This window comes from Enterobacter sp. KB-221C9 (assembly GCF_041320715.1).
Taxonomy (GTDB): Bacteria; Pseudomonadota; Gammaproteobacteria; order Enterobacterales; family Enterobacteriaceae; genus Enterobacter; species Enterobacter asburiae_D.
Genome location: NZ_JBGIWG010000021.1, coordinates 1 through 53,508 on the forward strand (window position 1 = coordinate 1; position 53,508 = coordinate 53,508).

Annotated in this window: 70 protein-coding genes; 32 read left to right on the plus strand and 38 right to left on the minus strand. The window is 45.7% G+C overall.

Going from position 1 to position 53,508, the window contains the following annotated elements:
• The 8 genes from AB8846_RS21670 to AB8846_RS21705 all read left to right on the plus strand — a co-directional run.
• The coding region (locus AB8846_RS21670; RefSeq protein WP_370733657.1) for a hypothetical protein at nucleotides 1-204 on the plus strand (204 nt) is incomplete at its 5' end.
• A gap of 609 nt (nucleotides 205-813) precedes the next feature.
• Entirely contained in the window at nucleotides 814-1,212 is a 399-nt protein-coding gene (locus AB8846_RS21675; RefSeq protein WP_370733658.1) for a hypothetical protein, read from the plus strand.
• Nucleotides 1,199-1,792, plus strand: coding sequence for a nucleoside triphosphate pyrophosphohydrolase family protein (locus tag AB8846_RS21680; protein ID WP_370733659.1), 594 nt, complete (start codon nucleotides 1,199-1,201; stop codon nucleotides 1,790-1,792). Before AB8846_RS21675 ends, AB8846_RS21680 begins: the two co-directional genes overlap by 14 nt.
• A complete protein-coding gene (thyA, locus tag AB8846_RS21685; RefSeq protein WP_370733660.1) occupies nucleotides 1,792-2,676 on the plus strand; it encodes a thymidylate synthase in 885 nt (294 codons plus the stop codon). The genes AB8846_RS21680 and thyA overlap by 1 nt, the downstream gene beginning before the upstream one ends.
• A 32-nt stretch (nucleotides 2,677-2,708) precedes the next feature.
• Nucleotides 2,709-3,707, plus strand: a complete 999-nt coding sequence (locus tag AB8846_RS21690) for a hypothetical protein (RefSeq protein WP_370733661.1) — start codon at nucleotides 2,709-2,711, stop codon at nucleotides 3,705-3,707.
• Complete coding sequence (locus AB8846_RS21695) at nucleotides 3,704-5,674, plus strand: DNA polymerase (protein ID WP_370733662.1); 1,971 nt, start codon at nucleotides 3,704-3,706, stop codon at nucleotides 5,672-5,674. The genes AB8846_RS21690 and AB8846_RS21695 overlap by 4 nt, the downstream gene beginning before the upstream one ends.
• Before the next feature lie 11 nt (nucleotides 5,675-5,685).
• Nucleotides 5,686-5,961: a hypothetical protein gene (locus AB8846_RS21700; RefSeq protein WP_370733663.1), complete on the plus strand. Its 276-nt coding sequence runs from the start codon at nucleotides 5,686-5,688 to the stop codon at nucleotides 5,959-5,961.
• On the plus strand, nucleotides 5,958-6,182 hold the full coding sequence (locus AB8846_RS21705) for a TraR/DksA C4-type zinc finger protein (protein WP_370733664.1): 225 nt from the start codon (nucleotides 5,958-5,960) through the stop codon (nucleotides 6,180-6,182). The genes AB8846_RS21700 and AB8846_RS21705 overlap by 4 nt, the downstream gene beginning before the upstream one ends.
• Nucleotides 6,183-6,399: 217 nt before the next feature.
• Here the strand turns inward: AB8846_RS21705 and AB8846_RS21710 are convergent, their stop codons facing one another.
• From AB8846_RS21710 to AB8846_RS21880, 35 genes are all read right to left on the minus strand, one after another.
• The gene (locus AB8846_RS21710) at nucleotides 6,400-6,729 is read right to left on the minus strand and encodes a DUF2570 family protein (protein ID WP_370733665.1); all 330 of its coding nucleotides are present in this window, start codon (nucleotides 6,727-6,729) and stop codon (nucleotides 6,400-6,402) included.
• A complete protein-coding gene (locus AB8846_RS21715; RefSeq protein WP_370733666.1) occupies nucleotides 6,708-7,184 on the minus strand; it encodes a lysozyme in 477 nt (158 codons plus the stop codon). The genes AB8846_RS21710 and AB8846_RS21715 overlap by 22 nt, the downstream gene beginning before the upstream one ends.
• Nucleotides 7,185-7,592: 408 nt before the next feature.
• Entirely contained in the window at nucleotides 7,593-8,102 is a 510-nt protein-coding gene (locus tag AB8846_RS21720; protein ID WP_370733667.1) for a tail fiber assembly protein, read from the minus strand.
• Between the two features lie 2 nt (nucleotides 8,103-8,104).
• Nucleotides 8,105-8,647, minus strand: a complete 543-nt coding sequence (locus AB8846_RS21725; RefSeq protein WP_370733668.1) for a tail fiber assembly protein — start codon at nucleotides 8,645-8,647, stop codon at nucleotides 8,105-8,107.
• A complete protein-coding gene (locus AB8846_RS21730; protein WP_370733669.1) occupies nucleotides 8,647-9,996 on the minus strand; it encodes a pyocin knob domain-containing protein in 1,350 nt (449 codons plus the stop codon). The genes AB8846_RS21725 and AB8846_RS21730 overlap by 1 nt, the downstream gene beginning before the upstream one ends.
• Nucleotides 9,989-10,642: a DUF2612 domain-containing protein gene (locus AB8846_RS21735; protein WP_370733670.1), complete on the minus strand. Its 654-nt coding sequence runs from the start codon at nucleotides 10,640-10,642 to the stop codon at nucleotides 9,989-9,991. The genes AB8846_RS21730 and AB8846_RS21735 overlap by 8 nt, the downstream gene beginning before the upstream one ends.
• Nucleotides 10,635-11,798 carry a hypothetical protein gene (locus AB8846_RS21740; protein WP_370733671.1) on the minus strand — a complete coding sequence of 388 codons (1,164 nt, stop codon included), beginning with the start codon at nucleotides 11,796-11,798 and terminating at the stop codon, nucleotides 10,635-10,637. The genes AB8846_RS21735 and AB8846_RS21740 overlap by 8 nt, the downstream gene beginning before the upstream one ends.
• A 3-nt stretch (nucleotides 11,799-11,801) precedes the next feature.
• Nucleotides 11,802-12,173 carry a hypothetical protein gene (locus AB8846_RS21745; protein WP_370733672.1) on the minus strand — a complete coding sequence of 124 codons (372 nt, stop codon included), beginning with the start codon at nucleotides 12,171-12,173 and terminating at the stop codon, nucleotides 11,802-11,804.
• Between the two features lie 8 nt (nucleotides 12,174-12,181).
• Complete coding sequence (locus tag AB8846_RS21750; RefSeq protein WP_370733673.1) at nucleotides 12,182-12,826, minus strand: Gp138 family membrane-puncturing spike protein; 645 nt, start codon at nucleotides 12,824-12,826, stop codon at nucleotides 12,182-12,184.
• Nucleotides 12,816-13,766, minus strand: coding sequence for a hypothetical protein (locus AB8846_RS21755; protein WP_370733674.1), 951 nt, complete (start codon nucleotides 13,764-13,766; stop codon nucleotides 12,816-12,818). Before AB8846_RS21755 ends, AB8846_RS21750 begins: the two co-directional genes overlap by 11 nt.
• Nucleotides 13,708-14,100, minus strand: a complete 393-nt coding sequence (locus tag AB8846_RS21760; protein ID WP_370733675.1) for a hypothetical protein — start codon at nucleotides 14,098-14,100, stop codon at nucleotides 13,708-13,710. The genes AB8846_RS21755 and AB8846_RS21760 overlap by 59 nt, the downstream gene beginning before the upstream one ends.
• Complete coding sequence (locus AB8846_RS21765; protein ID WP_370733676.1) at nucleotides 14,100-14,996, minus strand: phage baseplate protein; 897 nt, start codon at nucleotides 14,994-14,996, stop codon at nucleotides 14,100-14,102. The genes AB8846_RS21760 and AB8846_RS21765 overlap by 1 nt, the downstream gene beginning before the upstream one ends.
• Nucleotides 14,993-16,654 (minus strand): tape measure protein, encoded by a 1,662-nt coding sequence (locus AB8846_RS21770; protein ID WP_370733677.1) that lies wholly within the window; start codon nucleotides 16,652-16,654, stop codon nucleotides 14,993-14,995. Before AB8846_RS21770 ends, AB8846_RS21765 begins: the two co-directional genes overlap by 4 nt.
• A gap of 165 nt (nucleotides 16,655-16,819) precedes the next feature.
• Nucleotides 16,820-17,248: a phage tail assembly chaperone gene (locus tag AB8846_RS21775; protein ID WP_370733678.1), complete on the minus strand. Its 429-nt coding sequence runs from the start codon at nucleotides 17,246-17,248 to the stop codon at nucleotides 16,820-16,822.
• A 16-nt stretch (nucleotides 17,249-17,264) separates the two neighbouring features.
• On the minus strand, nucleotides 17,265-17,696 hold the full coding sequence (locus AB8846_RS21780) for a hypothetical protein (RefSeq protein ID WP_370733679.1): 432 nt from the start codon (nucleotides 17,694-17,696) through the stop codon (nucleotides 17,265-17,267).
• Between the two features lie 10 nt (nucleotides 17,697-17,706).
• Complete coding sequence (locus tag AB8846_RS21785; RefSeq protein WP_370733680.1) at nucleotides 17,707-18,846, minus strand: DUF3383 family protein; 1,140 nt, start codon at nucleotides 18,844-18,846, stop codon at nucleotides 17,707-17,709.
• A gap of 87 nt (nucleotides 18,847-18,933) precedes the next feature.
• Nucleotides 18,934-20,808: an Ig domain-containing protein gene (locus tag AB8846_RS21790; protein ID WP_370733681.1), complete on the minus strand. Its 1,875-nt coding sequence runs from the start codon at nucleotides 20,806-20,808 to the stop codon at nucleotides 18,934-18,936.
• A gap of 12 nt (nucleotides 20,809-20,820) precedes the next feature.
• Complete coding sequence (locus AB8846_RS21795) at nucleotides 20,821-21,462, minus strand: Ig domain-containing protein (protein ID WP_370733682.1); 642 nt, start codon at nucleotides 21,460-21,462, stop codon at nucleotides 20,821-20,823.
• A gap of 69 nt (nucleotides 21,463-21,531) precedes the next feature.
• Nucleotides 21,532-24,489, minus strand: a complete 2,958-nt coding sequence (locus AB8846_RS21800; protein WP_370733683.1) for a phage tail protein — start codon at nucleotides 24,487-24,489, stop codon at nucleotides 21,532-21,534.
• A complete protein-coding gene (locus AB8846_RS21805; protein WP_370733684.1) occupies nucleotides 24,489-25,109 on the minus strand; it encodes a hypothetical protein in 621 nt (206 codons plus the stop codon). Before AB8846_RS21805 ends, AB8846_RS21800 begins: the two co-directional genes overlap by 1 nt.
• The gene (locus tag AB8846_RS21810) at nucleotides 25,109-25,585 is read right to left on the minus strand and encodes a hypothetical protein (protein ID WP_370733685.1); all 477 of its coding nucleotides are present in this window, start codon (nucleotides 25,583-25,585) and stop codon (nucleotides 25,109-25,111) included. Before AB8846_RS21810 ends, AB8846_RS21805 begins: the two co-directional genes overlap by 1 nt.
• On the minus strand, nucleotides 25,560-25,937 hold the full coding sequence (locus tag AB8846_RS21815; RefSeq protein ID WP_370733686.1) for a hypothetical protein: 378 nt from the start codon (nucleotides 25,935-25,937) through the stop codon (nucleotides 25,560-25,562). The genes AB8846_RS21810 and AB8846_RS21815 overlap by 26 nt, the downstream gene beginning before the upstream one ends.
• A complete protein-coding gene (locus tag AB8846_RS21820; protein WP_370733687.1) occupies nucleotides 25,930-26,430 on the minus strand; it encodes a hypothetical protein in 501 nt (166 codons plus the stop codon). The genes AB8846_RS21815 and AB8846_RS21820 overlap by 8 nt, the downstream gene beginning before the upstream one ends.
• Nucleotides 26,430-26,930, minus strand: a complete 501-nt coding sequence (locus AB8846_RS21825) for a DnaT-like ssDNA-binding protein (protein WP_370733688.1) — start codon at nucleotides 26,928-26,930, stop codon at nucleotides 26,430-26,432. Before AB8846_RS21825 ends, AB8846_RS21820 begins: the two co-directional genes overlap by 1 nt.
• Before the next feature lie 107 nt (nucleotides 26,931-27,037).
• Nucleotides 27,038-28,015, minus strand: coding sequence for a major capsid protein (locus AB8846_RS21830; protein WP_370733689.1), 978 nt, complete (start codon nucleotides 28,013-28,015; stop codon nucleotides 27,038-27,040).
• A gap of 3 nt (nucleotides 28,016-28,018) precedes the next feature.
• A complete protein-coding gene (locus AB8846_RS21835; RefSeq protein ID WP_370733690.1) occupies nucleotides 28,019-28,735 on the minus strand; it encodes a hypothetical protein in 717 nt (238 codons plus the stop codon).
• Nucleotides 28,736-28,913: 178 nt separating this feature from the next.
• The gene (locus AB8846_RS21840; RefSeq protein WP_370733691.1) at nucleotides 28,914-30,476 is read right to left on the minus strand and encodes a DUF4055 domain-containing protein; all 1,563 of its coding nucleotides are present in this window, start codon (nucleotides 30,474-30,476) and stop codon (nucleotides 28,914-28,916) included.
• Between the two features lies 1 nt (nucleotide 30,477).
• Complete coding sequence (locus AB8846_RS21845; RefSeq protein WP_370733692.1) at nucleotides 30,478-31,926, minus strand: phage terminase large subunit; 1,449 nt, start codon at nucleotides 31,924-31,926, stop codon at nucleotides 30,478-30,480.
• The gene (locus tag AB8846_RS21850) at nucleotides 31,926-32,222 is read right to left on the minus strand and encodes a hypothetical protein (RefSeq protein WP_370733693.1); all 297 of its coding nucleotides are present in this window, start codon (nucleotides 32,220-32,222) and stop codon (nucleotides 31,926-31,928) included. The genes AB8846_RS21845 and AB8846_RS21850 overlap by 1 nt, the downstream gene beginning before the upstream one ends.
• A gap of 176 nt (nucleotides 32,223-32,398) precedes the next feature.
• Nucleotides 32,399-32,686 (minus strand): hypothetical protein, encoded by a 288-nt coding sequence (locus tag AB8846_RS21855; protein WP_370733694.1) that lies wholly within the window; start codon nucleotides 32,684-32,686, stop codon nucleotides 32,399-32,401.
• The gene (locus AB8846_RS21860) at nucleotides 32,686-33,489 is read right to left on the minus strand and encodes a hypothetical protein (RefSeq protein ID WP_370733695.1); all 804 of its coding nucleotides are present in this window, start codon (nucleotides 33,487-33,489) and stop codon (nucleotides 32,686-32,688) included. The genes AB8846_RS21855 and AB8846_RS21860 overlap by 1 nt, the downstream gene beginning before the upstream one ends.
• Complete coding sequence (locus AB8846_RS21865) at nucleotides 33,486-33,986, minus strand: hypothetical protein (RefSeq protein WP_370733696.1); 501 nt, start codon at nucleotides 33,984-33,986, stop codon at nucleotides 33,486-33,488. Before AB8846_RS21865 ends, AB8846_RS21860 begins: the two co-directional genes overlap by 4 nt.
• Nucleotides 33,983-34,654, minus strand: a complete 672-nt coding sequence (locus AB8846_RS21870) for a hypothetical protein (protein ID WP_370733697.1) — start codon at nucleotides 34,652-34,654, stop codon at nucleotides 33,983-33,985. Before AB8846_RS21870 ends, AB8846_RS21865 begins: the two co-directional genes overlap by 4 nt.
• Complete coding sequence (locus AB8846_RS21875) at nucleotides 34,651-34,920, minus strand: hypothetical protein (protein ID WP_370733698.1); 270 nt, start codon at nucleotides 34,918-34,920, stop codon at nucleotides 34,651-34,653. The genes AB8846_RS21870 and AB8846_RS21875 overlap by 4 nt, the downstream gene beginning before the upstream one ends.
• Complete coding sequence (locus AB8846_RS21880; protein WP_370733699.1) at nucleotides 34,913-35,422, minus strand: hypothetical protein; 510 nt, start codon at nucleotides 35,420-35,422, stop codon at nucleotides 34,913-34,915. Before AB8846_RS21880 ends, AB8846_RS21875 begins: the two co-directional genes overlap by 8 nt.
• Nucleotides 35,423-36,524: 1,102 nt before the next feature.
• On the opposite strand from AB8846_RS21880, the gene AB8846_RS21885 reads away from it, so the two are divergent.
• The 8 genes from AB8846_RS21885 (at nucleotide 36,525) to AB8846_RS21920 (ending at nucleotide 39,048) form a co-directional block, all read left to right on the plus strand.
• Entirely contained in the window at nucleotides 36,525-37,091 is a 567-nt protein-coding gene (locus AB8846_RS21885) for a hypothetical protein (RefSeq protein ID WP_370733700.1), read from the plus strand.
• A 62-nt stretch (nucleotides 37,092-37,153) separates the two neighbouring features.
• Nucleotides 37,154-37,417, plus strand: a complete 264-nt coding sequence (locus AB8846_RS21890; protein ID WP_370733701.1) for a hypothetical protein — start codon at nucleotides 37,154-37,156, stop codon at nucleotides 37,415-37,417.
• Entirely contained in the window at nucleotides 37,414-37,587 is a 174-nt protein-coding gene (locus AB8846_RS21895; protein WP_370733702.1) for a hypothetical protein, read from the plus strand. Before AB8846_RS21890 ends, AB8846_RS21895 begins: the two co-directional genes overlap by 4 nt.
• 65 nt (nucleotides 37,588-37,652) lie before the next feature.
• Nucleotides 37,653-37,889: a hypothetical protein gene (locus tag AB8846_RS21900; protein ID WP_370733703.1), complete on the plus strand. Its 237-nt coding sequence runs from the start codon at nucleotides 37,653-37,655 to the stop codon at nucleotides 37,887-37,889.
• A complete protein-coding gene (locus AB8846_RS21905) occupies nucleotides 37,880-38,080 on the plus strand; it encodes a hypothetical protein (RefSeq protein WP_370733704.1) in 201 nt (66 codons plus the stop codon). The genes AB8846_RS21900 and AB8846_RS21905 overlap by 10 nt, the downstream gene beginning before the upstream one ends.
• 54 nt (nucleotides 38,081-38,134) lie before the next feature.
• On the plus strand, nucleotides 38,135-38,440 hold the full coding sequence (locus AB8846_RS21910; RefSeq protein ID WP_370733705.1) for a hypothetical protein: 306 nt from the start codon (nucleotides 38,135-38,137) through the stop codon (nucleotides 38,438-38,440).
• Nucleotides 38,441-38,613: 173 nt separating this feature from the next.
• Nucleotides 38,614-38,859: a hypothetical protein gene (locus AB8846_RS21915; RefSeq protein ID WP_370733706.1), complete on the plus strand. Its 246-nt coding sequence runs from the start codon at nucleotides 38,614-38,616 to the stop codon at nucleotides 38,857-38,859.
• The gene (locus AB8846_RS21920) at nucleotides 38,860-39,048 is read left to right on the plus strand and encodes a hypothetical protein (RefSeq protein WP_370733707.1); all 189 of its coding nucleotides are present in this window, start codon (nucleotides 38,860-38,862) and stop codon (nucleotides 39,046-39,048) included. It begins immediately after the preceding gene.
• Here the strand turns inward: AB8846_RS21920 and AB8846_RS21925 are convergent.
• From AB8846_RS21925 to AB8846_RS21935, 3 genes are all read right to left on the minus strand, one after another.
• A complete protein-coding gene (locus AB8846_RS21925; RefSeq protein WP_370733708.1) occupies nucleotides 39,041-39,469 on the minus strand; it encodes a hypothetical protein in 429 nt (142 codons plus the stop codon). The genes AB8846_RS21920 and AB8846_RS21925 overlap by 8 nt on opposite strands.
• 495 nt (nucleotides 39,470-39,964) lie before the next feature.
• Complete coding sequence (locus AB8846_RS21930) at nucleotides 39,965-42,499, minus strand: hypothetical protein (RefSeq protein ID WP_370733709.1); 2,535 nt, start codon at nucleotides 42,497-42,499, stop codon at nucleotides 39,965-39,967.
• A complete protein-coding gene (locus AB8846_RS21935) occupies nucleotides 42,474-42,806 on the minus strand; it encodes a hypothetical protein (protein WP_370733710.1) in 333 nt (110 codons plus the stop codon). The genes AB8846_RS21930 and AB8846_RS21935 overlap by 26 nt, the downstream gene beginning before the upstream one ends.
• A 152-nt stretch (nucleotides 42,807-42,958) precedes the next feature.
• Between AB8846_RS21935 and AB8846_RS21940 the strand changes: the two genes are divergently transcribed.
• The 16 genes from AB8846_RS21940 to AB8846_RS22015 form a co-directional block, all read left to right on the plus strand.
• Nucleotides 42,959-43,384, plus strand: coding sequence for a hypothetical protein (locus AB8846_RS21940; RefSeq protein ID WP_370733711.1), 426 nt, complete (start codon nucleotides 42,959-42,961; stop codon nucleotides 43,382-43,384).
• Between the two features lie 316 nt (nucleotides 43,385-43,700).
• Entirely contained in the window at nucleotides 43,701-44,069 is a 369-nt protein-coding gene (locus AB8846_RS21945; RefSeq protein ID WP_370733712.1) for a hypothetical protein, read from the plus strand.
• Nucleotides 44,066-44,407 (plus strand): hypothetical protein, encoded by a 342-nt coding sequence (locus tag AB8846_RS21950; protein WP_370733713.1) that lies wholly within the window; start codon nucleotides 44,066-44,068, stop codon nucleotides 44,405-44,407. Before AB8846_RS21945 ends, AB8846_RS21950 begins: the two co-directional genes overlap by 4 nt.
• Nucleotides 44,404-44,814, plus strand: coding sequence for a hypothetical protein (locus AB8846_RS21955; RefSeq protein ID WP_370733714.1), 411 nt, complete (start codon nucleotides 44,404-44,406; stop codon nucleotides 44,812-44,814). Before AB8846_RS21950 ends, AB8846_RS21955 begins: the two co-directional genes overlap by 4 nt.
• A complete protein-coding gene (locus tag AB8846_RS21960) occupies nucleotides 44,699-45,127 on the plus strand; it encodes a hypothetical protein (RefSeq protein WP_370733715.1) in 429 nt (142 codons plus the stop codon). Before AB8846_RS21955 ends, AB8846_RS21960 begins: the two co-directional genes overlap by 116 nt.
• Before the next feature lie 45 nt (nucleotides 45,128-45,172).
• Nucleotides 45,173-45,505, plus strand: a complete 333-nt coding sequence (locus AB8846_RS21965; RefSeq protein ID WP_370733716.1) for a hypothetical protein — start codon at nucleotides 45,173-45,175, stop codon at nucleotides 45,503-45,505.
• A gap of 68 nt (nucleotides 45,506-45,573) precedes the next feature.
• Nucleotides 45,574-45,870, plus strand: a complete 297-nt coding sequence (locus AB8846_RS21970) for a hypothetical protein (protein WP_370733717.1) — start codon at nucleotides 45,574-45,576, stop codon at nucleotides 45,868-45,870.
• Between the two features lie 66 nt (nucleotides 45,871-45,936).
• Nucleotides 45,937-47,250, plus strand: a complete 1,314-nt coding sequence (locus AB8846_RS21975) for a hypothetical protein (RefSeq protein WP_370733718.1) — start codon at nucleotides 45,937-45,939, stop codon at nucleotides 47,248-47,250.
• Nucleotides 47,251-47,296: 46 nt separating this feature from the next.
• Entirely contained in the window at nucleotides 47,297-47,722 is a 426-nt protein-coding gene (locus AB8846_RS21980; RefSeq protein WP_370733719.1) for a hypothetical protein, read from the plus strand.
• Nucleotides 47,723-47,781: 59 nt separating this feature from the next.
• The gene (locus AB8846_RS21985; RefSeq protein WP_370733720.1) at nucleotides 47,782-48,012 is read left to right on the plus strand and encodes a hypothetical protein; all 231 of its coding nucleotides are present in this window, start codon (nucleotides 47,782-47,784) and stop codon (nucleotides 48,010-48,012) included.
• Nucleotides 48,012-48,902, plus strand: a complete 891-nt coding sequence (locus AB8846_RS21990; protein WP_370733721.1) for an ATP-binding protein — start codon at nucleotides 48,012-48,014, stop codon at nucleotides 48,900-48,902. Before AB8846_RS21985 ends, AB8846_RS21990 begins: the two co-directional genes overlap by 1 nt.
• Nucleotides 48,903-49,006: 104 nt before the next feature.
• Nucleotides 49,007-49,546, plus strand: coding sequence for a DUF669 domain-containing protein (locus AB8846_RS21995; RefSeq protein WP_370733722.1), 540 nt, complete (start codon nucleotides 49,007-49,009; stop codon nucleotides 49,544-49,546).
• Nucleotides 49,547-49,606: 60 nt separating this feature from the next.
• Nucleotides 49,607-50,071 carry a deaminase gene (locus tag AB8846_RS22000; protein WP_370733723.1) on the plus strand — a complete coding sequence of 155 codons (465 nt, stop codon included), beginning with the start codon at nucleotides 49,607-49,609 and terminating at the stop codon, nucleotides 50,069-50,071.
• Nucleotide 50,072: 1 nt separating this feature from the next.
• The gene (locus AB8846_RS22005) at nucleotides 50,073-50,948 is read left to right on the plus strand and encodes a hypothetical protein (protein ID WP_370733724.1); all 876 of its coding nucleotides are present in this window, start codon (nucleotides 50,073-50,075) and stop codon (nucleotides 50,946-50,948) included.
• Nucleotides 50,949-51,154: 206 nt separating this feature from the next.
• Nucleotides 51,155-52,828, plus strand: a complete 1,674-nt coding sequence (locus AB8846_RS22010; RefSeq protein ID WP_370733725.1) for a DEAD/DEAH box helicase — start codon at nucleotides 51,155-51,157, stop codon at nucleotides 52,826-52,828.
• Nucleotides 52,829-53,130: 302 nt separating this feature from the next.
• Nucleotides 53,131-53,508 (plus strand): hypothetical protein (locus tag AB8846_RS22015; protein WP_370733726.1); only part of this gene is annotated, 378 nt, incomplete at its 3' end.

Below are 53,508 nucleotides of genomic sequence, written 5' to 3' on the forward strand. Positions count from 1 at the left end.
GCTAAAGCCGAAGAGAAACGTCTGAAAGCTGAAGCGCGTGCTAAAGCTAAAGCTGAAAAAGCCGAAGCGAAAGCTGCTGAGCAGATTCGCAAAGCTGAAGAGAAAGCTGAAAAAGCTCGTCAGAAAGCCGAAGCTGCTAAAGCTGAAGCGGCTGCACTGGCTGGCGGTAATACCGAAACTGACGTTGACAACGACGCAGAATAATCGGCGCTGATCACGAACGCACCTCTTCGGAGGTGCATTCAATGGACATCCTTACAACTCTCCTTTTCAACAAACTGATTAAGCCTGGTGCGTTGGTGTTCAGTGAGGGTGTCCAGTGAATGCAGTTCAATTCTGCTCGCTGACCGAGATTTGGGAAATGCCATGATGCCTGGGTTTGAGTCCCAGGACGCCATAAGGGGTATTGGCTCGCTACCTTGACCCTGGCGCCGGATGTAGATGGCGGTCAACCAATTTAGTTGTGGTGTTTTGGCATTTTCCTTTTTGACATCCTCGCGGGATGGCAGGTTATCCACAATAACACCAGGTCGCTGAAACACCACAACTAAGCTGGTTACTTGCTGTGTGCTCTTCTCTTAATCCTTGTGATAAGTGTAACGCTATATACTTCGCCGAGGAGAGCGCACAGCAAGTGTACCGGAAGTGCATGACGTTGACAGTTGCATTGTTTCTACTCCTTGTGTAATCATCCAGCCCTGCCAAAAGGACCAGTTTGCGCTGGTCCTTTTTCTTTTACCCGAATATAAAAAGTGCTTTACCCCTAGAGAGTGATGTAGTATAATAAGTTATATTTCGTTAGGAGAGAGTACAATGAACTTACAACGTGTTGCCGAATCATATTACCACATCTGGATTCTGCGTCTGCAGGGTCAAATAGATTTTGTCAATAACACTGGTCGTGAAGACTATCTGCCTGCAGATGCTTTCGCCAAAGTGTGTCAGTACGCCAAAGACATTGAATACGAGTTTGATAAGGTCAAATTCACAGCTAGCGTACAACGTGCCTTCACAGCCTTTGAAACAACCATGCGCTGCAAGTTTCCGTATATCAAGCGCATCTCCCGTACTGGCCTTTTCATTGTTCCCTTTCCTGTGGGTAAAGACCGTTACGACGTTGTAGAACGTGCCCGTCATATTATCTGGTCTACTGAGACCAAACGTAAATTCATCGAAACTGTATGTAAGGAGCTCCGTGATGCGATTCAGTAAAATTGCTGCAGGTGTAACTGCTTTCCACCAGAAGTTTGACCTCAAGCCTATCAGTGAAGGCGGTAAGCCTGAATTCAAACTTCGCTATGACCGTCTTATCGAAGAGATGGATGAGATTGAGAAAGCCATCAAGGAAGGCGACAAAGCTGAATTCCTGGACGGCATTGTTGACCTTATCTATATCGCTGCAGGTACTCTATACCTGTATGACCAGACTACCTGGTTCTCAAATGAATTTGAATACCCGATTCATTTCATTGACCCATGCAGCTGGATGGAGAAGTTTGATGCCAAGGGTCTTCGCGTATACGTTAAAGATACCGAAGACACTCACTGCGACCGTCTGGCACAGCTTATCATCCATCTTATCAACTGGTGTGCTGCAAACAACTGGCCACTGGATGATGCATGGGATGCTGTACAGAAAGCCAACATGGCAAAAGAACGTGCTAAACCTGATGCAAGCAACAGCAAGCACAAGTCAGGCCAGGACATTGTTAAACCAGAAGGTTGGGTCAAACCTGACATTCAGGCAATTATCAATGCGCACACTAACCCTAACCAACTGGAACTGCTGTAATGAAAACATACCAAACTGTTGATGCACTGTACGACGACCTGATTTCTACCATCCTGAACAAGGGTGAACAATCAGGTGACCGCACTGGTACCGGTACTCGCCGCCTGTTTGGCACTGCTTTCAAACTGGCGTTTAAAGACAACAAGCTGATGGTTCCAATCTTCAAGCCTGTTAACATCAAAGCTGTAGGTGCTGAGCTTTATTGCTTTATCAACGGCATTACCAACGTCGATACTTTGAAGATGTTGGGTTGCAACTGGTGGGAAGCCAACCTGCAAGATGCAAACAAACGTTGGGGCACACCTGACAATCGTGACTTAGGTCCTGTATACGGTGCTCAATGGGTTAAAGAGTACTGGAAGAATGGCGAGCTGACAGACCAGTTGCAAGAGCTGGTGCATACGCTGAAGACCAATCCTACAGACCGCCGTATGTACGTAACGGCATGGAACCCACAAGAGATGCCGAGCATGGCCCTTCCGCCTTGCTACCATGGCTTCCAGTGTTTTGTCAATGGAGCAAACGAGCTTGAGCTGATGTTCCATATGCGTAGCGCTGACGTGATTCTCGGTCTGCCTCATGACATTCTCCTGCATCAATTACTGCAGATTATGTTGGCGGCAGAAGTAGGTTGTGCCATTGGTGACCTGACTGTTACACTGGGCGATTACCACATCTACGAAAACCATGTTGACGCTTCAAAGCAGTTCCTTGAGCGTATCGTAGAGAATGCTGATGAGATGTATGACACTAACGCACGTCGTCGACCATCAATCAACGCAATCTATGATAAATCAATCTTCAACTTCCGTGTTGATGATTTGAACGGCCTGATGGCGGAATATACGCCAATGGCAAACATTAAGTTACCAATGGCTGTATAAGGAGACGGGCGGCTTAGGTCGCCCTTTTAACTATGGGCAAATTTAACTATGACACCAAAGCCTTACAGAAAATCGTTGAAAGGGTTCGTCCTGTCAAGTACACTGATAGCGGTCTTATGGGCAAGCTATGGGTGGACAAGGAAGTCATGCACTCGTTCTACAAGAACGTATTATTACGAGTACCATCGCCAGGTTTCCCAGACATACAAGTTGATGCTGAATCATTTCGCAAGGCCGTTAATGCTGCACGGACTAAAGAGATTACTTTCAATATCACCGCCGGAGGGAACCTCACAGTCACAGCAGGAGTTCTTAAGACAAGAATGCAATGCTTATCTGAAGTTCTGCCACCAGTTACTTCAGTCAATACGTGGTACTCCGCACACGGAGAGCTCCTCCCAGTTTTATCAGCTCTCGCAAAATGGGTACCTAGCGAGGCTCCACAAGTCTGGGCGACATCATTACTTTTACGCGATGGCTATGCTTACGCGACAAATGGTAAGTATATGATTCGCGAGAAGCTTAACGTTGACTTTGAATTTGAATGTGCTATTTCAAAGCCAATGCTTGACGCCTTGGTTAAGCTGAAGATGGAACCCACAAGTGTAGGATATACTCGCGGCCAGATGTTCTTCGGGTTTGAAGATAACGTACAGATGGATTCGCCTGTGCTTGCAGCAACATGGCCAGACATATCCAAGTTCTTCAGCATGGAAATGAACATGGAAGACATCACGCCTGAGTTCCTGGAAGTTATGGACCAGCTTACGGGTTACGATGAAGGTCAAGCAATCTTGCAGGTTATAAGCGAAAGCAAGGCAAAGGCTAACCTTCCAGATGATGTGATTCCAAAGATGACTGTTGACATCAACTTTGAGTCAACTAAGTTTACAAAGCCGTTTAACTGTGTTATAAGTCAAGTGAGCAAACTTGCAAAAGGCATGCAACGTATTGGACTAGGAAGTCAGGCGCTTAAGATGGAGAATGACACGCGTACAGTTGTACTTGCGTACGTGAGGGCAGGTCAATGAGTTTTCTTTTTGATGGATTTGAAGGGGTCAAGAATGTTAAACCTATCAACCGTCCTATTCCGCATGTCAGGGATACTGGATGGCGGCCGCGCGCGCATTACCCGGATTTGTCTTCTGCGAAACTTATCGGTATTGACTGTGAGACATGGGACCCAGGGATGGACACAAATGGTTCTGGTTGGGCCAGGCGGGAAGGTCATATCGTTGGAGTTAGTGTCGCCACTGACAACGGATTCAAAGCTTACTACCCAATACGACACGAGCTCGGAGCAGAGGATAACCTACCAGTTGAGCAAGTATTTGGTTGGCTACGACGGGAACTTTCGCGACCTGAGCAGACTAAAGTCGGTGCTAACATCACATATGACCTGGGCTGGCTTTCTGCAGAAGGCGTGGAAGTCAAAGGACTGTGCATGGATGTTCAATATGCAGAAGCTCTTCTCGATCCAGGTGCGCGTGTGGCGTTGGAAGGACTTGGAAGAAAATATGTAGGTGAAGGCAAAGACTCAGCAGAAATGTATGAGTGGATTGCGGAAGCTTACGGGTGTAAACCTACAGGTGAAGCCCGTAAGTACATCTACAAAACGCCTCCACGTCTTGTGGGCTACTATGCAGAATCAGATGCGGACTTGCCAATCCACATCATGAAAGCCCAATGGCCTTTACTTCAACGCTGGGCTTTAACTGACGTGTTTTATATGGAGTGCAAGCTCATTCCATTAATGTTGAAAATGCGTTTTGCAGGTGTACGTGTTGACTTGGATGCAGCGAAAGTCGCCGACGACAGATTGTCCGAAGAGATTAAGAAGATGCACAAGCAGATACGCGACCAGCTTGGCTTCAATGTTAACGTCAACTCGGGTAGTGACCTTGCTCTTGCCTTTGACCATCTAGGTCTGGAGTATGGCAGGACTAAAGCAGGTAACCCATCATTTACGGCGGACTTTCTTGCAGGCCTGCATCACCCGTTTGCAGAGCTTATTTCTGAGATTAAGTCCTATGAGAAAATCCAGTCCACGTTTATTCGTGGCTACATCTTGGGGATGAATACAAATGGCTTCCTTCACGGTCAATTCCATCAAATGCGCGGTGATGACGGCGGAACCGTTAGTGGTCGGTTTAGCTCATCTGACCCTAATCTGCAGAATATACCGTCTCGACACAAAGTATTGGGACCACTCGTTCGTTCTTGTTTCGTACCGGACTTTGGACACAGATGGGCTTCCGCCGACTACGCCCAAATCGAGTATCGATTCATGGCGCATTTTGCAGTCGGACCGGGTGCTGATGAGTTACGAGCAATTTTTGCGGCTAACCCGGAAGCAGATTACCACGCTGTTATGGTCGACATTATTAAGGAAGCCTCAGGTCACATTATAGAGCGTAAACCAGCGAAGACAATTAACTTCGGTCTGCTATATGGCATGATGCTTAAAGCACTTGCCCGTAAGCTGGCTATGACTCCTGAGGAAGCAGAACCAATCCTTGCGGCTTATCACCAGGGTGCACCATTCATCGGTGCAACAATGAAGCACTATGAAGAGCTATGCTATTCACAGGGTTACGTTGAAACTATAATGGGCCGCAAAACGTGGTTTGATTTGTGGGTGCCTGAATGGGGCGGACAAGGGTTTACTCCGCTTCCGAAAGACGAGGCTCTTGCTACCTATAACCGTGGTAACATTAAACTGGCTAACACCCACAAAGCAATCAACCGAGTCCTTCAAGGTTCTTCTGCGGACCAGATGAAAGCCGGTATGCTGAAAGGTTACGAGGACGGGTACTTTGACGAAATTGGTGTTCCACGTCTTACAGTACACGATGAATTAAACTTCTCTATCCCAAACACTAAGAGTGCAGAAGCAGGATTTAAAGACTTTGTAAAGGTCATGGAAACTGTATTACCACTCCGTGTTCCTGTTCTTACAGATGCGCAAATAGGTATGAACTGGGATGAGGCACACTAAAGGTCTATTATATGTCTAATATAGGTTTAGAATACCCAGTAGATGAAACGCTTAAGGCAAGGGCGAAGGAGATACTAGACGCCTCAGAATGTAAGACGGGACTGGACTGGTTTATGCGGATATTCCAGGAAGAACCGGAAGATGTTGCCAAAAAGCTTTACAAAAGCGGTATCAACGGTTATGATATTACCGCCCTGTGTTTTGAGATACGAGGCGAGGACGACGCATGGACACAGAAGCTATGCGACGAGTTAGAAACTATCTACTGTGAAGAAGAATGTAAATGATTGAGACTACCCGCACTTCAGACGTTAACGATATGGCATCGGATGCTGAGCAGATTGCACGTGATGCAGCAATAGCAAGTCGCGTGCAATATAAAGGTGTGAGTCCTATTGATTGCTATCAGTGCGGCGAACCTATCGAACCAAAGCGTCGTGAGCTGATTGCCGGTACAGTACTTTGTTCTCACTGTGCTAACTTTAACGAGCGCAAAGCCAAGCGATAAAATAAAGGGCCCTTATTCGGGGCCCTTTCCATTACTCCATTCGATTATCTTATCTATCTTGTAAGTACAATCTTCAAGAGCCACTCCCCTGTCTATTGCCAACTGACCTATATCCTTCCAGGTCTTACCCTGCAACACAGGCTTCTTGCACGTAACAAGATAAGCCTGAGGCGGGTACTGCTTGACGATTCTGTCCTTGTAAATAACCTCAGGCTTGTTACTGCATGAGGTCGATAACACCGTCAGGAGCATTAGTATTGGCACAAGCATCATTCTTTGTAGCTGCGTCATACTTTGGTTTCCTTTCTTTGAGCTTGTCCTCAAGCTCTTTATTCTTAAGGGCCATGTCAGCAGAAGCATTGCGCTCAACAGCTATCTGACCGCGCAGCTCAGTATTGGCAGTGGACAATTCTTTGTTGTCCTTTGTAATCTGCTCAATAGTATCATCCTTGATTTGAATGTCCTGCTTGAGGGACTTAACCCACAAACACAGCAGAACAATGGCAATTCCGAACAACGTGATTATTACTGCACCGGTTTTAGACATAAGGCTTTTTCCTTCTGCTTACGTATAGTCAAGCCTCTGTACTTGCCGCCCATATCCCAGTCAGTAATACGGTTACACATCTCCGTCCAGTTCTGGTAGCGAGCTGCAGTATAGATGCGGGTTGGAGAACCATCTTTATTACGACGCAACTTAGTGCAACCGTGGTTGAATACCATCGAGGTCATTGCGCTAAACTGGTTGTCGTTCATTTCCTTTCCGTGGAACCAGTTATTAACACAGGTTTCAGCTTCCTGGATATTCTTGACCCATCGGTCAGCAATCTCCTGGTCAGTCAAACCTGCTTTACGCACTGCCGGTTCATCTTCGTAGATGCGGCTACCAATACCAACGGTAAGATAGCCAGTAGGGCAAACATACGGGTTGCGCATGCAACCTTCTGCATTGCCGATTATTTCAAGACCTTCCTGGTTAGTCCGTACGTGCGTACTGGTCATTGACAATACCAGACCAATAATAGCAAGTACGGAACAACCACCTTTAGTCGCTGTTGATTTTAGACTCACGCAACACCTCTTCTTCGGAAGCTACCTCATCTTCCACCGGCTTCTTACGTCTGTAATAGTCCGACATAATTTTGGTTCGACGTGTCTGGTTATAGGTAACAACAATTAACATTATAAGGGATGAGATAATACCAATGATAGTACCCCAATCGCTTAAAGACAATGTACTAACTGTTATTGTAAGCCAGGCAATGAACTGGCCAATTGTATAGCACCAGCGCTAGAATAAGTCGTGCATCCCTTAGCTCCGGTTGGTTGTACACTCAGAGTGGATTATAGCACGATTGTTTGCCAAAAGAAATATGCCAGCAACTGATTAAGCTTGCTGGCATCAATAACTTATGGTCGCTCAGGCCAGTCGATATGAGGTGCAGCCGATACGTCAAGCACTGTAAGAGCTGCTCGATATTTACTCAGCAGCACACGGCGTGTCGGGTCCTCTTCTTTATCAATCTCGTCGCCAACCCAAACTAACTCAGACTTAAGTTTGTATGAAGCATCTTCCTTGAGCTTGTCAGCGTGCAACATAAACTTGCCATTGAAGTACAGCCATTGATGGCATACTTCTGAGAAGTTCTTAACATCAGGAATCTCGTCAACAACATAAACACTGGCGTTAACAGGAAACATCTGACCAGGCAGTTTGGTTGCAGCAACAACGACGTTGTACTCATCCACAGTAATAAACCATGCATCTTTGTACTGACGGGTTATTAGCCTTACAACCTCATACCAGTCGTTACCGCCTACATCACGAATGAAGGTGCAACCAGCTTTAAACTTAGCTAAGTTGACAGCCGTCCTTTGTGGGCGGTATTCGGTAAAGTTATTAAACTGTGCAAGTTCCATAGTTACTCCGGTTTAGCAGGTAACTTCATTACCGTACCTTCATTGATGTCAAGGCGGTTAACAGCAATACGATAATCACGCCACAACTCAAACAAGCGTTTTTCGTTGTCAGTTGCCTTACCCGAATCAACTGCATCGCGCAGAATAGAAACCTGCAAAGTAGCTTCTTCCAGCGCCGATGCTTTACGACGTCTTGCTTGTTCGATACCCACAGAAGGGTCGAGCTCAAAGCCTTTGCCGTTAAACAACCATGTACCTACACGTTGCACCATGGCGTCAGGCGCACCAGTAATAGCCATTACATAGCAGCCAGATGGGAATAGTGTCGACGCGTCAGCAGAAACTGCTGTAACAGCTTTATTGTCATTCACAGTAACGAAGTGCATCCCTTTACACTCAGTCTCAAGCTCAGGGATAACATCATACCAGCAACGCCCATCCGGCGCACCAAGATAGGCGACGCCGAGGGTGTTTGCCATATGTTCTTCGCTTTCACTCGCAGGTAAGCGAGGAGTAAAGGGACCGAACGTTTTGGCAATCTTCATTAAATTTGTCCTACAGTGAACCAGCTACCATTAACGAGAATCTGAAGTGGACGCGAGAAGACATTACGGAATTCATCTTCACGACCGCTTTTAGAATGAATATCGAAACCAGTTGCTGCGTGACCAGATGGGACGCGTAGCACGAAGGATTCGCCGCCAGTTCTTGGGTTAGTTACTTCAGAACCCCAACGGACGCTATTCACGACACTCGATAAGTCGACAGGCTGAGGGTTATTTGGTGAATATACTCTAGTCCCATTTTCGCATAAAGTAAAGCTATTTAGCGTGGTGACTCGGTTATTTGCACCATCCACAGACAATGCGGCAATACGTCTGTCAGCAATACCACCGGCACGAGACACAGCCAGGTTAATCTGGGTTGCACCGCCTGACACCAGGATATGCTGGATGTGCGTCATAGGTACTGAACCCCAGCGAGCCGCGGTAATCAGGTTACTGTTGGCCGAAACAGATACGGAGGTCATGTACTCAGTAACTGCCGTACCGCCTGCTACGTTACCAGATATCTCGTGAACTGCAACACCAGAAGAGTTAGCAGCGCGGAACAGGTCAGAAGTATTGCGCGCAATATGAACCCAACCTACTGTACCGAGGTTACCACGGATTGAGTCAGAACCATCCATAGGGATGAAGTCCTGGTCAATGTTCAAGTCTGCGGCGGACGGTTTATTGCTGGGACCATACTGACCTTCCCAGTTGTTCCACGTACCGTTAATTTTGTCGCGCAGGTACAGGATTCGTTTGTTAGCAGGCTTAGCCCATTGAGTAGCGTTATTAGCATCAATCTGGATATGTACCAGCTCACATGCAACGCCTGACTCTGGACCACCTACTCCTGTGGGTGTAAGCTGGTACAAGCCATCGTTAGTAATTGACGATGCGTTAGTAACAACTTCAGCATTACCACCGAGACCAAACGCGCCAACTTGAATCAGGTTACCTGAGTTCTTGCCGACCTGTCTTGCAGCAGCAGTTGCAGCAGTGAGGTCGAGTACAGGACGCCATTGTGTTGGGTTGTTAGCTGGCGCCATGTTAATATTCTGTACAAGGCAACGATAAAGCATATTGCTTGCTTGTACTTTAACAAGAGCACCAACAGGATAAGTCTCAGTGGCAACCCAGACGTCAACGCCTTGCTGCAGAATATAGTGGATGCCTTTGTCAGTACGGTTACCAATGAAGTTGAACCACTCCATAGGCGGAATACCGTCTGAGTAACCCAGGGTTGCACCCCAACCACGGGCAAGGTCGCCGAATGGTAACAGCTCACCAGTGCCTGCAGCACTCGCGAAGATGTCATTATCCGGTCTAGTCTGTACATCAGCCATATACGTTCACCTGTGCTGGTAAGTTTACGGTAGCATAACGATACAACGCATCTGTTGCATCTACGCTTGTGTTCAGGTTAATCTTAACACCCATCGGTCTCGGCAAGATGTCATAGTTCTGGATGAGCACCTGTTTCAATGGCGTGAGTGTACCATAAATTTCTAATGTGAGAGACATATCCTCATTGTCAGTAACAACAAAGTTGTTCTCACCGAAGAATTCTATCAGGAAGTCAATCAAGTATGGCAGATTGCCTTCCTGGAAGTTTTTCCAGATTTTCATCTTGATGTATGTGCGCAAGTCAACATCATCAAGAACAACTGGGTCGAACAGTGATGCACCGTAACGATAGAATGGACCGCCCTTTTTACCAGACGAACCACCAAAGCCGAGCACATCAGGAATTTTATTGGTGAAGCCGAAGAACTTACGGTCAACACCTTTCTTCAGCACGCGTGACGCACCAACACGAGCAGCAACATTATCCAGACCTTTGCCAAAAGCTTTGTCGATATTAAGACTATCAACAACCTGTTGCGCACCATCCCAGATAGGTTGAATCGCATCATCAAAACCCTGGATTGTAGCCAGGGCTTTTGGTTTGTCAGCATACTGTTGTATTAACAGTTGCTTGTAATTAGCCATCAGCGTTTACCACCGCAATAGTGATTCTGTCTGCTGAGAAGATTGCTCGTTGTAACGCAGTAATCTTCTGAATAGTACCAGATGTTGGATTTGCTGTTGTACCCACAAAGAAGGACTGAATGTAGAAGTTCGGGTTTGCACCTTGAACCAACTGGCCCAGTTCGTAAGTAGATACTTCTTCACCGATGTTAAACACTTTGGACAAGATTGCATTTTTAATCAAGTCTTCAGACACATCAGTAAACAGCTCTTTACGAGCAACAACAATTGACGCGTACATATTAACATATGTCGGCTGGCTCCACTTCATTGTACGTGGTTTGCCAGTCTTATCAGTTACGTTATAAGACTGCGTACCAATCTGCTTACAGCCTGTAGATTTACGACGGAAGATACAGTCTGCAATTTTAGCAGGTGTACCGCCATCAACTACAATCTGCATACTCTTAGCAGGCAGGCCAGTTAACGGGTCAGTAGTATCTTCATCGTTCTCATAACCAGCAGCAGCAATTACGTCAGGCATCTGGCGAATCTCAGCCACGATACCGTCTACTGTGTTTTGTGACGTAATACCGTAAGAGTCATATGCGCGGTCGACAGCTTCTGAGTCGAGCTCAGTAGATGCACCGCCAGAAGATACCTGCAGGTTAGTAACCTTAGTAACGCCAGGCAGGATAGTCTTTGGTGTCAGCACATCGTTAGCTAGTACGACAAAGCGGCCGGTCTTAGTAGAACTGAAGCTCGTTTCAACAACACCTGTGTCGTCGAGTGCTACAGTAGAGTTGAGCTGGTATTCATTACCAGCAGCATCAGCTACAATATAAGGCACACGTACGATTAAGTTCTTACTACCTTCAATCTTAACTTTAGTCAGCAGTGTAACCTGCTCAGACTTACGAGAAAGCTTGAGGTAAGCAAGGAACTGGTCAACATAAACGCCTGACGCTTGGTTAGGGTCAAGCATAGAGAACAGGATAGCAACTTGCTCGTCCTGGTCTGCAAAGATTTGTGCCAGTATGCCGACCATCTGTCCGTCTGCAGATTTAGCTGACAGGTCGATGTCAGCGCCATACACACGACGGAATAATGTCTCGAATCTGGAAATCCAGTCGTCAAGCATTACTGGCGTGTAACCGGTTTGAGTTACCGAGCCCATTGATTACCTCGCCGTTGCCAGGTTAACACTTCTGTTAACACTAATTGGGTTATGATAAATATCGTTAACTTCTACCGTGTAAGTAGCATGACGTGAGTCAGGGTCGAAGTTAAGGGTAAAGCTGTCAATAGATACAACGCCGTACTCTGACAGTATAGCAGTCTTGATTGCAGCCTCAAGCTCAGCCCATTGAACAGGCTTATCCATGAGACCGAACCAGTCTATGCCATACTCCAGGTCGTGAACCCAGTCTGCTGTATAGCACTGCAGAATCTGTTTGATGCGTTGTTCAATGGACTCAGACTCTTCGGCGTAGTCCAGACGACCACGTCCGAAGTTCCAGTCCCAGTTTGAATCAAGTCGTCTGGTTCTCATAAGCCACCTTATTGTGGACCGTCTGTAATACCGCCACCGTCGCCGTTCTCTTTGTGTTTGTGGGTGCTGAACTTAATACCGCCTATCGTTGCTTCCTTGAACGTTGCAGACGTGTTTGGCGCGGTTAAAGTAGGCGTTGAAGTAAGGTCAAGCTCAGTCGCTTTAACACTTACTTTGCCGCTGTTGTTAATATTGATATAGTGCGAACCGTCAACCTTACGAATTGTGATACCTTCCATCCAGTTGGTTATCTTCATCGGTCTAGGTCTGAAGCCCACAAGTACGAAGCAGTCGGACAAATCATTTTGTCTGAAGTCGCCAGGTACATTGTTCTCCGCAGTTTCATACCAGTTATCAATGCAGCGGTCAGCTACAAGTAACAGGCATGGGTCATTCTCTTTAGGTTCAACAGTGATAACGAACAGACCACCACCTAGCTGGAATAAAGGAGCATCAGCAATAGGTGGTAGGCGAAGCATTGAACCGTCAGGGCGTTCTGCGCTAATCATCGGTTCAGCAGTTATAGTCTGTGTGTCTTTGTCAAATGACATTACCCTGCCAGGTAAGCAATGACGCTTGCCGATAGCAGCAGCAAACAAAGCAGCTTCAAGCGCTTCGTCAAGCGTTGCTGTTTTAAAGTCGTTAACGGCCATATGTATTGTTAACTCCTGGCTCGGTTACATAGTCATACTGAATCTCAGACTTCTTACGCGGCTTCTTGAGACGACGTACTTTCTTGGCGAAGTCACCGCCGAGTAACGTCAAATCAGCCAGCCACGGTCCTTTCGGTTTGTTGTCACCTCGGAATCTTACTGTGTCGATTTTATACTGTCCGTCGTACTGTGTAAACATAGAATTTACCTGCACGAGTCCACCGACAGAAAGAGTAGGATTGAGATTACATGTTACCTCAAGACCTTTGTCTGTACCACGGGGAGCACCAACCATGCCTGACGACACTGACAGCACGATTACCTCGGCATCAGTATATCCGTTGTTAGGAATGATGTTTAGCTTGTTGTCTTGAATTGACCACGTAGCGTTATTAGCCCCGGCTATCTGGTCCAGAATTTGGTGAGTCTGACCAAACATAGTGCGAGCACGCATAAACGGTTTGATGTTGTTATCAAGACAGATAAAGCCTTCATCAACCTTTGGCATACTGGCAAGACACATATCAACAAGGTCGTCGTGCGTTGAGCCCTTAGTCAGGGTAGCAGACATAAACCCAGTTGTATACGACTTGAGAGCATCTGCACATTCAAGCACAGTCTGAATGTCCATACCATTACGCTGGTCATTAGTCCTGGTTATGTCGCCTTCGAAGATTTGACGATACACAACATCTGTAAGGCCATAACCCACAGAGAGACGGACGTAATCCCATTCGCCAGAAGCAAGTTTATAGCGGTTGGATTCAGTCAGGTTGAATACAGTGATTGTTGCTTTATTGGGATGCTTCGCATTACCTTTTTGAATATCAAAGGTAACGCGAAGGTTGGAAATGATTATACCTTCTTTCCCGTTACTGACCTCAAGCTTTAACGCTCGGCCAAACTGACGGGTAGGCTGTTTTGTCGACGATGAAGACACTGCAACGTCCTCCCATATCATCAGCGGTCATGGGACCAATACGGCTTGAGGACTTATCGCTGACTATCAGCGCAATACGAGTGTCCCAGCCACCAAAAGCTACTCGGCCATATTGTAAAGCATAACTGGAACAAAGTACATTGTTAGATGAGACGTCGGTTACTGTTGCCTGCCAGAGCTGACCTATGGTATTGAACCGTAGGTCAACCTGGTAGGTATAACCTGCAATCTGAATTGAGATTGACTGACGTCCAGCACTAGTCGGTTCAAGGTCGTAGATACCAGAACCGTCATTCCCGATAATATCAAGGAAGTGTGTGGTTGTCATAATCATCAGAACAGACCTCGCAGGTTAACGCCGAAGATGTCACCGAGTGTAACGTTAAAGCCTCGGTTATCGTTCGCCTTCTTATCACTAATAGATGTAGTTGTATTAATATCTTTCTTCGTAGTTGCATCACCCTGTGCTTGTGCTCGTCCACTTTTCTTTGAGCCTGTGTTAGCAGGTCTGCCAGTTGACTTAGCAGCTACAGCATTGGTAACAACAATTGGTACTTCCAGTATCTCACGGAATGTCAAAGTGAAAGTGGCTGAGCCGTCTTTCTCCTGTACTACACGAACAGACTTCAGAAGCATATTCGTATATTTAAAAATACCCGTGTCAACGTCACAGTAGATAACGTTTTTCTGGAAGTCCAGCAACTTACGATATACAGATTCAATACGTAAGTTGTCCGAAGGCTTCAACTGTTCCGCTATACTAAAGTCAGGCAACCAAGGAACTAAAGAGCTAGAAATGGTAGCGTCTAAACCACCCCAGTCTATAAAGGAAGCTAGCTTGTTTACTGCTAAGTCCCTTGTACTTTCGAGGACAGTAGACACTACTTTAGGAAGCTCTATATCATCCAAGAAATCAAGCGTTCTCAGGCCGGTAATATCACTGATTGTGTCTTCCTGAATCGATGTGTCCAGGTAACCCACAACCACGCCTGTGACCGTTATCACCTTTGGCTGGATAGCAGCATGGTCTGACGCCTTAGCACCAGACTCAAGTTCGTTGTCTGCAATCTCCAACTCAGAGGAGTGCTCTTCGTTGGTGACTGCATCCATCTTAATACCGCCACAGTTCCTGAAACGGAGTGTGGCGGTACCATCGCCCATGAGTGTGTTACGAGCGTCATTCGCCAGCTGCGTAGCCGAGTCAACAATACCTGTAAAGATGTCAGTCATTGTTTCACCGCCGTCTGCGAATTAGATTTAGACGAAGCATTCTGATGCGCCAGCTTAGTCTGGTCTGCAACTTCCTTGCCTACCTGTTGTGGGTTCTCAACACCTGTAATAGTTGCATCAACCTTGACGCTATTATCCTGGTGGATAACCGTAGGTGCGCCGCTGTTGTTAGCAGACTGGCTTGCACTATTCATTGCTGCACGCATTGCCTGGCCACCAGGAGTAAGCTCACCCGTGATAGGGTTGAAGTTACGAGCAGACCAGCTAAGTAAATCGCTAAAGCTAAATCCGCCACCTTGCGGCTTAGGTTGTTGCGGCGGCAAAGGTCCTGTGCCATAACCATCAGCAATAGCCTGAGGGTTATTCATGTTCGGCATCTTGCTAAACATGTTCAGCAGGTATTGGCCACCAGGCAGCTGAGCAATAGCTTCAGTAATCCAAAGCTTAATGTCTTCAATGCCTTTCTTAATCTTGACCATCAGGTTGTCCCACCAACCTGTCAGCTTGTCCCATGCCCTGCCATCGAAGATTGCCAGTATAGCATCAGCGATGATAAGTACATATTGCTTAACAAGGCTCCAAGCCTGAACAGCTTCCTTGGACCAGTTGACCATTGTCTCACGGCCTGCTAACGCATCATCAAGGTCAGCGAGCAGCGAGATGATTGCAGCAATACCGAGAATCAGCCAGGTTAACGGGTTCATCAGTATTTTGGCTGCAAGCACCATAAACGCATTACCTACACGAGCAAGTACAGGAATAAGCTGCATCAATGCAAATGTAGTTATGGCAACCATTAGCGGGAAGTTATCACCGACTACGTATACCAGACGCTTAACGTTTTCAATTAAGCCGAATACAAGGTCATCAAACTTTTTAAATGCTGCAGTAAGCGTTGCATCGTTAAGAACAGATGTCAACGTCTTGACCAGAGAGATAGCACCTTTGGTTGCTTCGCTCCAGATTCTGGTCTGCGAGAACTTAGCTCGTGCAGCATACCAGATTGTACTCAAGTTGGTAAGCTGAGCTTTCAGCGTGTTAGCAACTTGTTCTGCAATTGGTTTTAAACGCTCAGCTTCTTTTTTCAGAGCGCTGGTAAGAATGTCAGACGTGATTTGCTTCTTGCGCATCATGTCTTGCAGTTCACCAAGTGGTTTATCTAGGTAGCGAGACAGCGCACCCCAGATGTCGACACCGGCGTTAATGAACTGGTTCTTTTCTTGGCCCTGCAATGAACCCATCGCAGTAGCCTGACCATACGCAATAATGGTACGTGCCAAGTCACCGCCTGTTGCGGCAGTGATAGTTTTGAGCATCTGAAGTGAACCGTTTAACGGGTCAACGCCATATGCTTTTAATTTGGTAAAGCCGTCGAGTGCCTCCTGGAATGGTGTACCCATTTGCAGAGACATATCCATCAGCGTTTTCCACGTCGATTCTACGTCGTAACCGAAGCCTCGAATCTTGGCGCCAATTACATCCGCTTCTAACGCGGGCGCAAACATCTTGCCGAGCGCACTTGCAGCACGCTCAGCCAGATTGATTACGTCACCGAGGGTAATCACAAAACGGCGAGACAGCTGGTCGAAGAGGTCAAAGCCAGAACTATCGGCCTTACTCTCTAGCGATACCAGGAAGCTATCGATTATTGTCGCCATGGATTTCCTCTAGCTCGGCATAGTCGAGAATAGCTATATGCAGGTCACACAATTCGCATAGAGTGTAACTGGTCTTCAGTTCCTCCAGCTTTATATGGCCTTTGATAACTGGCAACCAAATAAACCAGTCAGTTTCTTGCGTCCCTGACTGGTTTCGTTTACGCTCTATTTCGTCGAGGGCATGGCTAGACCCGCTATTCCTGACAGGCCATTCCCTTTGAAAAAATCCGCGAATTGGAAGAGCAGACCTTCTTTCAGAATCGGCAGAATGTGGCTGCGATACTGGTTGAAGTGCTGGTCTTTTACATCGCCGAGTTTTCGCGGGGTTCCATTCACAACAACAACGGTGTTCTTGAAGATGAGGTCTTCAATCGCAGTCACTTCGTCAGAGCCTGCGTTGTCGAGCACAGCATCAAGGATAACCAACATGGCCTTCTTACCGTCGACCTTATTGTCTTTACCCACAATGTCAGCATTACCGATGCCTTTGAACAGTTTCCCTGCTTTCTTCAGGACTGCCCAGGCAGGTAGTGCGTTTGCCAGGTTCATGTTATACGTTACACCGTCGATGTCAAATGATTTGGGCTCAGTCATTTGTCAGTTCCTTTTATTAAGCGTCAAAACCTTCGGTCAGAGTCATACCACCGTTGTGGAAGACAATCGCGAATGTAGTTGGGTTGTGGCCGTTACCGCGGGTCCAAGGGGAACCGTCAGTGAAGTAACCTTTCTTGCCCCAGGCAAGGTCCTGGTTCAGAAGGTCTTTAGCCTGCAGAACAAACGGGACGAATCCACGGATGTTGTTACGCTGCAGGTTATACTGGTCGTTCAGCCATTTGGCATCAGGACCAGACTGCTTAACCTTAACGGTCAGCTTGATGGCTTTCGACGGGTTCATAATCTGAATGCCGTTACCATCTGCGCCAGCCAGGTAGGTGGACGCAGGGTCCACCCATTGAACGTCGATTACATCGGCGCCATCAGCCCAGTCTGACAACTGAACACCATTAAGGCTCAGCACGCATTCAGAAGAATCGATGATCATTGATAACTCCTTAACGTGTGAAGTTGATGAGGATGTCGCTAGAGTGGATAGCGCCAGCCAGTTTGATTGCAATCTGCATCACAACTGCTTCACGTTTCTCACGCTCTTCCAGAGGCTGGTCGTCAACATCAGGAATATAGATGTAGAAGCCAGTTTCCAGACGGTCGCCATAAGACAGCGTACCGAACTCATCACCATACCAGATGCCAGGTGCAACCAGACCGTTGTCCACAGCCTGCTGACATGCAACAGCTGCAGCACCAGTAAGGCGCTCGTGACCTTTGTTCGTCTGCGGCACCTTCGTGGGTGACGTAGCCAGGGCGTTGAAGACGTAGGTCTGAACAGCGTTACAGAACCAGTCCAGGCCGTGCACTTCATCCCAGAAGCGTGGCGGGTTGGAAGTACCAAGAACAGTACCTTCAGCCAGCATCGCAAACGTGCTGTAGTAGGTGTACCAGTTAATGCCCAGAGCTTTACACTTGTTCGCTTCAGTCAGCGTCAGAGTGTTGTTCGGCGTAATGCCAGGCTCTTGTTTAAACTTCATGGTAATCGTTGTGCGGTTACCTGAGAAGTTAACAGACAGTGCGCGGGCCATCGCGGAGATGTCAGCGTACTTCTGGTTGTTCTTGTCGTACTGCAGCCACATATTATCGTAGCCTTTGCCAGCAAGAATTTTAATCTTGTTGGTGTCAGAGTTTTCGATGTCTGCAGCGTTCAGCGTGGTATAGCTCATACGCTTTTTGTCGTATGCAGCTACTGCACCGGCCAGTGCGGTAAGCTCGTCAGCAGTGAGCTGAGCAGTTGGCGGAAGCGGACGAACAACGTACCAGTTAGGGTAAGCGTCGTTGAACGAGTTCAGCGCGTCTTCGAGAGTACCATCCGGGTCCCATGAGCCGATGACTACCGACTTAGGACGCGGGCTTTGTGCAAAGAATACTTTTAACGCTTCAATGACAACAGAGCCTGTACCCCAGTAAGCATTAGCTTCTGAGATTTGAGAGATTTCAACATAGTGACCATTGTCACCATCAGGGAATGCAGTGCCTGGGTCCTGAGTCAGGAGAGCCAGTTTACCGAAGTCACCTTTGCTGATACCAGTCGGCGTGTTGTTCAGTTGAACGTTGACAATCTGGTTGACATTCAACGGCATCTTGTTTACCTCATGGGGTGGACTTTCCGGCCATTATACACAGGAATAAAGTCTGTGTAAATGGCCAAGAAAATGTTTATTGCCTGGTTAGTCAACTGATTGATAGGAACTATCAGATGCTTCTACCAGTCCATTTTTTACTGTCGCACCTATCCTACAACCTCCGGAGGCGACGCCAGTTATCAGGCCTGTATTATCGACTGTTGCCACAGTGGCATCTGTCGTAGTATACTCGACCGTACTTGCTGGGTCAGTTAAGGCCCAGGCTGGAGTAGTTGAAACAACAAGACTTTGTGTTGCACCTACTGCCAACGAAGGTAACGAATCGGTGTGCACGCTTAATGTTACAGGGTACATACCAGACCCGTCACTAACTGCCTCACCATACGACTTAGCACTCATGTTAATGGTGGTACTACCTTCCGCTAACATTGTAACCAAACCAGTTGAATCAACAGTTGCTATTGACTCATCTGTTGACGAGTAAGCAATATCGGTCAACGGCGAGTTTGGCGGGTTCGTCGTATATGTCAGTTGCACCTTGTTACCCACAAGGAGGTTACTCGGGAACGAATCCGTCGTTAAGCTTGCGGGTGAAGGTACAGTAATTGTAATGGTGTCTGTCTTTCCGCCGTCAACAGTAGTGACAGTAATGACAGAGGTACCAAAAGCAATACCAGTCACAAGTCCATTTGAATCTACTGTCGCATTGGCAGGTGTGGCAGAAGACCAAGTGACAGCTTTATTGGTTGCATCGGCCGGGGCGACTGTAGCTGTTAGTTGTAAGGTTGTACCTTTAACAACATCTGCAGCATCCCCCTGGTCAATGGTTACCCCTGTAGGATGAACCACAGGAACACCAACACTTATTCCAATAGTAGCTGTAAAGCTACCGTCTTCAGTGGTGACAGTTATATTAGCACTTCCGCCTGCAACTGCCGTTACCAAGCCAGCAGAACTTACAGTAGCCACAGAAGATGCCGATGATTGCCACGACACGTTTTTGTTTGTTGCATTAGCAGGCGCAACAGTTGCGTGAAGTTGAAGAGTGTCTCCAACAGTCATGCTAGCTGTAGAACCTTCGTCAATAGTAACACCCGTGACAGGAACGACAGGAACCTTAACGACAACAGCCAAGGTATCAGTCTTCGCACCGTCAGTAGTAGTTACAGTTATTGTTGCGTTACCTGCTGCTACACCTGTTACCTTGCCATCAGCATCGACAGTGGCGATAGCCGTGTCACTGCTTTTGTAAGTAACAGATTTGTCAGTAGCGTTAGCCGGTAAAACAGTTATCTCGGTTTCTTCAGTATTACCGATGTTTACGTTTAGTGGTTCCTGAGTATCAAACTGTACGCTGGTAACATGTACAGTAGGCGGAATCACAGTTACTGCACACGTATCATATACGCTTGCAGAATAGAAAAGGGTTACGACAGTAGACCCAGGTGCAACAGCTGTAACTTTACCGTTTGTGTCAACAGTAGCTATTGCTGGGTTATCAGTCTGCCATGAGAAGTTGAGGTCGTCTGCGTCAGCTGGCAAGTAAGTGAAACTGAGTTGACCGGTAGCACCTACTTCAAGCGAGAGACTTGTGGGTGTAACAGTAACATCAGTAACAGGCACAGGTGCTTTGGTTATAATAAACCGAATCACAATAGTAAAACCACCATCGTCTGATGTGCCAGTTACAAATGCTTCACCAGCAGACACTGGTGTAACATAGCCTTCGGCATCTACAGTTACGACAAGAGGCTTACTTGACTTCCAGGTCATGCCCTTGTTAGTTGCATCAGCAGGGTCGTACATAACACCAATTAATACGCGGCTATCGTTCGACAGCATCTCGTAAAGGTATTTGCTCGCCCATATACCCTTCAGCTTAACTTCGGGGGTAAAACCTTTACCCCCGTTGCTTTTGCTGAACTGGACGTCGACAACCTCATTAAGTGGAAGCGACATCGTATGCTCCTGTTACGCGGTAACGGTTACAGCGCAGGTATCAGTTTTATTGCCATCAGTGGTTTTAACAGTGATGGTTGCTGTACCTTCTTTCAGACCAGTTACCAGACCAGAAGAGTTGACAGATGCTACTGTCGCGTCGCTGGAGGTATAGGTCACAGCTTTGTTAGTAGCGTCAGCCGGGGCAATAGTAGGAGTCAGCTGCTGAGTCTTAGTACCTGCCAAGGAAAGCGTGGCGGTCTTAGGAGCAACAGTAACACCAGTAACTGCAACAGGCGGAGTTGTAACAGTGATAGCTGCAGTATCAGTTTTGGTTGGGTCCAGTTTGGACTTAGCCGTGATAGTTGCAGAACCAACTTTAATACCCTGTACACGACCTGAGCCGTCAACAGTTGCAATGGTTTCGTCGTCAGACGACCACAGCACAGTAACATCGTCTGCGTCAGCAGGTGCGATGGTACTGGTAAGAGTTTTGAACTCGCCTACCAGCAGGCTGGCCGATTCAGGTGTAACGGTAATACCAGTAACCGGCGTTGGAATGAACTTACCGTTCACATCGAGCTTAGTCGGTTTAGCTGGCGGGAACTGCGTAACCTCTTCCTGACGCAGGTCTGCGTCTTCGATAGGACGGTTAGCGGTTGTGCGATTTGCCATCTGGAGAATCCTCTTATTGGATGTGCGCCAGCCTATTATAAGCTGGCGCTTCAACCATGTAAATAGTCGTTATTTGCCCAGGTCGTAAATATCTGCCCCGACGCCTTTATTTTTGTACAGCAGGTACAAACTTAACCCGCGAAGAATCTCACCTGAATAGAATCCGAAATACATCGCATTGCTTTCAGGGCCTGAACCAGTACTCAGTCGTAACGCTGGTGACCATCCGCCATCCATAATATGACCAGGTACTCCAGTAATATCATAATGGTCTTCCAGCTCATTAACAAGCAGGTCCATCAGTCGTTCAACACCTTTAACACTCGACCCACAAAGGGCATCCATAGATGCGCCTGCCAGCCACAAGCCACACATGTGACCAGTGAAGTCAGTAGGGTCAGGCATTGCTACACCTTCCTGAGGGAAGTTAGTAGGTGACACACCGCCAGACCTCTCCATAAAGTCGAGCAACCAGGTTGTCCAGTTCTCTACATACTTGACAAGTTTCGCAGGAGGTGTCTTACCGCGATTCTTCATCTCGTAAACAGCACGTGCAGCACTGAAGTAAGCACGAGGCTGATAACCAGACCAAGCGCTACCGTTCCCCCAGTGATACATAGTGAAAGTATCAGCAACGCCATACTTGAAGTTATCCCAACGGTTCCAGATGTAAGCTGATGCACCAGGACCTAACTGACCAAATCGCTTAAAGTACCACTGCTGAGAGTCGTACAAGAAGTTGGTCATGTTCTCCATTCGCTTAGCGCCAATAGCTGTATCATCATGTGTAAAGATGAATGGGTATTGGTAGCCAGGATAAGGCATACCATGCCAACCATCGAACTGCTGTGATTCCGTGTTATAGATGTTTGAGAACGGAACTAAACCAGGCACGTACGCCAGATTGTCAGGCTCATAATCAATAACTGTACAGTCACCAAGTTTAACCAAGTATGGATGCTCAGCAGAGAATGTTAAGCGATACTTGATTGTATAACCAATGTCCCAGTCATAACGAGGAGGAACATCGTTGACACAGTAGTAGCTCAGCATCGTGCTAGTCTCTACTCCGTCAGGCAGTACAAAAGAGAACTGCGGTATGTCCGTCCATGTAGGATGGTCTTTACCAGGTGTACCAGGATTCTCCTGGTATGACGCCAAAGTAAAGTCGCTGTTCTTGATAGTTATACTTGTCCAGCCACCTGCTGCAGGTAATGGACGTTCCCAGTTCCAACCCTGGTCGTCAGTTGCTTTAAGCAACAGCGGACCTGTAGATGTATATGTCAAGCCAGTTAAAGGAGAACGTGAAGACTCCAGCAACCAGAAACCGATAATACCACCAGATGAACCGTCTGGGATAGTGAACTGAATAGTGTTACCGCGACGATTATCGAGAATGTCAGTGCGATATACCTGACGTACTACTGTATTCCCATAATCAACAGCAGCTCGTATATCAGCAAGGATATACTCAGAACCATCACCTTTCTGTCCAGCAACGAAGTCACTGAGCGGAATGTCATAGTTTGTGGGTGTAGCTGCCAGAGGTGGAAGCTGAGCCACAAAACGATAGATGTTTGCATCGACGTCGACTTTCTCACGGTTCATGTACATCTCGACTTTAACGCTAATGTTACCATCAGCATCATCGAGACCGCCTGTTTCAGTGCGAATCTTCGCACTTGGTTTTACTTTAAACCAGACAGCTTGCTGCTCAAGTGATGACTGAGCAATCTCATTTTGACGTAAATCAATATACCCATTAGCATCGCGAGAGTACAGAGCTTGTGCTTCTTCTGGATAAGACCAGTCGTAAGAAATGCCGTCAGTGAACGGCGAAGACGCAGACGGGTCTTGTCGGAAGAACTGGTCTTGTCTGTCGATGTCAAGATATTCCTCCAAAGTAAATAGTACAGCTTGCCATGCGTTATAATACTTTTGCTCATTGGTAATGCGCCACAGCATATAGCAGCAGTCACAGAACCATAGCTCGGCGTCAGCAGCGTTACCACGTTGCAGTTCACCATGAAGCGGAACGTTAATAGGTCGGTTGTGCCATACCTCATTACGCTTCAGTAAGTAGCCACCTTTATCGACTGGCAGCTTAACAGAGTAGTTGAGCAGGTAAACACCATTGACAGTATGGTCACGAAGCTGAATCTCACCTTTTCGTGAATCAGGTAAACCAGACTCCAGAATCTCGCCGCCCCATAGCTCGTCGTTCTTACCTGGCAGCACACCTATTCTGTCGCCAGTCCATGCAACGATATATTCTATCAGTTGCAGCGGAGGTTCAGGAGAAGACCAGTCAACTGTATACGACGGTTTACCAAGGTAGCGTGGCCAATCAATCCATGCTAACTGGTCTGCAGGATTTGCAGGCATGGTGGTTATACGATAGTTATCGTAAATATCATCCCAATCTACGGTATCTTGTATAGCACGTACGCCACCGTTAATAGCAGGCCATGCCATATGTCCGCGGTGAGCCCATGTCGCCACATCCATGTACTCACCCCAAAAAGGAGAGCCCTGAGGCACCATAGCCTTCCCATTAACAAAACGTATTGGTACGTTCTTGTAGCCGCCCTGAGTTGGCTGCGAATCATTAATAGGGAAATTAGCAAGCACTGGTTCTTTGCCGTTACAAAGCCAGTTAGCAATCCAGCGCCTTGGTGTATCTGGAATAGGGTCGCCTTCGTAATAATACTTAACGTATGCGTCGAAGTACTCAATAGCTTTATCGAGGTATCGCTGTTCCTTAGTAGCCAGATAAGCATGGACTTCTCCCAGAATCAGCAAAGACTGACTCTCAGACGGAGCATCACCGTTAGGCTGATACTCCATCATTGTATGGGCAATAAAGTGACGGTTGTTTGACACTATGCCTTCTGGGTTAAAGACATAGTGTTGTTTTGTAGCGTCGTCAGTTCTGCCTGTATTGCGTTCTAAGAAGTGATGGTGACCTTCGATAATGCTTTCAACATTAGCTCGATGGTCAGCATTCTTCATTATCAATGTATGCATTAGCCAACCCATCCACCGTTAAAGAAGCCAGTCCATGTGTTACCGGAGTCACGGGTAATAAGCGTAACAAAGTCCTCGTAACCCACAAGGAATGAAAGCACGGGCTTTCTGTTGTTTGCCCATTTGATACGCGAGTCCCAGGTAGCTTTGTTGGAACCTGTGCCCTGCTTCAGAGCAATAGTAATCTGACGGGCTATAGTAGCTGGGTCAGTTACAGCGCCAATATTAATCTGAGTAGTTACAGCATTGAGCGTAACGTTAACAACAGTTTTAGATGAAGCAGGTATGGTAACAATCGGCGCACTTGCTACGTTACCAAAAGCATACAGCGCTGAGGTAGAAGAGTTGGAAGCGGATGCAGCCGCGTCTTCTGCCTTTTGCTGTGCTAACTGAGCTGCATCCCTGGCCGCTCGTGCTTCAATAGCTGCCTGGTTAGCATCTTCGAAGTTTGGAATAGCTTCGTTGATTGCCTCGTTAATACCTTCCAGAGTACGGATTACACCGCCTTCTGGGTTAGGTATGCTTGGGTCGTCAGACATACCAAAGTCATGGATAAGCTGAACCGCAACAGTTAGCTTATCAAGCTGTGCTTGCAAATCCGGGTCGATTGCTGTTGCCATTACGGCACCTCAACTGTTCCAGTGGCTTTCCCGCCGTTATCATCAACACAAGTAATATCAACCTTGTAAATGTACGGCTGATTAATAATAACTTTGTGCACGTAAGTAATCTCAAGAGTCAATAAAGTCTTTTGAGCGTAGCCTGCACCTATTGCACCGCCTACGTTTTTCAGTGGCGACATTTTAGTTATTGCAAAGTGGCGCAGTCTGTTAAATTGTTTAGCTGGTGAACTACCAAGCGCCACACGAAGTTTGCGCATGATAGCGTCTGAGTTCTTACCTACAGCTGTGACTTTAACGTCAATAACCATAGGCTGTACAACTGTCTCCATACCCTGGTCGTCTTGATAAGTACGAGCAGGTCCAAAGTCGTCAGCATCACCAGGTTTAAGGTAGATGTATGGCTGGCCATCTACTGTGCCAGACTCTTCGCCAACAATACAGGAACCATCAGGTAACTGTAAAAGCTGTCGCACGAGCTCCCTGAGGTCCAATATGGAGAACTGCTGTAACGTAGTAGTGGCCATGACGACTCCATGGGTCGATTCGGAATACACGATATGGCTGTGACTCATAGATAACAAAGTCACCTAGCTTAAGCTCTTGATTGCTGTAAACAGCAATTCGTGGGAACTCATGCTCGCCATCATCTTTTGTCAGCAGGTTAGGCTGGTTAGTAGCTGCACCAGGCTGAATGTTGCAAAGGTATACTTTGGGTTCGTATTCGTCCTCAAAGTCACCATTTGGCTTACGTGTGTCATTACGAAGCAGTACATCAGTCTTCGTAACAAACAACTTGTCTTTCAACAGAGAGGTAATCTTAAGCATTATTTACTAGCCTCCAGTTTCTACCAACCTTGTATCCTATGGATTCGTACAACTCCATAGATTCGCGGAGGGTACCTGGTCCAGTTTTCTTTCGTTCTGTTTCTGGTTTGAGCGGTGGCGGTATGTTCTCGCGCATCCTGGCACGTACAGCTTCTACAAGCATTTGACCTATCTGGTCGTTAAGCTGTTCGGCTGTCATGTCACCTCGCAATACAGCAGGAACACCTTCTTTAAACGCCCTGTTGATTGCCTTACGGCCTTTGCCTCGTCCGCCTACAGCTGAACGCAGGAAGCTACGCTCAGGTACGTTGTTCAAACCATACTCGTGAACCATTGCGAGCTCAGCGTTACCTATGCCATCTTTGGGGTCGCTTCGACGGTTCTTATCTGGGTGAACACCTACCGTCACACCTTGTCCGTTGAACGACTTGAATGCTCGGTAGGTAAATTCGAACTTCTGTTTGTCGCGACGTTCAAGGCGTATGCGAAACATTACACCCTCCGAGTTCTCAGCATTGCACCCACAAGGTGTTTAAGCAGGGCGCGAGTATCTGTAATCCAGTCTGATGAAGCACCAGTTACGCCAGACTTGGAGTCGAAGTATTCAATCTCCAGGTTACCGACCTTCTTACGACGCAACGCCTGGTCGCCACGAACACCTTCTTCACTTGCTGCTGTAAGCTTATCTGCAAGCAAGTAAAGCTGTGCTAGTTTGACCTCACGGGGTATAACGTTTTCAGCAATATCGATATTACAGCAACCAAGACCTGTGCGAGGCCATGCCATAGGTTGTGTCTTACTTACCTTGAAACCAATCCAGTTGTACTGAGTATCAAGTTTGATTGCTGCTTTAGCCGCCTGGTAGTACGGGTCAACACCTGGTTCAAGAATGATGCCTTCGTTTGTGATGAACTCATCAATCTCTTGAGTGTTAACATATGAATTTGCGCCTGGGACGATTGTACCGTCTTCGACAATAATGTTGTAAGCCATCAACCAATCCTCCAGCAAGTTTAGTCCGATTATACACCAGAACTTTATTGCTGTAAATAAAAAAGGCGTGCTCGTCAGCACGCCTTTTGTTAGTCCCGTTTGTGGGTTTAGATTGCAGACTTCGCAGTCAACATAACACCAGCGGTGTCTTTGTTGGAAGTCGCAACTTTAGACCAGGAAGCAGCATCTGCCAGGTCTGCATCAGTCGGAGACTGACCAGCTTTGTGACCGACCCAGCTGTAGCCTTTCAGCGACACGTTGAAGTCGTATTCACCCTGCATCTGACGGAGGATGTTCTCACCACCAGTCTGCTCAGAGGTCACCATGTCGTACAGGCCACCAACCTGAACGATAGCAGCCGACGGAGTCAGGCCCAGAACGTGGTACTTGGCGGTAGCGCCAGAACCATCAACCAGGGACGGAATGTCGGAGATGACATAACGACGACCCAGGAAGTCTTTGTACACGTTCAGGTCACCAATCTGGAACAGGTGTTCCGTGTTGTTGATAGCCTGGTCGATGAGGGAGTGGAACGCAGTAGAGTGCATGATGTACGCACGAATCTGCTGAGAACGGTCACCCATCTTCGCGTTGACTTTGTTCAGGTTCTGCATGGTAACGTTTGCAGCGGTACCAGAAGCAGAAGTAACGTCCAGAACAACATCGGCGTTGTTACCGATAGAAGCTACCAGACACGCAGCAGTGGTGTTCAGGTAATCCTGGAACATTGCGGCAGAAGCCTGCGCAGCAACAACAGCAGCCGGCTCAGAGTCACCAGCACCGATGCGACGCATCATGGTAGAGGTGATATTCAGAGGACCAACGCGGCCGTCGATTTTAACAGAGCGGTCCAGAATCTGACCCAGAGTCTGAGCGCTAACTTTGTTGGTACCAGCATACGCGTTACGGCGGTTAGCTATACCATCAACCAGCTGCCACATGGCCTGCTCAACGTAATCACCGATTACGTACTGGTTACCCAGGATGAGGGTGCCGGCGGAAGCTTCGTTAAACTTCTGTACGTCCTGGTCGACCAGCTCGGTAGCTGTGGAACGTACCTGTTCGTTAAAGATATACAGTGACATATTTTATTTGCCCCATTGAGTATTTTGAATTTTAGCACGAGCACGTGCTACGCGGTCGTCCCCGCCCCCAAAGGAGTGCTGTTGTTCACCATTGCCGTTCCCACCAGGATTAGCTCCGCCGCCGTTGGCACCGCCACCGCCAGCCTTGGTTCCACGCACAAGAGGTGCAAACTGCTTATCAGCGCGCATGTGCTCAACGAGCTCATCCGGCGTGGTAGCAGTCGGGTTACCCATGACATCAACAACAGAGGTACGCCACTTACCATCAATCTCTTGAGCGCGCAGTCGAGATTTGATGTGCGGCATAATCAGTGCTGGTGTGTCAGAGAGTTCGTTTGCCAGACGCATTGCCAGGTTATCAACCATTTGGCTTTCGAGTTGCGCCTGCAGTAATGCTGTGCGACTGTTCGCATTTTCGATGTCAGCCTGGTGCTTTTCACGCAGAGAACGTTCCAGCGACTCAACGTCACGGTCGCGGCGAGCACGTTCTTCTTCAGCCAGACGAGCACGTTCAGCTTCTTTTTTCTTTTCTTCGAGAAGCTTTTTGGTGTGCTGTTCCATACGCTGTTTTTCTTTGCGCAGCTCTTCCAGCTCTTTGGTGGTTTTCTCGTCAGGCTCAACGTCCAGACGGTACGCACCAGAAGCATCGTCTTTGACGTACAGGCCACGGAAGCCTTCGTCAATTTCGTTCAGGTCAGTTACAACTGTTTTAAGTGCCATAATATTTTCAATCCTATATGAGAGGGGCTCAATCCACTCAAGTGGGCTCCGAACAGGTTTGGGTCAAACCGCGCAGCCAGCCATCCGAAATCCACTGAGCCCTGCAGACTCTCGTGGCCGGCTGTTGCGCGGTTGACAAAACGGATTATATAACCCAGTAAGCATAAAGTAAATAGCTTTACTCAACTTTTTCTGGATTATTTTCTTCCCCATTGTTGTTCTTAGCTGCTTGAGCATTCTTTTCAGCTTCTTTTGCTACTTCCCGTGCGTCACGTTCAGCCATCTCTTCGTCAATGGCTTTCTTCGCTTCATCATCAGTAAGTTTAGCAATGCCAGCTTGTTTCAGGTTGCTACGCATTTCGGTGAAGGTGATTGCACCTGCGAGCCATTCATTTACCAGCTGCTGACGTTCCTGATATGTCATCTGGCTGTAGATGAAGTTATAGCTCAGGTTGATAGTCAGTTCTTTAGGGTCATGCCCGTAGAACAGAGCGCACCAACCAAGTGCTTCACGATATGCTGCTTCAACGTTTTGCGCAACAGTTACGATTAACGAGGCTTCAGATGCTGCTTCGTTTTTAATTTCAACTTCACGACGTTCTACTTTACCGTTCTCACGAATCAGTCGAGCACCGATAGCAATCATCTGCGCTTCTTTCTGTTTCATTGCTTCGAACGGCTGGGTGTTAGGGCTTGTCTGAATCATGCCCACAGCAGCATTAGCTGGCAGCGGAATACCGCCGTACGAACCAAGACGCAGTTCACCCTTGAGAACATCTTCGACCCATGCTTCTGTCAGACCAGACGCCCATACTGTGGGCTGACCTGTGATAAAGCATGATTCTTCGTAGTCAGCTGAGTTACGATAGTGTGCGATGTTCAGCACAGCCAGGTCATACATTGGCGGCGGGTCAATCTCAGCACTGTTGGTTTCAGAACCAATGAACTTGAACGGTATAAACTTGAGAGGCTTACCGTTCGAGTCTTTCATAACTGCAGTCTGCTGTGCAACGTACAGTGCGCCGCCAGAAACGTTCTCAGCTTTGGGGTCACCTTTGTTAACCCAGATTGTTTGTGTGCAATCACCATTGCTGTCAAGGAACAGGTGGCGCCACACAGGAGTATAGTCCTGCTGGAATCCGTCTGTAACGCCAGGAATCTGCTCACAGATAACTACCTGAGTCAGTACAACTTTACCTTCGCGATACTCTTCACGCCAGTTAATGACTTGCCACGGCATGTACAGCGTAACGGTAGGTTGTACTGTACCATCCATCAGCTCTTGGCGAGTAAAACCAAGTTGCTTGCCCTCACTGTCGACACGAGCCGGCGGGAAGTCAGTAAGTATACCTGCGCGACCAAAGGCCAATACAGATTTAAAGCAACGGCGCATCTGTTGGATTGCACCAATACCAGCACCATCGATATTTACACGCAGGACTTCCATATCATCTGGCATGAGCATCTCAGGTGGCTGCTGGAAAACAAGACCAGTCATACCTGACAGTGTACGCTGCAGCACGTTATAGAATACAGCACGCTCAAGGTACTGTTCATAACGGCGAATGTTTTCCGCCGTACAGTTAGTAGGGTCTGGCTGCGGAAGATAAAACGTTTTACGACGTTTAACAGCCTGCTGGCCTTCAATACAATCTTTAATCATATTGTATTTGCCAGAATTCTTCGTTAGCTCAGGACGTTGGTAACCAACATTCGGAGTAGTCGCTGAAGGTATTGACATTTTACCGTCCCATATTAATCTTGATTGATGTAGTATAACGGTTGATACCTCTTACAACCATGTAACGACAATCATCATATACGTGGTCTTCCGAGTTGGTATCTACGTCCTCAGTGTTGTTCTTATCACGAGGAAGAACTGGCAACGTGTTTATTGCTGCCGGACAGTTTTCCATGAAATAAATACCCGGCTTTTCCGTTTCGTCCATCTTAACATTTTTCAGGAGCTGACGGAATAGCTCGAGGCCATTTATTCTCGACCCTTGCGATTTATCGGCTTTGACCCAGGTTACTCCGGCGTCTTCCATTTTCTTCGCAATAGTCTCCACGTCCTTCTCTTTGCTCGCGTAGATTTGACCATCAGCAGGACCTGCGTTGACATTACTATCTATCCATCCGCCAGCCTGCAGGTTCTCCTGGATTCGGAGAATACCTTCAGCAACTTCTACGGCGGACAGCTTAATACCTTTGTTAGCTTCTTTTTCAGAACAACCATACCACTCAGCAATACGGATAATAGAGCCGCGCGGTATATAGTACTCATTGCCTTCGTCGTCCATAAGAGGCGCGCCGTTAGCAATTGCCCAGAAGCCGACAGAGAACGGGTGAGTAGAACCCCAGTCAAGAGAACGTTCAATTGTCCATCCGCGAGGTATACGCATACGAGGTATGATACATTTAGTCGACCATACATCGTCGAGTGCACCACCAGCAACAATATCCCAGTCACCTTCTTTCATTGCAGACACAAGAGCAGGGTCACCCAGACCTTCAAGACGGTCGCCGTAGTCAGGGTCGTTTTCCATCAGTGTCGGGTTATCAGTCATTTTAGCTGGGATGTACTGTCGAGCCATACCACCTTCGCGTTTGTCCTGCTTAACAATCTTCATCGGAGGAGCAGCAGTTACAAACGTACGCTTAACCCAGTTGTGTCCTACGCCGCCGGGGTTCGACCCACAAAAGATGAGAGGCAGCGGCCGGAAGAAGTTCTCAGGTACCTTAAGTGCACCGAGTCGAACACGGTTACGAAGGAATCGATACATCGTTTCTGAGAAGTGAGTAAGCTCATCCATCAGCAGAACGTGAATCTCAGCACCCTGGTAGGTATAGATGTCTTTCTCATACTGCAGGTGACACAGCTTGATGTTTGCGCCATTCCAGAACTTGATTGTGTTGCTGGAATAGTTAATCTTACACTTGCCGGCTTTACACATACCATCCAGCAAAGCAGGATAACTTGTGGGTCCAACCATATGGTTAGCCGTCAAGTCATTATAGTTGCGTCGGAACAGATAAATCTGCAAGTCAGGAATCATGCAGCACATAATGATGGACATTACGCGCATAAGGTGGGACTTGCCACCACCTGCAGCACCGCCGTACAGAATCTCAGTTGCCTGAGACTGCAGAGCGGCACCTTGTCTGTCGTGCAGGTGGAAGTCGAGATTCATTACTCTTCCTTATCCTCATCGTCGACGTTAACTTTTTGGTCGCCGATAGTAATGTTCAGGTTTACGCCGTTACCGTTAAGCGTCTGGTCGATGTCTGCTTTAACAACAGACTCTTTCAGTTTAGGGTACATGTATGGCATGATACCAAGAGCGCCGTCCATCATGGCTTTATAATCACTTTCGGCTTCAGCCTGTGCAATAGCCCGTTGCATTATCTCCAGAGGTTCGAGTTTAATACGACGCATCGTGCTCAACAGTTCTTCTGTTGCGTCACGGGTACTTTTCAATTTTGCCATGGATATTGTCCTCGTCAATCCGGATAGCTCGGATTATAACGAGGTAGAAAGGATATGTAAACAAGAGATGAATCTGGGATGTCTAAAGAGATAAGGAGGAGGTCTACAGTAGGAAGGCGAATAAGTAGCTTACATCTATATAAGGACTACCTAGACGCCTTTATATTTATCCGGTTTTATGCCATTTTTACCAGAAAAGGGCTTCTGCCCTCAAATAAGCCTTCTTCATTGATAATGTACGGCATTACTTCTTTGCCATATTTGATAATAGCATGGTCCGGAACAGTAACGATAGCTATGAACCTTTCTAAACACATAGGATGTGTGCAAGGTCCACCATAATAAGCCACTTCACCGGTAAACGTTAAGGCCGGTTCCCCGGCCTTGAAAGCTTCCCAGTCGAACGGCCTTTCTTCTGCCATACTGTTGATTTCTGGCTTGTCAAGCTGTTCGAAGAGGTCCATTACAGTCCTTTTGCCTGTACTGCAGCGTTATCGATAATACGGCGAAGCTTCTGGTTAGAATCTTCAAGCTTTTTGTATTCGTGACGGAGTGTTTCACGCTCGCGGTCAAAAGCACGGTTAAGTTCAACAGACGTACCATGCAATTCACGGATTTGTGCTTCATACTCTTCAGCACGTTTGCCCATCAATTGCTGCAGTTCGTTAATCTGGGCTTTATAGCCGTTGATGAGCTCAACACCTTCAAGATGGTTCTTTTCCATATGAACAATCTTTTCTTGCAGCATCTGCACATGAGCCCAGCCTTTTGCAATTTCACGTGCACCGGTATACAGTACCTTTTCCATACCAGAACGGTCAAGTTTAATACCAGTTATTTTTGCGTTAAACCAGTCAAATGCATTGACTTCCATTTGACTAGTACGGCATTCGAGTTCACCGTTGAACTTCTCAGCTTCACGGGCTTCTTTACGTGCACGTTCAGCCTGTGAGTCTGCTTTATTCAGGCGGTCATAAAGGTCAGTACCACGAGAAGGACCAAATACGGCCACAAGTACTTCAGCAAACGGGTCTCGCTTTGGTTCAGCGACTGCACCCACAAAGGGACGGGCAGGGATGCCTTCAACGTTGAGCTCAATACTGACGCCTTCGCAGCCAGAGATTGAGTTATCTTCAAGGGCCAGGTTAGCAAAAGCCACCAGGTCTTCAAAGCTGAGGTCAGGACGAGTTGACGAGACTGTTACAACTTTACGCAGTTCACCAACTTGCAATTCTTTGGTAATTGTCTGGTTAAATACTGGGCTCATTTTTTCCACTCCTTCATAATACGTTCGTTAATGTATTCAAGCACTTCTTCCTGACTGTCAATAGTCCAGTCGAATACGAAGAATTGTTTACCCATGCAAGACAGTTCGTCAACCATCTTGTCATAAGCGTCATAGATAGCCTGAAGGTTTTCTACCACGCCAGGCATTTCGTCTTTAGTGGTATTCAGGCATTCTGCTACTGGCGGCAGACAAAAGATAGTGATACTATTGTCTACCAGCTCAGCTACAGAATATATATCAATATCGATGACAGGCGCACGTTGAAGAACCATGCAATAGATATACTCAGATATAACAGCGCTGCGGTCGTAAATACTATTGCCTTCCAACGCGTTTTCTGTGGCCTGTTTAGCCAGAACCGATTCGGCATCTTTGTCAACAGTATTATGAATAATGCTGCGGCCAAGATGAGGTTCAAGGAACTTAATAAGTGTAGATTTACGAGCATTGTCAGGTCCCTCAACTATGATATTCATTTTACACTCCGGTAACGCTGTATCAGCACAGATTTGTTATCAACATATTCATCATTATAAGTGAAGTCACTATCAATGTACATCATTAATTTGCTACGGTCCATTAATATATCACTTGGACCTACTTCTTTGATTGTACTGATAAACATGTTGTCAACACGGAGCGTACCTTTGGCATGCTCTTCAAGAGCCGCAAGTATTAACTGTGCACCGCCAACAATCCAAACATCTGAACCACGGTCTTCAAGTGCTGCTGCCAACTCACCTATATTGTTGTAGCCTTCTGAAGCCAAGATAGAATGAGACACCGGCAGCAGTATTCGGTGGGCTGTCATAGGTAAGCTCATAGTCTGATACGTTTTCACACCGGCTAACAATACACTATGACCGACCATTCTGCTTGTCACATCGCGAATCATATCGAGCAGGTGTTCCTGTGGGAAGAGACCCCGGAGTTGCTCAAATGCATTATAGCCTGGTTCTGTTGCGATTGAATTAGTCATAGTCCTGAAAAACAGCATATCAGCCGGACACTTCCATGGGAGACCGGATAACGGAAGCATACGGACCTCTTCAGCAGTTTTGGCTTCACTAACCAGCTTACGATGCAGCTCAAGCGAACGGCCAAATTCGCCTTCCTGGCCCATTGCAAACATGATATTAATCACAGCTCTACCTCCGAAATGATTTTGAACATTTCCCAGCGAATACGACGAGCGCCATACTTATTGGCGAGCAAGTGTTCAAGCTGGTACTTAGCTGAATCAATATCCAACTCACCGTAACAGCCAAATTTGGCCGTTGCCTGTATGTTTCGCGTGATAAAGCCGCCACGAAGCTTGCGTAAACGGCATTTTGCGTCATACGCAACAGTAACTTCGAGATGTTTGCCTTTTTCGATTACTGGCAGGTCGAGGATGTTTGCTTCAGTCATTTAAAAAATCCTGTGATGATGGTTCAGAAAGTAAGGCCTTCATTGGGTCATGCTCAGGCCAAGGTGGAGTGTCATCAAGAGACGGATGATTGCCCGTTTCTATGCGTTTTGGAGCAATTTCTTGCTCTTTTTTGGCCTTTATATACTCGTCATGAGCCTTACAAATGGCATTTACTATAAAATCGTGCTGATAAGCGTACCATTCGTCGTTATCTGTGTCGTACTTAAGACCGACATACTTCATTAGCGACGACATGACATGGATGCCTTCGTGGGATATGGTATTGTAGCGGAGGTCGTCCGGAAGGTAGAGCTCTACGACTATAAAGCAATAGGGATAGCTCTTACGGTTGAAGGTAAAAGTTGTTGCAGCGACAGGATATTCATCCTCCCAATGGCCAAAAGGAGGCAAATCCATCTCTTTAATCAGCTCATCATGCTGTTTTTTACTCAGCACAACAGCTAATTGCGGAGGATACGGAGTCAAAGTGACTAGTTCCATATGTAACCCACAAGTAGGGACGGTCAAGGCAAGTCCGTTGACACGTCGTTGTTGATGATAATTAATGATAGCGCGTGGTGAGAAGAAAGTACACCACTTTTTAACAGATGTCTACACAATTCCAGAAAAATATAAAAAATTTTTGGAGGGGCCTCCAATTGCTGTACAAAAGGCTTTATGGTAACACAATCGTGATTGATATGATGATGATTGAGTACTAAGAGTCTAAAAAGGAGCAAAAAATAAAAAAATCCGTCGGCGCTTAAAATTGGTCACACAGAGTGATTATACCCCCCGCACCCTATTTCGTTGTGAACTATTACCAACGCAATCATTACCAGAGTAACTATTACCCGTGTAGCAGTTTCGGCCGAAGTAGTTCAAAGCGTCTACAATTCAGATTGAAATTATATTTTTATAAATAATTTCGCCGGCCCTATTAGATAGCACCCCTATGTAACTATAACCCCTGCCGACCATTTCAAACGAAGTGATTACTCGAGTAACTATATCAATTGTAATCGAGAACCACTATCAACCGCAAGTGATTATCGTTTCTAAATACTTGCATTAACTTGCAATTCTTTTATGTACAATCAATAGCGATTGGACTATTATATATTTATTGAATGTGTTGAACAATTCAACACAAGAATGGTTCAGGAGGATTTATGTAGTTACTTATGTTGTTAGTACTCAACCAGTCAACAGACACATCTGGTAGATGGTCAATGGTGTCTTTTGCTCTTTAACAATCTGGTTAACATGTTTCTTGTTGATAGTAACACAAGTAATAGTTTCAACCAGTGACTATTGGTAACAGTAGTCACACCTGGAAACTAATACATGAGGTAACTATTATGAAAGACAATTATACACTTTGGTATGATGACAATGAGGGACTGTGGTGTGTCAATATTAACAATGGACCAGTTCCAGACTTTGAGTCAATGGACGTGGATGATTGTGTTGATTTTATCCAGTCACAAGTAGTCAAATATCAAGAGTAATTTCCAACAATGACAACTTACCAAAGTTGTCATGATTGGACTTACTTGTCAAGGATTGACATTCAAAAATCTATCAATGAGAGGATACAAACATGACTACTGCAATCAACTACGTTTACATTACTTCCGCGTTTTCTGTTGAAGCTGTGATGGACGGTCTGACAACTGATGACACTATGGCGTCAATGATTGTGCAGCAGAATGCTCTCCAGCATTTTGAACGCAATCAACTGTTGAAAATGATTAAAAGTCTCAATGATGAGACTACCTGCACAATCAAAGATTCCAAAGAAGTGATGATGAAGGCGCTGTTTGATGAACTCAATCAACTTGAAGTTCAGCATGTTGCGGTCAAACAAAAATCCAGCACTGGTGGCACCCGTAAAACTTCAACTGGTCCATCAACTAAGGACACATGCTATACCGTGTTCAAAGATTACAACTTGCTGGACAAAGAAGATTCCAAGCTGGCACTTGCAGATGCAATGAAAGCTTGTGAAATGGCAGATGATGATATTAAGGCAAAACGTGTTGTACAGTCTTATATGTCATACTACCGTAATGATGTAAAATCCGGTAAAATCACTGACGGTAAATCAGTTGTAAAAACTGATGATAAAGCTGATGATAAAGCTCCGGAACAAGAAACTGAAGAGTAATTTCTGACAGACCTCTTACGAGAGGTCTGGATTGAAATTATTAATCAACAGGAGTAAAAAACATGACACTTGACGACAAAGACCTGATGGACAAGTTGCATCATTACGCACGTGAATGGTTCTTGAATTGGGACGAAAGTTTTCAGGAGTTTGGTCAATTAATTCTTGACACTCCTCTTGAGGACTTGAAAATTCATGCGTATGTCATCAACATGAATTTGGCGCAAATCATGAGAATGTTTTGTACTGAATTCAAAGATGGCGAGCGCGATAGTGACGATATTGCTGACCTTGGACTGGTAATGGGATGGTTGTTAAAATTATGAAAGAACTTAAACTGACAGCAGACGAATTGGCGCACTTGATTGAACTTCTTGAATCAAATGCTCAAATTGTTAGTGATCAAATTGAGTCTAGTGTTGAAGATAATTCTCGCGTTAGCGACTTACTTGAACAATTCAGACTCACGATTCAAATTAGTACAAAATTGCAATAGTTTCAACAATGAACTATCAAAGTTGCGATAGTTCATGATTGAAATTATTCAACAGGAGAAGAAACATGAAAGTAGAAATGCTGATTGACTTTAACCCAGACGTTAATCATCCAAAAGTTCAGGAATTGGGCGCATATGATTTATTTTGTGAGATTGTGCGTCTCAACCTTAACAAAGGTTATGTGCGGTTTGGTTTGAAATCTTTAACTGGTCAATACTTCATTAATTGTGACGATATTCCTCTTCACAATTTCAGAAGTTTTTGTGTACAAATCCAAAGTTATGGTGGTGTATGCCATTAATCAAATTTACTACAGTTCATATAGCTCAACAGTTACCTCCAAAAGTTGACCAACAATTTTTGACAACTGAAGAGTGGAATGTCTGGACACAAACTGCATTAAAAGCTGGTGCAAAACGTACCAATGCAGGTAAAGTGTTTACCAGGTTCAATAAAGAGTGTATAATAGTAGCTCAGGTGATGATTGAGTGAAATTAACAAAGTCTCGGTATCCGGGACTTGATTAATATCACTGAGGAGAGAAACATGACACCATTCATTATTAACCAGCACAATTGCTATTTTTATCTGACTAATGAGTTAGTTGAAATGATGCAAGGTCAAGAGTTGACAAATTGTCGTTGTTTTGATAATTTTGATGATTTCTATGCTGCAGTGCATGAGATTTATCCTGCAGTTGAAAGTGTAGAAGAGTTGTATGGTAGTTACATTGAGCTTTATTATGATGATGAGCTTGATAAAGCTGTTGTTGAGCATTCTTTCTTGAATGCGGTGTTTGACATTGAAACATTGGCGGAAGATATTTCCAATTATACTGCTGATGATGAGTAATTCAACAATGAGGATTTGATGAAAGTCCTCATGATTGAATTAACCCACAAGGAGGCCGATTATGGTCCGTAAACATGTTGTTGAGTATACTACTGAAAATCCGGTATATGCTGTTAATCGTAGCATGTGGCGGATTGTAATTGGTATTGTTATCGTATCTATGGTGTTTAGTTATGTTTTCTGAGGAGCAACTGAATGATTTGGTTGGACGTGTTCATCGACGCGATTTATCTCACATTGCCGATGTTTTTTCTGCCGGCATTACTGACAGTCAGGTATTACGCCAAGCGCGCAGGCGAGAAGAAAATGCGGAGCGAGCTGCAAAAGCATGGTCTTATCAACCCCCGAAAACTTTACCAGTAACCTGGGTTGATATGTGTATTTGGTTGTTCAATAAACTTGGCATCAGGAGTAAATAAATGATTGGTTTGATTCTTGCTACTTGTATCGCTGCACATGACTGTGAATATAAAGTTGTTGAAGCGAAACCTGAATGGACTACCGTAGAGCAATGTGCTGCCGATAGTCCATACACTTTGTTAGAACTGGGATTAGTGCCTGCACAAAACCAGCGTGTTATTTGTGACGAGCTAAAACCTGTTAACTGACATCAACGCCAGGCGCAACGTAAAAGTTGTAGACCTGGCAAAATTGTTCCCATGTTAGCTCTACCAAACCCACAAAGAGCCTGTTAGTTGCCTCTTTGAAAGTTGTGCCAAGTGGTAATATACCAACATCCACGTCACTGCGTCGCATTACAACGACTGGCTTTTGGCGTGGAAGTTCGTATATTAGTACAGGTGTCTTGTCATGACGCTTTGCTGATTCCTCGCATTGACGCCACCACGTACCGATGGCTTTTGTATTGTGTTTTTTAAGCTCAACGCTGAAAAACGGTACCCCGAGTAAGTCATCCCCGCCATTAATAGACTGTTGAAGATTGCGTTCAACATTCAATCCGAATGATTCATTGAATTTTTTTGCCATTTTACGTTCAAAGTTTTGGCCTTTTACTCGAATGTTAACCATATTGTATTCAATCCTGTTGAAAATTCTGCTAATTTGGGATATTGGTGATTATTGTACTACATATTAATCACAGTGTAAACGTCTACGAATTTATTTAGCAATCCGACTTTTTTAAATTTTCCGCCGGCGTAAGTTTTTTCTTATCCGGTCTGATATTCATAAAGATATACTACCGTATCATACATATAGACACTTTTAAGTGCTTGTTTTCTTTACTTCTAATATAATTAATAATATATAATAATAATAATAATAATAAATAAATATATACCCCCTTTAATCCGGTCCTTGTATCCCCCTTTAATTACCCCCTTATCTTTATAAAGGGCTCCATATATTTACTAATTCATGAGAATTGGAAAGAGTTTATAAAACAAGTACTTATAAGTATATAATACCTAAAATCCGGTTCATATACTCTTATAGATAGCCTCCCGTGAAAAAATGAGCTTAAAAAATAAGGGCTTACGTAATTTAATACATAAGCCCTTGATTTTACTTCAGTTTCTTCGCTGTGTCATAACCTCGCTCGGTTAAACAGTAAAGATTGCTGGACTTCCCTCTTGTGGGTTTGTATATTTGTACTGCAAGATAGTCCTGGTCAATCATGTCCTGAAGCATGCCGTCAATAACCTTGTTATTAGCAGTCATGTTAAAGTTGTAGTTAGATTTGAACCAACTCAGGGATTGACGAATAGCATATATTGATAAGCCATTCATCTTGAGATGATCTTCCCTTAAGCTACGGACCACGCCTTCAGGATATTCCTTAACAATGCCTGCCCAGCCTTTCTTGTTGTAATGGGCCAAAAGGTCCCGATACACTTTGAGGAAGCCGTCAACCACTTCAGCATCAGTTGTAGGTGGAGCAATTACCTTGCTGGCATTGTTAACCCAGGCTGTGATACAACGAAGAACATATTTGTATGCCCATTCAATGTTATCACGAGTCATTACAGGGTTGTCCCAGTTATCAAGTAAACCAATCAGTGAGGCGATATTGAAGACATATTCTCCCATACGACCCACAAAGGCTGATGCAACTTCGTTATCACGATAATAGCGACGCATGTCATTAATCTTGCATTGGTACTCATACAAGATGTCATCATCGTCAGACTCATCGTAAATGGCGATTGGTTCGTGTCTCAGCCGTCCGTTTGGTGGAATAGCATTGACATAAGCAATTGCCTCAAGCTGCTCAATCATATCCTTGCTGAACTGTACTCGGCGAACTTCTTTACGGCGTCCTACCTTCTCAGGTTGTGCGAAGTCTGCTCGCTCGTAGTTCGGAATGAACAGGAAGCGTGGCAAGAAACCAGACGAGAAGTCTTGCTTACGGGTGTTGTCAAGGATAAGCTCTTGAGTCGAGTCACCAAAGATAGAGTAACAAGGTTCGTGAACTGCTTTGACATCATTCTCAGCATTGGCACGTTTAATACCTGTTAAGATACCGCCAACCTTACGCTTGGTTGAAGCATCCATTAAAGCCTTTTGGAAGTTGTCTGGGTTGTTAGGGTTCATACGTAAACCAGAACCTAATGCCAGGCCAAATTCAGGGTAGAACAGTTGTACCGAGTGGAATGACGGGTTAGCCATCATTTCGGCAAATGTCCTGGTTGCAAACGTCTGTTCACGGGGTATGCGTAACAGACTCAGCGGTGAACCTTCTGGAAGACCGGCCTGAATCTGCGGGAACATCTCGGTATAGAGTGACTTACCGATAGATGAACCACCCACAAGGATGATGTTAGTCACCAGGAAGTTTGCGTGACCTTCAACAGGGCAAACGTACTTGCGTCCTGCACAGTTACTCAGGATATTGAGTGCAGTGCCGATAGCATAGTCATTCACTCGTTTGCTTGGTGCAATATTACTTTGCACTTCGGCGATAAGAGCTTTGAAACCTGTTGGAGCTGTACGCACAAACTCTTCAGACGGTAAAATATCTTCGTCAACCTTGAACTCTACATTGTCGGCAAGTTTAATGCCAGACTTCTTCATCAGCTCTTTGTTAATGTCCAGAGCAAATGCAGTCTTGACAAACAACCCGTCACGTTGCATCTCTTTGAGTACAGTCTTACCTACACGGCTGAACCATTGCAGATATTGTGTCTCACTCAAATTGATACGGCTTGCACGTCGTCCTGAGTACTGAGCTGCAGCACTGGACATAAAGATGCGCTGTGTGACTTCGTAATTACGGGTAACACGAAGTAAGTCTTTCAATATACGGCTAAGACGTTCGGAACCATCATTACTTACACCAACACCATCAGGTGCATGCTCATTCATTGGGTGTTCTAATGCCCAACGAGTATTCTCGGCTAACTGAGCATACAGCTCTTTGTCATGCTCTTCACCCAAGTCAGGGTCTTGCTCAAACTGTACATCAATATCAGGAGCTGAAGCATCACGGAAGAATCGCTCAATAGCTTCATGCCATTGCTTGGCTGATACAGGGTTAGCGTTGAACTCACTCAACACATTACCTGTCATTACCAGGAACATCTCAGCCTTCTGGATTTTGATGTCCAGCAGGTCGTCTTTCTCTTTGGACGTTGCTGCAGTCCATGGTAATGGTATAGCGATGTGCTGACCTTTACCCGAGATAGATGTCTCAGCATAAGCACCGCGAGTCCCTTCAATTATGGCTTTGTGGGTTGCCTCAATATCTGGGTTGTCTTCATGGTTGTCCAGGTCAACAAAGTACCATTGGCGAGGAACAATCAATGCTGGTACAAAGGTTATGTTACCTTGTACAGCTTTAATCTTCATCTCACGGTTGCGAATGCATCGATTCAATGCTTCGTCGAATGTCATCCACTCTTCAGGTACAGTGGTGCTAAAGGAACGCCCGGACGGGGCCCTTGCCGGTTTCTTAGGTTTTGATTGTACTTCGAGCTTATCGTCTTCGTACGTTAATTCGAAGATACCCCAGCGCTTCATATCTTTGAAGACTTGAGGGATGCCTTCTGGTTTGAAGAACTTCAGCCCTAAAATATCACTCGGCTGACTCGTCATTGTCATTGCTGGTTACCTTGAGGGTTGGCTTATAATAGAAAGATGATTCAGTGTGTTGACGAATAGTCAAGTAGCCTTCCTCGACAAGCAAATCAAGTGCATCCTTAATCTTTGCACGTGCTGCTTCGGGGTCTTTGTAATACTCTGCTGCAGGAACCAGGGTCAATGGTGACTTGGTGAAGTATCGCATTGGCAGTTCTTTATTAAATAGACCGACTTTCGTGATACCTCGTTGCTTGCAAGTATACTCATTTCCTTCGGCAAGCAGTTTAACACCGTTACGAATGTGCCGTAACAGCTTTGGCTTAATCATTGTGACTCTCCTCTTTTAGCGGACCTCCATTATATAACCAAAAAGACATCAGTGTACATAGACTTTTAAGTATTTTATACTAAATTATCTATGTACATGTCCCTCCTTTATATGCATAATAAATGAAGATTAACAACGAGGAGACACAATCAATGTACCATTCAATCGTGATTCGTCGCACCAAAAAGGAAGACGACGAGTTTGTAACCCGTATGACTTTTCGTTCGTCCGATATTAAGGACATTACAATTGAAAAAGATGCGGCAGGTATTCCTATTCGTGGTTGGTTAACAACTGACTCAGTAACGGAAGGCGATAATACTGCTGTGTCTTTTAACCGTGAGCACTACAGTGCTGAGCTGGACCAGTTAGTTGCATTGGCAGAAGTGTTACACAACACACCAACTTACTTCACCGACACTGCGGGCAATATCTTCCCGTACAGTAATATTATGTACGTCAATCGCCAGACCTACACATTGCACCTGGTTAACGGTGTATCTATTAAACTGCATCCCACAGAAGAGTGGCCGCACTTTTATGACGAGTATCGTAACTGGATGGACATTTACAAATGAAACTATCTAATCGTGGTTATATGGCTATCGCCTGTGTTGTTTACTGTGGTTTGGTCTGGGGTATTACTGCTTACTTTATGGTAAACTAACATGGGCAAAGCAATCGTAATTATATTGTTCATTGCCGGCATAACTGCATGGTTCTTTTGGGACAGGGCAGATATGAAGAAACATAACTGCCAACAGACAATGGAATCACGCCAGCGTATGACTTGGATTACTACCTATGACGGTAAAGGTAATCCTACTGGCGGTTATCCAATGTTTGTAACTGAGTGGTTGTACACTTGTGACGACCATCCTCGCTGGAGGTAATATGCGTAAACCTAATTTTGGTATTCGTGCACGTGTTGAAGGTGGTGTTGTAGAGCTTTGGATTGGCACGCCTGACGAAGCAGAATCTGAATGTATTGCACACTTCCACACCGACTATTTACCTGGTGTGCTTGAGCAATTGAACAACCTGCATAAGGTACCCACAAAAGCTGAACGTGGTTTGACTCGTCCTGTGTCAAGACCGTCTCATTCTTGTATGCAAGCGGCACGTAAGCTGATGGGTGTCGGCGAGTTTAATACGCCAGGTAACTACCTGGTTGGTGACGGTTATTTTGCTAATGACTGTCGTAAGAAGTTCGGTGAAAAGAACTTTGAACGTGCTTGTGAACTGGTAAGGAATGAACGATGAAAACTAAGAACTATATCAAGCGCGTTGAGAATTTGAATGAGCTTGCTAAAGGTGACCGTGTACTTATCGCTGACCCTACCAGCAAGCCAATTATCGGTTATGTTGAATCTATCGGTGACATGACTGATGGTAGTATCTGCGTTTACGTTGATATTCGTTGGCGTAAACGTCGTAAGCTGGTTGAGAAGTGGTATGATGACCAGTCAGGAATACTTGCAGGTGACAAGTTCAAACTTGTATTTCACTTCACTGAGCTGTATGCAACAGACCTCAGCATGAAGAATGCACTTGCTCGTATTAACTTTAAACCGTATTACTTCAGGGAGTTACCATTTTGAATTTTGCATTCATGCACCAAGCCAAGCCCGAAGGCAGTGACGAATGGGGCGGCACAATCGACATCATCATGCTTGAAGATGTTCGCAGGATTGAGTTCCTCGTTAAGGGGATTGGCAAGCAGAAAAATAATGTTTTACGTGTGCATACCACTAATGGTATAATAGAGCTCAAGCGAAGCAAAGCGATAGCTCTGTTCCGGGAAGCATACAATAACTATCTGGCTGTGCTGTTGCCAGTTCAATCTACTCCTGATGAGGAAACAAGTAATGACCAAACTAACACCGGAAGCAATGGAACAGCTGACAACGGAACAGCTGCTGGACAACCTGTCCAACCTGAACAAGTGGATGGCGAAGGCGAAGGAAGACCAGGAACTTCTGCGCCGGACAATCAAGTCTCGTCTTGAACGTGACATGATTATCAGCAAGGGTAAAGAAGGTACACAGACTACTGACTTCTCCTTGCATGGTGTACCTGGTAAGCTGAAGGTTGAACAAAAAATCAACCGTAGTCTGGAGCAGAAACTTGTTCCAGAAGTCATGAAGAAGTTGCCGAAGGTTGTTGCGGCTAAACTGTTCAAAGCCAAGTATGATATGAGTATTACAGCATATCGTAACCTGACTCCTGAACAGCTTGCGATTGTTGACCCAATCGTTAAAGTGTCACCAGGTATTCCGACTGTAACATTCACTGCGGCTGAAACGGACGACGCCGAGTAATTAGCAAGGGGCTTAACACAAGCCCCTTCTTTATTGGAGACTAACATGGTAATGGATAATAAGACTGGTCAGCGTTATACGCTGGAAGATAAGTACAACCATCATTTGGGCATACTTAAATCAATTATGCGCTCAATTGGTATGGACGAGAAAGAACCTCTTTGTAATGTCTTACCTCGTGTGCGTCATATGTATCAGGATAACGTCAAGCTTCGTCACGCGATTGACCAGGCTATGTTGTATGGTACATCGTTCATACAATGTAAAGCATTCACTGAACCAGGTAAAGAGCTGGTTGGTATCTCAATTGAAGTGATTGACAAAGAGCGTATTATTATACAGGTGATGCCAGATGAAACTAGCAAGTCTGATTCTTGATGCTATCGTAGTTGGTTGCCTGGTTTACGGGTGTTATCTTGCCACACAAATAGTGGAGTACATTACACATGGCTAAGTTAGATGATTTAGCGAAGCTGGCACACATTGCCGGCGTCACTGTCAAAGAGTCTGCTGCATACAAACTGGAAGGCAAACCTTGTCTTCTTTGTGGGTCTGGGTTTCATCTTATCTACGACCCGTACAAGAACAAAGAGCAAGCCTTTGACTTAATGCTGAAGGCTGGTATTGAACTGCGAATCGAGGATGAGCTGGTCGTTGCTAATGGTCAGCAGTTTATGTTTGCAGACTATGAGCAACCTCATCATTGTTTGTGTGATGCTATTTGCACTTCTTTATTAAAATAAAGGTATACATCACCACTAACTAGTGATATAATCTTTTTAACGGTTAAGCAATAAGGAAACACAATCATGTTCAATCTGTCCCGTATTCGTCGTGCGCTGTTTGGTCCTACAGCTTTTGAACGTAAGTATGAAGCAGCAATCGCTCGTCTGGAACAGATTGCCATAGATGCTTCAACTATCGGTAAGAGCGTCAACTACCAGGGTAAGGCACCGGCTCACTTCAGCGCGGGAAAACCTATCCTTGACTTAAGTGAACACCCATTTAACGCTTCTTTTTGGTGGAGTTCATTTGAGATGGCTGATTTCTTTTCCCGCCCACAACCTGAGGTGACTCACGTGGAATTATCACACTTTATCGGTAAGGGTGTTTGCGTTAAGCTGGCTCTTACCACAGACGGACCAATTAAACCTGGTCAATATACAGCTCGTATCAAAAGCGTTCATCATACAAAGGAAACAAAACCAATGGCTAAAGTATTCGATAAAAACGGTAAAGCTCACGATGCAGTTAACTTTGTTATCTGTGTTGACGAAGGTAACACTCGCCTGCTAACCCAGGGTAAAGTGTATGCCAACCTTGGCGCCACCGATAATGCGTACGAGAACATCTGGATTATCGACGACCGCGGGCTGAAGCAGAACTTTAGCGTCAACCGTTTCCAGCAGTTCAAATCCGAAAAACAGAACTGGGGTATTGCATGCAAGCAGTACGCCAACCTGAACATCGGTAAACTGTATAACATCGAAAAGAATCGTCCTGGCGTTCGTTCGCTGGACGGTACTAACCAGATTGCTTGTATCGATGAGACTGGTAACTGGCTGACCTACAACGAAAATGTGTTCAGCACTATTAAGCCAACCTTCTCTGAGCAGTACCTGACATCTAAAATGATGTCTGCACAACAGCTGGCTAATCACACTCACTCTGAGCCTGTGGTAGTTAACCTGGCACAAGATGTTGCTGACGACAAACTGAAGTATGTCGGTGTTAAGTTTGAACCTAACGGTCGTGTGTACACCTACAAGTACATCGGCAAAGTTAAGGTCGGTGACAAAGCCGTTGTAGATGTTCGCAACAGCAACTATCCTGAGCTGGCAGGTACTAAGCTGGTTGATGTTGTGTCTGTGTCAGAAGTTAATGCTTCAGGCTTTAACAGCGCAACACTGAAGTGGATTGTATCTGTACCTGACTTTGAGAAGTATGAACGTCGCCAGCAGGCTGAGCAGTTACTTCGTGAAGCAACTGCACGTCTTGACCTGGAAGTACAGGCTGAGATGGACCGTCGTAAGCAGTCTGTTGTAATGGAACTGGCTCAGACCAATCCTGAGATTGCTTCTCTGCTCCAGGGTATCGCTGCACTGAAAGACCAGCTGCAATAATTAATACGGCGGGAGCAATCCCGCCTCTTCCTCCAAGGAGAGTACGATGGAACTGTTCAAAACTAAACACGTAGTATATACTGCACCAACAACCGATGAACCTAACATGGTTTATGCGGTTGACATCGTTAACGTCAACGAGTTCTTCTCTTGCCGTTTCTATATCAATACTAAAGCAAGGGCAGACCTCAAGACTGACTTGACTCAGCGTGTACTGTATGGTATTGTCAACAGTGTTGAGTTCCATAACTTTTGGAAGAGCAAAGGTATTGAGCTTCCGAAACCTCTTGACATTATGCTTGTCAGCAAGGCAGTCAAAGAAGTGTACAGGTTCAATGTGTACATGCCGAATATGGAATTGCCTTTGTGGGTAGAAGCATACAACGAGACTCACGCTGGAATTCTGCTTGATGGTCTAGTCACAAGACTTGGTCACCATCCGATGTCGTGTAACGCAACTCGTGTGAAATAGTAGTGTACATACCCCATGTAAGTGGGGTATAATACTCCTATACACATGAGGAGCGAGCCATGTTAACACTCAACCAATTCAAAGCCACCCGTAAACTGAAAGCAGGTGAAGCCTGTGACTATTGGACTTACGGTATTCGTCATGACTGGGTAGTTGAAGAACGTTACCCACAAGACGGAGTGTCCGAGTTCTACGTTTGCGGTGAACAATTCGAGAGTCTGGACGATGCCGTCGAGGCACTTTATTTGATGTACGCTGACACTGAAATGTTATACGAGGACTATCATTAATGGTACAAATCCGCTCTACCAAATCGGCAGTTGAAAACAAACTGCCAAAGGTTGCGGTGTATGGCCAGTCTGGTGTAGGTAAGACCAGCCTGGCTAAAACACTGCCTCACGGTGAAGTGCTTATCATCGATGCTGAAGGTGGTTTGATGTCTGTAGCTGATGCAGATATTGACTCAACTCCCATTGGCAAGTTCCAGGATATTCTGGACTTGTACAAATGGCTGACTGAAAGCAAAGAAGCGAAGAAGTACAAGCACCTTATCTTCGACTCTCTTTCTGACGTCGCTGAAGTATGTCTTGACTATGAGAAGACTCAGGTCAACGACAAACGTCAGGCATATGGTAACACTAACGACAAGATGATGTACATCATGCGTCAGTTCCGTGACCTGCCTTTCAGCGTTGCTTACCTTTGTAAGCTGGAGAAGAATAAAGATGAAGTTACCGGTGCAATGCTTTATTCGCCTCTCATGCCTGGTCAGCAGTTACCGAAACAACTTCCTTATCTTATGGATGCTGTACTTGCTTTACGCATGACTGCACCTGATAAGGATGGTAACTGTGAACGTTACCTGCAGACACAACCTGACTTCCAATGGGAAGCTAAGTGTCGTAATGCACCAGGTCGTGAGCTGGAAGCACGTGAGCCTGCTAACCTTGGCTGGATTTACGACAAGCTGCAGGGGTATCATCCTTATCAGCTTTGGTACTACCATGCTGAGTCTGATAGCTATGTGCTTATGACTGGGCGTGAAGCAGAACAAGCGAATAACACTGACCCAGGCGGTGTTACCAAAATCGGTTCAGATGAATCGAAAGAAAAGCATATGGCTTGGATTGCCAAGAAGGCGGCTGAACAGGCTAAAGCCGAAAAAGAATCCGGCGAATAAAAACGTTTACGCCGCGATAAAAAGTGGCGTATAATGTGTTCCACGGCCGAACGCTGCCGGTAAAGCGTTAAACCAAAACTTAAACTATTGAAAAGGTAAAACCCATGGCTGAATTACAGTTTAACTCTGCAGAAGTCGAACCACAAGCATCGTTTGACCCAATTCCTAAGAACTGGTATCAACTGATGATTGAAGAAGTCGAGCTTAAGCCGACTGCTACAGGAACTGGTTCATACCTGTCCCTTCGTTTGCGTGTTAATGAAGGTGAGTTCGCTAACCGTGTCGTGTTTGACATGATTACCTACTCCAACCCGAATCAACAGGCTGTTGATATTGGCCACCGCAAACTGTCTCAGCTGTGCCGTGCAGTTGGTATCGTTGAACTTACCAGTACTGACCTGCTGGAAAACCGCATCGTAATGGGTAAGGTCGGTATTAAGATTGATAAGACCGGTCAGTACGACGACCGCAACGATATTAAAGAATACAAAAATGCGTCTGAAGCAACTACTGCTGTTGGTTCAACGCAAGGTGCATCTCAAGCGACCTCGCAGAAACAAACAGCGACTGCGGGTGCGGGTGCAGGTGCCGCTGCTGGTGCTACGTCTGGTAAGACCGACGAACCGGCTCCTTGGGAAGAGTAATCTAACCCAGGTATAATCAAACAGGAGCTTCGGCTCCTGTTTTTGTATGCGGAGGATACTATGGATAAGTGGGATAAGCGTTTTTTACGTGTGGCTCAGGAGATTGCTAGCTGGTCTAAGGACCCTAAGCGCCAGGTTGGATGTGTAATCGTCGATGCCAAAAAGCGAATTATATCAACAGGTTATAACGGTTTGCCTGAGCAGTTAGACGCCTTAAAGGAGGTGCCTAACGAGCTTAAGAACGCTCTCACTATACATAGTGAGGTAAATGCACTAGCTAATATAAGGAAGGAGTTAGACGCTTCCTCGTTAGGCCCGGTTACTGTATACATCACATATCCTCCGTGCGAACATTGTGCGAAGATGCTTACTGCCAATTTACACGTCAGACGTGTTGTAGCCTTTGTACACAAGGCTAAGCAATCCAAGTGGAAAGACAGCATGGCAAACGCCGTCTCTCACCTGGTTGTGGGAGCAGGAGTTATCTACGATGAGTTTGAACCTGGAGACATTGCAGGAGACTAGAATGGGATTGCTGGATAAGATTGGCAAACGTATTGATGTTGCTATTGTCGAAGCCCACGAGAAGGAAGAACGTCGCGGACATTTAGGTGCTTCGCAAATTGGACACGAGTGTTATCGTTACCTGTGGCACGTATTGCACTGGTCGTACAAAGAGAAGTTCACAGCTAAGCAATTGCGATTGTTTAACCGTGGTACACTGGAAGAAGACCGTATCATCGGTTGGCTTCGTTCTGTTTGTGAAGAAGTATTACCTGTCAACCCTAAGACTGGTAAGCAATGGCGAATCAGTAAATTCAACGACATCTTTTCTGGGTCGTGTGACTGTGTAATCAAGTTCAATGGTGTATGGGCTTTAACCGAGTTTAAGACACACGGTGATAAGTCATTTAAAGAGCTGATTAAACACAAGTCTGTTAAAGCAAGTAAACCTGTTCACTATTCTCAGATGCAGGTTTATATGCGAGAGCTGAAGCTTGACAGGGCATTGTATATTGCAATCAACAAGAACACCGATGAGATGTATTATGAAGAGATTACCATCGACTTGTTAGAAAGTGATATGCAGTTATCAAAAGCAGAAGCCGTGATTACTGCTGAGTCTGGACTTGACATGCCGAAGCTTTCTGAATCGCCGTTATGGTGGCAATGTCGTGTAGGTATGTGTGAATACCATCATCTGTGCCACAAAGGTGCTGCTCCAGATAAGAACTGCAGGACCTGTGCATACTCGTCTCCTGTACAGGGCAAGGTATGGTACTGCAAGAAGCATAACCATAACCTTGAAACAATTCAAACACAGCTAGCAGCATGCGGGGATTATAAACCTGCAGACGTCTTCCCACAAAGTGAAGAACCTGTCACCTTCTCCTTAAAGTAAAAGTGTACGTTATCACATGGAAGTGATATAATGTCTATATTAAATGAGGAGACAGTTATGAAGTCACAACGTCGTCGTACAGTCATTCAGCGCGCTATGCGCCGTTCCCATGTTATCAATTTAGCGAATAAGTGCGGTCTGTGTAAGCGCGCTTTAAAACGTTGTATGAATAAACTTTACGCTCAAGGTCAGCTGGAGACTTACTGATGGCTTTTGAAGCTCGCTGGTATCAACAAGAAGCAGTCACCGCCTGGTGGTCTTACTTCAATTCACATTCAGGCAATCCATTGATTGTCATGCCTACTGGGTCAGGTAAGTCTCCTGTACTCGGTATGCTTATGAAGGATATTCTTACTCAATATCCTCGTCAACGTATTCTTATCCTGACACACGTTAAAGAACTTGTTGAGCAGGATGCCAAGGCGATTACTCGTCACTGGCCACACGCACCAGTTTCAATCTACTCATCGTCTGTAGGTCGTAAAGACTTATCAGGTCGTATTGTTGTAGCGTCAATTCAGTCCATCATCAATAACCTGGAAGAAGCTGGTAAGTTCAATCTTATCTTCATTGACGAAGCTCATCTTGTTCCAGAGAAGTCCGAGACAACTTATCGTAAGGTAATTGCACACTTCAAGGAAGTCAATCCGAAGATTAAGGTTACCGGTCTTACAGCAACTCCGTACCGTTTAGCTGGTGGTCACTTACTTGACTGCGGTATATTTACAGACATCTGCTATGACCTGACAACACCTGACTCATTCACTCGTCTTGTGAATGAAGGTTTCTTGTCACGCCTTGTCAACAAAAAAGTATTAACTAAGATTGACACTTCGAATGTCGGAACACGTATGGGTGATTACATACCTTCCGAACTTGAAGCAGCAGTCAATCAGGCAGATATAACCGGTGCAGCCATTCGTGAGATGATGCACTATGGTAGTGACAGGCATCACATACTTGTATTTGCGGTAAGTGTTGACCATGCGTATGAAGTAGCCGATGAGTTTGAGATACGCGGCTGGAAGACAGTTGTCATACACGGCGGGTTAAGTAAGAAAGAGCGAGAGCATCTGCTTGATGAGTTTACAAGTGGTAGAGCCCGTGTCTGTGTTAACGTAAACGTATTGACAACAGGGTTTGACTATCCAGAGATTGATATGCTCGGGATTCTCAGACCATCCACTTCTGTCGCTTTGTGGGTACAGATTCTTGGTCGTGGTTTACGTACTGCACCGGGCAAAGAGAACTGCCTGGTAATGGACTTTACATCTAACACTATTGACCTTGGTCCTATCGACGACCCTGCAGTGCCTCCAAGACTTGGCAAGAAGAAAAAGAAAGGCGGGCCAAAGACTGTTGGTGGAAAGGTATGTCCTATATGCCATCAGGTAAGTGGATTTGCAGCCAAGTTCTGTAAGCATCCTGCTAAAGGAAGTAAGCCTGACGAAAATGGTGTACATCCTGCTTGCGGGCATGAATTTACGTTCCAGACGTCAGGTCCTGCTATTGCAATGGAATCTTCGGAAGAAGAAGTAATGACGAATGGACAACTTCGTGTTGTAGATAAGCCAGTTACGCTGGTAAACTATTCGTTGTTTCAGAAACCAGGAAGACCCGATAGTATAAAGGTAATATACTATTCTAACCTGGAGATATACACAACATGGGTCAACGTTGAAGCTTATGGGTCTGCTAAGAATATGGCAGATGCTTGGTGGAAGAATGCTGCAGGCACTGAGCCTCCATCAACATGTGACGAGTTTATCAAACGTAAGGGTGAGCTTGCTGTACCTAAGCAACTGAAGGTATGGATTAAGCGTCCTTACCCACAAATCATGAATTATGACTGGGGGAACGGTTTTGGCCAACCAAGATGAATTCAATAAAGTGGCAGCAATCGCAAAGACGTTGCCGCCAGAAGCTCGTAGACAACTCATCATCTTTTTACAGGATATGAGTTGTGTGCAGTGCCTCTATTATAAGGAAGATGTTTGCACACGGTTCGGAGGCAAGTTACCGCCGCCGAAGATACAAGCATCCGGTTGTAAAGATTTTGAGTATGACATTCCTTTTTAGACGCGTATGAAAAAAGTTTAAAAAAGATGTGTACATACTTTTTTAAAAGGGTTATACTTAACCACGTAAACAAACATTAAGCCCTGTAGACGAGGAAAAAATTATGAGCGAGAAACTGACTTTTGTATCTGGTAAAGAAGAAGTAAACGGCGTTATGTACCCGGCAGCTGGCACTGGTGCGCGTTTCGTTTGGGACCTGGCTGACCAGGCACACGAAGCAGGCGAATCCAGCTCTGACGTTATGGACAAAGTGGTTGCACAAACCGAAATGTCCCGCGGCACCGTTTCTTCTCAGCTGACCTACTGGCGTAAAGCTACCGGTAAAGTTCTGGCTAAACGCATCGATACTGCGAAGGCAGAACGTGATGCGGCTAAAGCCGAAGAGAAACGTCTGAAAGCTGAAGCGCGTGCTAAAGCTAAAGCTGAAAAAGCCGAAGCGAAAGCTGCTGAGCAGATTCGCAAAGCTGAAGAGAAAGCTGAA

Coding starts and splice junctions, on each gene's coding strand:
- AB8846_RS21700 (WP_370733663.1), top strand. CDS start 5,686: ATGTCTAATATAGGTTTAGAATACCCAGTAGATGAAACGCTTAAGGCA.
- AB8846_RS21860 (WP_370733695.1), bottom strand. CDS start 33,489: ATGAGCCCAGTATTTAACCAGACAATTACCAAAGAATTGCAAGTTGGT.
- AB8846_RS21830 (WP_370733689.1), bottom strand. CDS start 28,015: ATGTCACTGTATATCTTTAACGAACAGGTACGTTCCACAGCTACCGAG.
- AB8846_RS21720 (WP_370733667.1), bottom strand. CDS start 8,102: ATGGAACTTGCACAGTTTAATAACTTTACCGAATACCGCCCACAAAGG.
- AB8846_RS21920 (WP_370733707.1), top strand. CDS start 38,860: ATGATTGGTTTGATTCTTGCTACTTGTATCGCTGCACATGACTGTGAA.
- AB8846_RS21795 (WP_370733682.1), bottom strand. CDS start 21,462: ATGGCAAATCGCACAACCGCTAACCGTCCTATCGAAGACGCAGACCTG.
- AB8846_RS21925 (WP_370733708.1), bottom strand. CDS start 39,469: ATGGTTAACATTCGAGTAAAAGGCCAAAACTTTGAACGTAAAATGGCA.
- AB8846_RS21965 (WP_370733716.1), top strand. CDS start 45,173: ATGGTAATGGATAATAAGACTGGTCAGCGTTATACGCTGGAAGATAAG.
- AB8846_RS21930 (WP_370733709.1), bottom strand. CDS start 42,499: ATGACAATGACGAGTCAGCCGAGTGATATTTTAGGGCTGAAGTTCTTC.
- AB8846_RS21840 (WP_370733691.1), bottom strand. CDS start 30,476: ATGTCAATACCTTCAGCGACTACTCCGAATGTTGGTTACCAACGTCCT.
- AB8846_RS21900 (WP_370733703.1), top strand. CDS start 37,653: ATGAAAGTAGAAATGCTGATTGACTTTAACCCAGACGTTAATCATCCA.
- AB8846_RS22010 (WP_370733725.1), top strand. CDS start 51,155: ATGGCTTTTGAAGCTCGCTGGTATCAACAAGAAGCAGTCACCGCCTGG.
- AB8846_RS21760 (WP_370733675.1), bottom strand. CDS start 14,100: ATGATTATGACAACCACACACTTCCTTGATATTATCGGGAATGACGGT.
- AB8846_RS21960 (WP_370733715.1), top strand. CDS start 44,699: ATGGAACAGCTGACAACGGAACAGCTGCTGGACAACCTGTCCAACCTG.
- AB8846_RS21935 (WP_370733710.1), bottom strand. CDS start 42,806: ATGATTAAGCCAAAGCTGTTACGGCACATTCGTAACGGTGTTAAACTG.
- AB8846_RS21790 (WP_370733681.1), bottom strand. CDS start 20,808: ATGTCGCTTCCACTTAATGAGGTTGTCGACGTCCAGTTCAGCAAAAGC.
- AB8846_RS21780 (WP_370733679.1), bottom strand. CDS start 17,696: ATGATCATCGATTCTTCTGAATGCGTGCTGAGCCTTAATGGTGTTCAG.
- AB8846_RS21975 (WP_370733718.1), top strand. CDS start 45,937: ATGTTCAATCTGTCCCGTATTCGTCGTGCGCTGTTTGGTCCTACAGCT.
- AB8846_RS21680 (WP_370733659.1), top strand. CDS start 1,199: ATGCGATTCAGTAAAATTGCTGCAGGTGTAACTGCTTTCCACCAGAAG.
- AB8846_RS21705 (WP_370733664.1), top strand. CDS start 5,958: ATGATTGAGACTACCCGCACTTCAGACGTTAACGATATGGCATCGGAT.
- AB8846_RS21750 (WP_370733673.1), bottom strand. CDS start 12,826: ATGGCCGTTAACGACTTTAAAACAGCAACGCTTGACGAAGCGCTTGAA.
- AB8846_RS21915 (WP_370733706.1), top strand. CDS start 38,614: ATGTTTTCTGAGGAGCAACTGAATGATTTGGTTGGACGTGTTCATCGA.
- AB8846_RS21990 (WP_370733721.1), top strand. CDS start 48,012: ATGGTACAAATCCGCTCTACCAAATCGGCAGTTGAAAACAAACTGCCA.
- AB8846_RS21765 (WP_370733676.1), bottom strand. CDS start 14,996: ATGACTGACATCTTTACAGGTATTGTTGACTCGGCTACGCAGCTGGCG.
- AB8846_RS21950 (WP_370733713.1), top strand. CDS start 44,066: ATGAAAACTAAGAACTATATCAAGCGCGTTGAGAATTTGAATGAGCTT.
- AB8846_RS21985 (WP_370733720.1), top strand. CDS start 47,782: ATGTTAACACTCAACCAATTCAAAGCCACCCGTAAACTGAAAGCAGGT.
- AB8846_RS22005 (WP_370733724.1), top strand. CDS start 50,073: ATGGGATTGCTGGATAAGATTGGCAAACGTATTGATGTTGCTATTGTC.
- AB8846_RS21815 (WP_370733686.1), bottom strand. CDS start 25,937: ATGCTTAAGATTACCTCTCTGTTGAAAGACAAGTTGTTTGTTACGAAG.
- AB8846_RS21835 (WP_370733690.1), bottom strand. CDS start 28,735: ATGGCACTTAAAACAGTTGTAACTGACCTGAACGAAATTGACGAAGGC.
- AB8846_RS21785 (WP_370733680.1), bottom strand. CDS start 18,846: ATGCCGTTGAATGTCAACCAGATTGTCAACGTTCAACTGAACAACACG.
- AB8846_RS21905 (WP_370733704.1), top strand. CDS start 37,880: ATGCCATTAATCAAATTTACTACAGTTCATATAGCTCAACAGTTACCT.
- AB8846_RS21820 (WP_370733687.1), bottom strand. CDS start 26,430: ATGTTTCGCATACGCCTTGAACGTCGCGACAAACAGAAGTTCGAATTT.
- thyA (WP_370733660.1), top strand. CDS start 1,792: ATGAAAACATACCAAACTGTTGATGCACTGTACGACGACCTGATTTCT.
- AB8846_RS21825 (WP_370733688.1), bottom strand. CDS start 26,930: ATGGCTTACAACATTATTGTCGAAGACGGTACAATCGTCCCAGGCGCA.
- AB8846_RS21855 (WP_370733694.1), bottom strand. CDS start 32,686: ATGGACCTCTTCGAACAGCTTGACAAGCCAGAAATCAACAGTATGGCA.
- AB8846_RS21735 (WP_370733670.1), bottom strand. CDS start 10,642: ATGGCTAATTACAAGCAACTGTTAATACAACAGTATGCTGACAAACCA.
- AB8846_RS21980 (WP_370733719.1), top strand. CDS start 47,297: ATGGAACTGTTCAAAACTAAACACGTAGTATATACTGCACCAACAACC.
- AB8846_RS21995 (WP_370733722.1), top strand. CDS start 49,007: ATGGCTGAATTACAGTTTAACTCTGCAGAAGTCGAACCACAAGCATCG.
- AB8846_RS21740 (WP_370733671.1), bottom strand. CDS start 11,798: ATGGGCTCGGTAACTCAAACCGGTTACACGCCAGTAATGCTTGACGAC.
- AB8846_RS21940 (WP_370733711.1), top strand. CDS start 42,959: ATGTACCATTCAATCGTGATTCGTCGCACCAAAAAGGAAGACGACGAG.
- AB8846_RS21865 (WP_370733696.1), bottom strand. CDS start 33,986: ATGAATATCATAGTTGAGGGACCTGACAATGCTCGTAAATCTACACTT.
- AB8846_RS21885 (WP_370733700.1), top strand. CDS start 36,525: ATGACTACTGCAATCAACTACGTTTACATTACTTCCGCGTTTTCTGTT.
- AB8846_RS21675 (WP_370733658.1), top strand. CDS start 814: ATGAACTTACAACGTGTTGCCGAATCATATTACCACATCTGGATTCTG.
- AB8846_RS21800 (WP_370733683.1), bottom strand. CDS start 24,489: ATGCATACATTGATAATGAAGAATGCTGACCATCGAGCTAATGTTGAA.
- AB8846_RS21845 (WP_370733692.1), bottom strand. CDS start 31,926: ATGAATCTCGACTTCCACCTGCACGACAGACAAGGTGCCGCTCTGCAG.
- AB8846_RS22000 (WP_370733723.1), top strand. CDS start 49,607: ATGGATAAGTGGGATAAGCGTTTTTTACGTGTGGCTCAGGAGATTGCT.
- AB8846_RS21745 (WP_370733672.1), bottom strand. CDS start 12,173: ATGAGAACCAGACGACTTGATTCAAACTGGGACTGGAACTTCGGACGT.
- AB8846_RS21805 (WP_370733684.1), bottom strand. CDS start 25,109: ATGGCAACAGCAATCGACCCGGATTTGCAAGCACAGCTTGATAAGCTA.
- AB8846_RS21730 (WP_370733669.1), bottom strand. CDS start 9,996: ATGGCTGATGTACAGACTAGACCGGATAATGACATCTTCGCGAGTGCT.
- AB8846_RS21695 (WP_370733662.1), top strand. CDS start 3,704: ATGAGTTTTCTTTTTGATGGATTTGAAGGGGTCAAGAATGTTAAACCT.
- AB8846_RS21910 (WP_370733705.1), top strand. CDS start 38,135: ATGACACCATTCATTATTAACCAGCACAATTGCTATTTTTATCTGACT.
- AB8846_RS21775 (WP_370733678.1), bottom strand. CDS start 17,248: ATGACTGAGCCCAAATCATTTGACATCGACGGTGTAACGTATAACATG.
- AB8846_RS21850 (WP_370733693.1), bottom strand. CDS start 32,222: ATGGCAAAATTGAAAAGTACCCGTGACGCAACAGAAGAACTGTTGAGC.
- AB8846_RS21710 (WP_370733665.1), bottom strand. CDS start 6,729: ATGTCTAAAACCGGTGCAGTAATAATCACGTTGTTCGGAATTGCCATT.
- AB8846_RS21945 (WP_370733712.1), top strand. CDS start 43,701: ATGCGTAAACCTAATTTTGGTATTCGTGCACGTGTTGAAGGTGGTGTT.
- AB8846_RS21690 (WP_370733661.1), top strand. CDS start 2,709: ATGGGCAAATTTAACTATGACACCAAAGCCTTACAGAAAATCGTTGAA.
- AB8846_RS21890 (WP_370733701.1), top strand. CDS start 37,154: ATGACACTTGACGACAAAGACCTGATGGACAAGTTGCATCATTACGCA.
- AB8846_RS21875 (WP_370733698.1), bottom strand. CDS start 34,920: ATGACTGAAGCAAACATCCTCGACCTGCCAGTAATCGAAAAAGGCAAA.
- AB8846_RS21880 (WP_370733699.1), bottom strand. CDS start 35,422: ATGGAACTAGTCACTTTGACTCCGTATCCTCCGCAATTAGCTGTTGTG.
- AB8846_RS21895 (WP_370733702.1), top strand. CDS start 37,414: ATGAAAGAACTTAAACTGACAGCAGACGAATTGGCGCACTTGATTGAA.
- AB8846_RS21970 (WP_370733717.1), top strand. CDS start 45,574: ATGGCTAAGTTAGATGATTTAGCGAAGCTGGCACACATTGCCGGCGTC.
- AB8846_RS21770 (WP_370733677.1), bottom strand. CDS start 16,654: ATGGCGACAATAATCGATAGCTTCCTGGTATCGCTAGAGAGTAAGGCC.
- AB8846_RS21715 (WP_370733666.1), bottom strand. CDS start 7,184: ATGACCAGTACGCACGTACGGACTAACCAGGAAGGTCTTGAAATAATC.
- AB8846_RS21725 (WP_370733668.1), bottom strand. CDS start 8,647: ATGAAGATTGCCAAAACGTTCGGTCCCTTTACTCCTCGCTTACCTGCG.